Raw genomic sequence first — 57,671 nt, 5'->3', positions numbered from 1 at the left:
TACACCAGTTGATGCGTGCTGGTCAGCAGCACACCGTCGCGCGACCACAGGTGCGCGCTCTGGTCGAAGTAGCCCCGCGAAAACCGGTTGGCGTGCGCGCTGGCCAGCACGAAATCATCACCCAGAGCATCGATTTCACTCTGATCGGCGTGAAAATAGGTGGTCAACGAGATGGTGCCCGCCGGAATGAAGCTGCCGCGGCGCAAAAACACCCGCGGGAAGAACACATCCGAGAGCGACGCCAGCGCGGCGAAGTCCAGGGGCCGGCCGTCGGCGTCGCGCACCCACAGCGTGGTGGTCGATGACGCGCTGGGCTCACCGGCCCTCAGCGGCACCGGGCCTTCGGTGAAACGCATGTCGTAGCGTTTGGCCCAGACGATGGCGTCGACGAACTTCCCGGAGTCGACATCCTCGGGGGCGGCGGCACGGGGCGGGTGGGTTTCGTCATCAGCCCAGGTGTCGCGGTGCAGGCCGAACAGCGCGGTCGCGGTGGTCTTGACCTCGTCGCCCTGGCGAAGTTCGAGCACCCAGTGCTGGTTGCTGCGATTGGTGCGGGCGGCCCGCAGTGCGATGTCGAACTCGCCATCGGCGATCGGCGCGGCGAAGTTGACCGTCAACGCCAGCGGGTCGCCGATGCGGTCGGGGTGGGATTCGATGGCGCGCAGCAGCACCGCCGCGGTGATCCCGCCGAACGGCCCGACCATGTTGGCCCACTCCGGCTCGGTGGCGCCCCGGACCAGGTCAGTGCCGACGGATTCAAGGCGCATGGCGCGGTCGAACGAGTGTGGGGTCAACAGGTGTCCTTACGGGTGATCGGAACGATATCCGTCACGCTATCGCGGGCGCCCTGCCGATCCTGCTCAGCCCGGATTGACCGCGCTGACCACCCAGGTATGCCCGGGAAACTTCACCGCCCCGTCGACCCGGTGCCGGCGCAGCTCGTCGCGTAGCTCTTCGACGAGCGCGGCCCAGCCGTCTTCGCCGAGCCGGCCCGCCAACTCGGTGCGGGCCTGCTGGCCGGTGCGGTTGGACAAGATCATCGTCAGGCGTTCCTCGACGCCGTCGCTGCCGTCGATGCTGAAGTCGCAGACCCCGTCGAACGCCTCCAGGTCGACGTCGCTCCAGCCGGCGTCGGTCAGGATGGCCCGCACCCGCTCGGCGTTGCCGAAAGCCAGCGGGCCCGCCGCGGTGGGATCGGCTGGTGCAGGCGGTGATTCCAGCCGCGCAGCCAGCAGGTCGACGCCCACGGAGAACATCGGGTTGTCGCCTTCGCGCCAGCACACGAACGCGAGCCGGGCTCGGGGCGCTGCCGCGCGACGGATGTTGGTGAACGCGGCCGTCGGGTCGTCGAAGAACATCACCCCGAACCGGGAGACGATCCGGTCGAACGCAGGCCGGCCCTCCCGCAGATCCATGGTCTGGGCATCCCCGAGTGACACGGTGGCCTCGGGCACCCGCCGACGGGCTGCGGCCACCATCGGCTCGGAGATGTCGACGCCGGCCGGGAGCGCCCCGAGCGCCACCGCCCGCTGCAGCAGAGTCCCTGAGCCGCAACCGATGTCGAGCACCCCGGCGCCGGAACCGATGTCGGCGGCCCGGATCACCGCGTCGGCGAACGGCGCCAGCGCCGCCTCGAAGATCGCCGCGTGATCGACCCAGTCCACACCTTGGGTCGCCCAGGACTGCTGCTGTTCCTCGTTCGCCATGGCCCTCAGCGTAGGGGGCGGGGGCGGCTAGCCTGAGATCCGTGGATGGCCAGGCGTTCTACACCCAGACCGGGCCCGGACGGTTCGACAGCTCACCGTCGACCGCCGGGCCGTGGAGTGCGTCGAGCCAGCACGGCGGGCCGCCGTCGGCGCTGCTGGCCCGCGAAATGGAGCGCTATCAGCCGCGCGACGGGCACCGGCTGGCGCGGGTGAGCATCGACATTCTGACCCCGGTGCCGGTGGGGCCGCTGAGCATCGCGGTGGAGGAGGTCCGCACCGGCAAACGGGTGCAGCTGCTGCAGGCCACCGCGCAGGCCGGCGGGCGCACGGTGCTGATCGGGCGGGCCTGGCGGATCGCCGCGGCCTCGGCCGACTTCCCCGTCGACGCCCCCGAGCCGGCACCGGGCGGGGACGAGCCGACCGCGCAGGCGTTCACGTTTCCCGACGGCTGGCATGCCGGCGGGTATCTGTCGGCGATCGACTGGTGCTTCGAGGGCGGCGGTTTCGCCGCGGACGGTCCGGCACGGGCCTGGGCGCGCCCGAATGTGGCGCTGGTCGACGGTGAGGTGATGACGCCGTGGCAGCGGGTGCTGACGGTGGGGGACTCCGGCAGCGGGATCAGCGCGTGCGCCCCGCCGGCGGAGCATCCGGCGATCAACTGCGATTTCGCGGTGGTGCTGCACCGCGATCCGGTGGGCCAGTGGATCGGGATGGACTCGCGCACGTGCGTGACGCCCGGGGCGGGGGCGATGACGCAGACGACGGTGTTCGATGCCGCCGGGACGGCAGGGCTGGCGACCCAGACGCTGGTGGTGTAGGAACCCCTTCATGCCCGACAGCCCGCTGCGCGACGACCATCTCGAGTTACTGCGCCGCCGTGCGCTGACCGAAGACGCCGCACGCCCGCAGGCGGTGCAACGCCGCCACGACGCCGGAGGCCGCACGGCGCGCGAGAACATCGCCGACCTGGTCGATCCCGGCACGTTCGTGGAGTACGGGCGCTTCGCGATCGCCGCCCAACGTGCCCGCCGTGACGTCGACGACCTGATCGCCAACACCCCCGCCGATGGAATGCTGGCCGGTACCGCCTCGATCAACGGCGCGTTGTTCGGGCGCGAACGCAGCGCTTGCGCGGTGCTGGCCTACGACTACACCGTGCTGGCCGGCACCCAGGGCGCGCTGGGCCACCTCAAGAAGGACCGGCTGTTCGCGTTGATCGAGAAGATGCTCCTGCCGACGGTGTTCTTCGCCGAAGGCGGCGGCGGACGCCCCGGCGACACCGACTATCCGACCGTGTCGTCACTGAATGTTCCGGCATTCGCGTTGTGGGCCAAGCTTTCCGGACTGGTCCCGCGTATCGCGGTGGTCAAGGGCCGCTGTTTCGCCGGCAACGCCGTCATCGCGGGCACCTCGGATCTGATCATCGCCACCGCCGACACGTCCATCGGCATGGCGGGCCCGGCGATGATCGCCGGCGGCGGCCTGGGCCACATCGCCCCCGATGACGTGGGACCGCTGTCCGTGCAGGCCCCCAACGGCGTCGTCGACGTCGTGGTGGCCGACGAAGCCGAAGCCGTAACGGTGACCAAGCAAGTCCTCGGCTACTTTCAGGGCGCAACCCCACCGGGCCCGGCCAGCGACCAGAACGCCTTGCGGACAATGATTCCCGATCGTGCCCGGCGCGCCTACCCGCTCAAACCGATCATCGAGACGATCACCGACACCGACTCGGTGACCTTCCTAAGGGAGAAGTTCGCACCCGAGATGGTCACCGCGCTGGCCCGTATCGAGGGCCGCCCGGTCGGCATCATCGGCAACAACACCATGGTGATGGCCGGCGCCATCACCGCCGGCGCATCGGACAAGGCCGCGCGTTTCCTGCAACTCTGCGACGCCTTCGGCCTGCCCGTGGTGTCGCTGGTCGACTGCCCCGGCTACATGGTCGGCCCCGGCGCCGAAGCAGAAGCCCTGGTACGAAAGGCATCTCGGCTCCTGGTGGCCGGCGCAGCGCTGCGGGTGCCGCTGATCGCGGTGATCCTGCGGCGCGGCTACGGGCTGGGTGCCCAGGCCATGATGGGCGGCAGCCTGCACGAACCCGTGCTCACGGTGGCCTGGCCCGGCGCGCACCTGGGGCCGATGGGACTCGAAGGTGCGGTCCGGTTGGGGCTGCGCAAGGAACTCGAGGCCATCGCCGACGACGACGAGCGGGAGGAACGAGTCCGGCAGGCCACCGCCGCCGCCGAGGAGCACGCCAAAGCCCTCAATGCCGCAGCGATTTTCGAGATCGACGACGTCATCGATCCCGCCGAGACCCGCTCGCTGATCGCCGCCACACTCGCGGTGTCGGTTGCGGTCGGGCAGGACGCGCCGCGGCCGCGCTTCGTCGACACGTTCTGAGTTCAGAGCAGAGATCCGGCCACCACGAAGGCGGCCACACCGAACAGCACGGCGTTCAGCGCGACGCTCCACGGCTCCTGTAGCCGGGAATGCGCCCAGGCGGCGCCGACCATCACCACGCACAATCCCGCGGCGGCCAGCGGCGTCAGCACCTGCCCGACCCCGGTGAGCCGTGGCGCCACGAGCCCGACGGCCGCCAGCAGTTCCATCGCCGCGGTGAAACGCACCACCGGCATGGGAAACATCGCCACCCCGGTCTGGCCGGTGGCAAGCAATCGCTCGCGGGGCATCGTGATTTTGGCGGTTCCCGATGCGGCGAATACCGCGGCCAGGACGAGTTGGGCGGCCCACAGTGCACTGTTCATCGTTTCAATCCTTTCTATTTTGGGTGTCCCTCGGTAAGACGGTCGGGGACCGCGGATTGTGACACCGCGCTGGTGTCACGTTCGGCGGTGCTGGATCGTCTAGTGAAGTGACGGGCTCATCACCGTGGGGAGGTGCAATCCGGCATGAGCGATTATCAGGCCATCCGTTATGACCGGCGCGGGCACGTCGGCACGCTCACGTTGGCACGCCCGCACAAGCGCAACGCGCTGAATCCTGCGATGCGCGCCGAGCTGGTTCAGCTCGGTGGGCAGCTGAGGGCCGACGAGACACTGCGATGTCTAGTCATCACCGGCGACGGACCGTCGTTTTCGGCCGGCATCGACCTGGTCGAAGACATGGCCGGCACGCTGGCCGCGCTCGCCCAGCGACCCCTCGACGACAAGACCGTGGATCTGGGACTTGAGGTGGCCGGGGTCTTCGAGTGGATTCCCCAGCTGGGCTGTCCCAGCATCGCCGCGGTGCGCGGCCACGCCTACGGGGCGGGCCTGCAGCTCGCGTTGGCCTGCGATTTCCGCATCTTCAGCCAGAGTGCCCGGGTCGGGTTGACCGAGACCCGCTACGGTCTGCTGCCCGACATGGGTGCGACGTTTCGGCTGCCGCGCATTGTCGGGGAAGGCCGGGCCAGGGAATTGATCCTGCTCGGTGAGGTGATCGGTGCCGATGAGGCGCTGCGGATCGGGTTGGCCAACCGGATGGTTGGCGATAACGAACTCGATTCGGCGGCTTTCGAATTCGCCGAACGCCTGGCAGGTCAGCCGCCGCTGGCGGTCCGTGGGGCGCGGCGCGCTATGGAGGCCGGTCGTGGTTGGGATGACGTGGCTAGCTTGCGCGCGGCGGTCGCCGAGCAGGCACGCTGTCTGGCATCCGAAAGGTTCAAGCAGGCCAATTCGACCGAGAGAGGGTGATCGCTATGACCATCGACCTGCCCTACATCGACGAGCACACGGTACGCATCGACGCACCGCGCAATGTCGTGTGGACCGGCCTGCACCGGTACATCGAGTCCATGCTGCGCGGAACCGAGCGCAATCCCCTTGTCGCGCTGCTCGGCCCGCAACCCCGGGCCGGTTTCGACGTGGTGGAAAGTGTCGAGCAGCAGCGGCTCAGTCTGGCCGGGCGGCACCGCTTCTCGCGTTATCGGCTGGTCTTGGAGCTGAGCGATGCGTCTGCCGGCGGCACGTGCGTGCATGCCCGGTCCTATGCGGCCTTCCCGGGGCTGCACGGGCGCGCCTATCGTGCGCTGGTGATTGGGACGCGGCTACACGTCGTGGCGACGAATCAAATGTTGCGTTGGATTCGTGCTGCGGCGTTGAAGACGGCGCGAGGTGAGTCTGCTGGACCGGCTTATTCGGTCAGGTAGCCGCATCAGCGCCCGGCCGTGGTGTCCAGTGTCAGCTCCCACGCCGACAGCCACGGCGTGATGGTCTGGGCGATCGAGAACGGGTGTGGGTCTTCGCACTTCGGCTCGGAGTAGGTGCCGTCGGAGACCGCGATGTAGATGCCGACCGCCTCGGCGGTGCCGTCATCACCGAGCCGATACACCGGCCCGCCCGAGTCGCCGCAGGTACCGCCGGCTTCAAACCGGACCTTGTTCACCTCGGCGGCCACCACCGGCCCGCACACCGGCCCGCCGCTGCGGATCCCGAAGTGACACAGCACATCACCGACATCGACCCGCGCTGCCACACCTGTCACCGGATGCCCGTCGACGACCGAAGTCAGAGGGATCTTGCCCGGATCATCCAGGGTGATCAGCCCGATGTCGTAGTCGTCCCAGTTGCTGCCGTCGTACACGGTTTCGGTGAACGTGCCGATATTGTGGTAGGCGAAAGCACCACCATGGCGGATCACCACCTGCCCGGCTCCGCCGTCGGGGTTGCAGTGTCCGGCCGCCAGCAGCCCGGACCGACCGTCGCGGGTGCGCACCAGAAACCCCGCGGTGCAACTGACCGAGTTGCCGTCGCCGGCGGGAGAGACGTCGATGCCGATGCCCGGCCCGATCGCGTGCGCCTGCGGGATCGGGATCTGCGGGCGCATCGGATGGAGGCGGTTGGCCTGGATCAGGCCGATGAAGATCGCGGCCACGACGAGCGCGATCCCGATCCGCCACGCCGCGGTCTTGGCCGTATCCCAGCGGCGCCGATCCGTCACCGTCGCAAGGGTAGCGGCACACATAGCGCCGTCGTCGTCGGTGTGCCCGGCTATTGCGAGAGTTGGCCGGCGAGTTCGGGTTCTGGCCTGCCACTACCGACGCCCACGACATCGAACGTCACCGCAGACAGTGCGCGGAGACCGACGTGCAGCATCGGGGATGGCTGCGTGAATACGGGCCAGCGGGTTCCAAACGCAATAGGTGGGCGCACCTCAAAACCGGCCGACGTCCGGTCATATAACCGATCCCAGAACGTATCTGTGTCGTCATGACGAGCGGCATCCGTGCTATCCGATCCGAACCTCACACACCCCGACTCCGGCGGTACGGATGTGGTGGATGTGACGCCAGCCTGAATGGCGGCCGATCTGCCCGTAGGCTGGCGGAGTGCCACCCCCGCTGCTGACCGCCGACTTCGCCCGCGAGTTCCCCGAGCTGGCCACCCCGTGGCAGGCCGCCGCCCCGCCCGACCCGAAGCTACTGGTGTTCAACGAACCCCTAGCCGACGAACTGGGCCTCGACCCGGATTGGCTGCGTAGCTCTGCCGGTCTAAAGCTGTTGACCGGCACCGATATTCCCGAAGGCGCCGTCCCGGTGTCGCAGGCCTACGCCGGTCACCAGTTCGGCAATTACGTCCCATTGCTCGGCGACGGGCGCGCCCTGCTACTCGGCGAACTGGCCGGTGACCACCGCCGCGACATCCACCTCAAGGGCTCCGGACCCACACCGTTCGCCCGCGGCGGCGACGGCTTGGCCGTGGTCGGCCCGATGCTGCGCGAATACGTGATCAGCGAAGCCATGCACGCCCTCGGTGTACCCACCACGCGGTCCCTGGCCGTCGTCGCCACCGGAACCCAGGTGCGGCGAGAGGGCCTGCTACCCGGGGCGGTGCTGACCCGTATCGCCGCCAGCCACCTGCGGGTGGGCAGCTTCCAGCTCGTCGCCCAGCAGGCCCGCTCTACCGGTGATCTGAGGTTGCTGCGCCGGCTGGCCGACTACGCGATCACCCGCCACCACCCCGAGGCTGCGCAGGCCGAAAACCCTTATCTCGCACTGTTTCAAGCGGTACTCGAGGCCCAGGCGTCGCTGATCGCGAAATGGATGCTGGTCGGGTTCGTGCACGGGGTGATGAACACCGACAACATGACGATCTCCGGTGAGACCATCGACTACGGGCCATGCGCGTTCATGGAGGCCTACGACCCGGCGACGGTCTTCAGCTCCATCGACCACGCCGGCCGTTACGCCTACGGCAATCAGCCGCTGGTCGCGCAGTGGAACCTGGCTCGCTTCGCCGAGACCATCCTGCCGCTGTTCGCCGACACCGAGGAGCTGGCGCTGTCGGTGGCGGTGGAAACCCTGGAGGGGTTCATGCCGCGCTATCACGGCTACTGGTCGGCCGGAATGCTGGCCAAGTTCGGGCTGGCCGGCAGCGTGGAGGCCGCCGCCCTGATCGATCAGGCGCTGGCGCTGCTCAAGGACAACGTCGTCGACTACACCTCGTTCTTCCGGGCTTTGAGCGCGTCGGGCCGCGGGAATGTCGGCGGGGTGTTGGCGGACAACATCTTTGGCGACGGTGCCTTTGACGACTGGCTGACGCACTGGCGTTCGCTCGGCCCGGACGTCGACGCGATGGACCGGGTCAATCCGGTCTACATCCCGCGCAACCATCTGGTGGAGCAGGCCCTGACGGCGGCGATGCGCGGCGACCTCGACCCGGTCCGAAAGCTGCTGGAGGTGCTCGCCGAGCCGTACCGGGAGCGCGACGGCCTGCAGGACTACGCCGCGCCGGCGCCGCCGGAATTCGGTGGGTATCGGACGTTCTGCGGGACGTGAGCTCCATCTGACGGCGCCCACCGGCACGCTCAGCCCGGATTGACCGCGGTGACCACCCAGGTGCGGCCCGGGAACTTCACCACACCGTCGACCCGGTGGCGGCGCAAGGCGTGGCGGGCCTGCCGCCCGGTGGAGTGGACAGGATGGCCCGCACCCGCTCGCTGATCGCTGCCACCCTGGCGGCGTCGGTAGCGGTGGGGCAGGATGCGGCGCGGCCCCGCTTCGTCGACACGTTCTGAGGGCTTCAGCGCAGCGCTTCGAGTGCAACCGCCCGATGACCGCACCGTTGTCGGTGCATTCGGCTATCCTCGAAACAGCTCAAGAGTGGACGACAGTTCGGGTACCTGACCCGTCGTCCCGTCGTCCCGTCGTCCCGGCAGCCGCGCCACTACCGCACGGTGCCCCAGGGGAAGAGCCGGCACGCGGAGAGCGTGCAAGGGGTGGATGCCCGGGAGCGGCACCGCCGGAAAGGTGACATGTCCGAACTGGATTTGGCCCTCCTGCAAGAGTTGGCCGGCGAGTTCGGGTTCTGGCCGGCCACCACCGATCTGCGCGACATCGAACGTCACCGCCGACAGTGCGACGAGACCGACGCGCACCACCGGCACTGGCTGCGCGAGTACGGACCGGACGGCGCCAAACGCAACAGGTGGCGGAACCTGTCGAGGGAAACCGGTGATCGCGATGCTCGTTGGCCTAGGTAGGCCGACGTGAATTACGTCAGGCCCGCCTATCGCGAGCGCCTCGGGTCGTTCACTGATGCCGAGTTGCTGGACTACGCCAGGCGCAAGCACGCAAACCCGTATCTGACTTTGGGCATGGCAAAAGAGCTGCGCAAGTTGGAATTCCAATACCATCATCTCGCCGCGGCTGCTGCCAAACGTGCGGACGAAGGCCGAGAGGAGCGGCGCCGGCGGCTGCGGGCGTTGCTGTTCTCGGCAAGTCCGATTGAGCTGACGAGCGGGGGCGACTCGTGAGATCCGTTGAGGGCGAGGAAGGTCGACGGGAAGCCCGAGTCCCCTTGTCGGTGCCTGCTGAAAGAATTCAGATGCAACGGAGAGGAAGGTCCACAAATGGCTGATTCCACGGTGCAGGCCTACGACATCATCGGCGACGTCCACGGCTGCGCAACCGAGCTCGAGGCGCTGCTGGGCGAGCTGGGCTACGAGATTGCCGAGGGCACAAGCGAATACCGACACCCCGATCGGCAGGCGATCTTCGTCGGTGACCTGATTGACCGTGGCGACGAACAGTCGCGGGTGCTGGAGGTGGTCAGGGCTATGGTTGATGCTGGCAGCGCGCAGATCGTGATGGGCAACCACGAGTTCAATGCGCTGGGTTATCACACCGAATGGCCGGTGGGCAGCGGTGAGTACCTGCGCTCGCACTCACCGAAGCACATCGACCAGCACCAGGCATTCCTCGACCAGCTCGACGATGACGAGCAGCGCTACTACCTGGACTGGTTCGCCACCTTCCCGCTGTGGCTGGATCTGAAGGGACTGCGGGTAATCCACGCCTGCTGGCATAAGGAGTCGATCGCGGAGGTGCTGGCGCGTTGCAAATCGGTGGCGCCGTTCACCAACAGGGATCACCTGGTGGCAGCCAGCACCAAGGGAGACCCGCTCTACGACGCGATCGAGAACCTGCTCAAGGGCCCGGAGATCAGCCTGGTCAAGCAGGGCTACCCGGCTTACAAGGACAAGGGTGGCCATACTCGGCCCGACGCCCGCACCCGGTGGTGGGACAGCGAGGCACGCACGCTGCGCGACGTCGCGGTAATGGATGGCGTCCGTGTGACCGTCGACGGCGACCCCTATCCGGAGTTGCCGGAACGGAAAATCGACGTCCAGTCCTGTGTCTACACCGGGGAGGTCCCGGTGTTTTACGGCCACTACTGGCGGCAGGGCGACCCCGAGTTGCGGCGGGACTGGACCGAGCGCACCGCCTGCGTCGACTTCAGCGTGGTCAAAGGCGGCGCGCTGACCGCCTACCGGTGGTCCGGGGAGTCCGCGATCGACCCGGAGAACTACCACCAGCTCCGAGCGCATTGGAATATCCCCACCCTCGCCCTGGTGTGGGATGCCGAGAGCCGGGCGATCATCGCGGGCGCCGACCGGATCGATGCGCTCGCCGATGCCGACCGCTCCCGCGCTCTGGCTGTGCTCAGCCACCGGGTGGGTGCGCTGGCCCGTGGGATTGATGACGACTGGCTGGTGGCCACCGCCTTCTTCATGGTCGAGGATCTGTACAAGTCGTGTTTTCGACAGTTCCGCTGGTCGGCGGGTGTGGCCGATTACATCGCCGCCACGGCAGGCGTGGTCATGCAGGAATTGACCCGGCGTGGATTCGTCCTTCACTACGTCATCGGCAATACCCAGACGGCGGCCGATCTCGCGGGCTGGCTCGAGGTGCTGCCGTGGGTCTTTCAGTCCGCGGGTTTGGCAGTCACCGGGCCGCAGCTGATGGCGCAGCGACTCATGGAAGATGACGGCCACTCCCGCGCAGACATCGGCGCGCTTGCGCGCTACCGCGACGAAGGCCACCTGTTGGCCGATCAGCTGATCGCGCGGTGCCACCAAGAGCGTCGGTCGTCGGTGTATCTGAATCTCGACCTCGACGACGACACTCCGGGGCTGGCTCTGGATGTGGCGTTATCACCAACGAAGCAGCCCGGGACCATCATGGTTTTTCGGACCGAGGCGCCGACCATCGGGTCGGTCGCGCGGATCGCCCCGCCACCCGGGGTGACCCTGCCGGTGGGTGCGTGTCGGGAGACGGCAAGCGAAACCCCGTGAGGCTCGGTAAAAGTTCGGAGGACCTCACCGCCCTAGCCGGATTGGCCGCCTTGCGTAGCTAAGACGCATCCGCGGTGGCCAGCGTCAGCTCCCAGGCTGCGAGCCACGGCTTGATCAGCTGCGCGACGGAGTAGGTATGGTCCCCGTCGCAGGTCGGCTCGGAATAGTCACCGTTGGACACCGCGGTGAAGATCCCGACCGCTTCGGCGGTGCCCTCGGGCCGTAGCCGGTAGGCCGGGCCGCCGGAGTCGCCGCAGGTTCCGGTCGCGGTGAACCGGACCTTGTTCTCCTCGCTGGCCACCACCGGCCCGCACCGCGGTTCGCCGCTGCGGATTCCGAAATGGCACAGCGTGTCGCCGATGTCGACCTGGTCGGCCAGGCCGGTCACCGGGTGCCCGTCGACCTCGGCGGTCAGCGGGATCTTGTCGGGGTGATCCAGCGCGATCAGCCCGATGTCGTAGTCGTTCCAGTTGTTGCCGTCGTAGATGGTTTCGGTGAAGGTGCCGATGGCCGGATATTTGTAGAGGCCGCCGTGATGGATGGCCACCGTGCCGGCCCCGCCGGGCTTGTTGCAGTGCCCGGCGGACAGCAGCCCGGGCCGGCCGTCCTTGGTGCGCACCAGAAAGCCTGCGGTGCAGCTGATGGCCTCGGAGCCGTCGGTGGGGGTGATGTTGATGCCGATTCCGGGACCGATCGCCTCGGCCGTCGGCAGCGGGATCAGCTGCCGCACCGGGTGGGCGCGACTGGCCCACACCGTTCCGACGAAGATCGCGACGACGACGACCGCGATCGCCAGCCGGGTGAGCAGGGTTTTGAGGGGGAGCCGTCGGGAGGCAGCCATTCAGGTGTGCTCCCGGGATGCTTGTTGCGGGGGGATGGTTCGACTGTACGAGGTGTCGATTGGTCCAGCCGGTATACGACGCGACTGTGATTCAGTGCTACACTGAATCACATGTCAACGAAGAACATCACGCTCTCGATGCCTGAAGAGCTGGTGCGTCGTGCGAAGGTGCTGGCAGCACAGCGCGATACTTCGGTGTCGAGTCTGGTTGCGCGGCTGCTCGAACAACTGGTCGGAGACGTGCCCGACTATGACGAGGTGTGGCAACGCGAGCGCGAGCTGATGAGTTCGGGGCTGGGCTTGCAGCTCGGACCAACCACGTGGTCCCGCGACGATCTTCATGAACGGTGACCATGGAGTTCGTCGACACGAACATCCTGCTCTACGCATACGACCCTGATGCCGGCGAACGGCATGCAGTGGCCAGCGCACTGGTCGACCGCCTGTGGAGCGAACGCCGCGGTGCGCTCAGTGTGCAGGTTCTGCAGGAGTTTTACGTCAACGCGACGCGCAAGGCCGCGAAGACGATAGATCCCGAGCAAGCGGCGGATCGGCTCAGGAGCTTGTCCCGGTGGCGTGTGCACTCTCCGCTGGCCGACGACGTCATCGCCGCAGTGACGTTGTCGACCCGCTACCAGTTGTCCTTCTGGGACGCCATGATCGTCCGCAGCGCTGCCGAATTACGGTGCGACACATTGTGGACAGCGGATCTCAACGACGGCCAGGTCATCGAGGGAGTGCGGCTGACCAATCCGTTCAGCTCCACGTGACTTCCCGCTGTCCACGGGTCACCGATGACTTGAGTGGCACGACCGCACTCCGCGCTTCCCCGACTCCGCGCAGGTCTGTCGGCACCGACCTCTAGGCTGCAGCCAACGCGACACCGGTGTCGTCGGTGCTGCCTTGCCGCAAGGAGCTCAACGGTGTCTGATGCCGTCCCCAACGCGCAGGCGAATCCGGTGTCCCATGGCCGGCACGCCAAGCTGGAACTGCTGGACGCCGCCGACCAACCGGCCCAGCAGGCGCCCCGCATCGAGATCCACGCGGTCACCGACCTGAGCTACCCGATGGCGCACTGCCGCATCCCGGTGATCGACCACATCTCGATCGACAACGCCGGCGACGAACTGCGCGGTGCAGTACTGCAACTTGAGGTCATCAGCGCGGACGGCTCACACGGCGGGCCGAAAGAGATGCACGTCGATCTGGCAGCCCACGCCCCGACCATCCTGCGCGACGTCGCCCTGTTGCTGGATCCGGCCTCGATGCTCGCCGTCGATGAGCCGCGGCCGGGCACGATTCGGGCCGTGCTGCGTGACACCGAAGGCGCCGTGCGCGCCGAGGTGGAAAAGGACGTCACCATCTTGGCCGGCAACCAGTGGAAGGCCCGCCCGCTGCAGCTGGCCCTGGAGATGCTGGCCGCCCACGTTCAACCCAACTCCGCTGCCATCGCCCCGCTGATGCTCGCGGTCTCCGACCGGCTGCAGGCGCTCACCGGCAGCTCGGCGATCGACGGCTATCAGAGCGACGATCCGGCCCGCGCCGATGCCATCGCCCAGGCTGTCTATGAGGCGATGGTCGCCAAGGACATTCGCTATGCCGAACCGCCGGCCAGCTGGGGCCTGGACGGGCAGAAGGTTCGCACCCCCGCCGAGGTGCTCGAGGGCCGGCTCGGGACCTGCCTGGACACCACCTTGACGATGGCCGCGGTGTTGGAGCAGGCCGGGATCAACTCGACGATCTGGGTGCTGGGCGGGCACGCATTCCTCGGCTACTGGCGCGTCGACTCCGCGTTGCCCACCGTGTCGACCACCGAGGCCATCGATGTGGTCAACCTGGTCGACCTCGACCAGATCCGGCTGGTGGAGACCACGGCGCTCACCGGCGGCGCGCAGGCCGGCGATTTCAGCGCCGCGACCGACGCCGCGCGGGCCAAGTGCCAGGCGGATCTGTCGAACATCCTGGGCATCACCGACATCCGCCAGGCCCGCGCCGCGCGGATCTACCCGCTGCCCAGCCGCGCCGTCGACGCCGTCGGCAACATCACCGTCACCGAATACAAACCCGCCGACGGCCGGGTGATCGAACAGTACGTGCGCCCCGAGACGGTCCAGCCGGCAGCGAAAGACCCAGTGCCGGAACGGGTGCGGCAGTGGAAGAACGCGCTGTTGGACTTGAGCCTGCGCAACCGGCTGATCAACTACACCGAACGGGCCGGGTTCGCCCTGGCGGTGCCCGGCCCGGCGCTGGCCCGCTTCGAAGACAGCGTCAACGCCGGCGCCCGCATCCACCTGCTGGCCTCCGATGAAGTCAGCAGTGTGGACGCGGCGCGGGGCCTGAGATACGGCCGGGACCTGCCCGCCGATGAGCGCACCGTGCTGCTGGCCGACAAACACAGCGCCTACCTCGACGTCACCGGCGCGGCGTACAAATCCCGGCTGCGCAGCCTGGCGTACAAGGCCAAAACCATCACCCAGGAGACCGGCGCCAACAACCTCTACCTGGCGTTCGGGATGCTCAACTGGCGCTTCGGTGATCGTGAGCTGCACTCCCCGGTGGTGCTGGTGCCGGTGAACCTGTCCACCACCAACCGCGGTGCCCGCTATGTGCTGTCCATCGACGAGGCCGGCGCGTCCACCCCGAACTACTGCCTGATCGAAAAGCTGCGGCTCAGTTTCGGTTTGGAGATCCCCGAGCTGGCCAACCCCGCCGAGGACGCCTCCGGCATCGACCTGGCCGGCACGTTCGACGCGGTGCGCCGCGCGATCGCCACCGCGGGCCTGCCGTTCCGGGTTGAGGAGAGCGTGGCGCTGGCGATCTTGCAGTTCGCGAAGTTCCCGCTCTGGAAAGACCTCGACGAGTCCTGGGCGGCGCTGGCCGACAACTCCCTGGTGCGCCACCTGATCGACACCCCGCTGGCCGCCTACACCGACCCGATACCGGCGCCCGACGGCGTCGATCTCAACGAGCTGCGGCCCAACATGCCAGTGCCCGCGGACTCCTCGCAGCTGCAAGCGGTCGCTGAAGCGGTCGCCGGGCGCACCTTCGTGTTGGAGGGCCCACCGGGAACCGGCAAATCGCAGACCATCACCAACCTGCTGGCCCACGCCATGGCATCCGGGCGCCGGGTGCTGTTCGTCGCCGAGAAGAAGGCCGCCCTGGACGTGGTGAAAAAACGGCTCGACGCCGTCGGTCTCGGGGAGCTGTCGCTGAACCTGCACGACAAGTCGGCACGCCCGGCTGCGGTGCGCGAGCAGCTCAAGGCGGCGTTGGAGCTGCGGGTCAATCCCGACACCGAACGGCTGCGCACCAACCAGCAGATCGCCGCCGCGGCCCGCACCACCTTGAACCGCTACGCCGAGCGGCTGCACGCGTGCAACGCCGCCGGACTGTCGGCCTACACCGCCCGCTCCAAAGAGCTCGCCGCCGACCAGGATGTTGCCGCCCTGGACGTGCCGCGCGAACTGGTGGCCGCTGCCAGCCCGGAGACATTGCAGCAGCTCGGGGAGTTGCTGCGGGCCCTGCCGGTGGTGGCCGATCTGGCCCGGCCCAGCGCCGATCATCCGTGGGGTTTCCTGGATGCTGTCCCGGCCGATGTCGCCGGAACATACCGTGCCGCAGTGGAATTCGATGCCGCGTTGGCCGGGTTGCTTGATGACGGGCAGCGTCACGGTATCGGGTTGGCCCAGCTCGATCGGGTCGGTGCGCCGGCCGCGCTGGCCGGCTGGGCGCGGTTGGCTGGAGCGCCCCGGTATCCGCTGGCCGCCATCGACGCGCTGAACACCGCAGCCTGGGCGGCGGAGCTGGAAGCGCTGCGGCAGCTGCTGGCCGGGTTGTCGGCGCAGCGCCCGGACTGGCTGGACACCGCCGGCCCGCAGGCGATGGACCTGGACATTCCGGCAATCCACGCTGCCGCGGTGGCCGCCGATGAGTCCGGGTTTTTCGGGCGTAAGAAACGCCGCCGCGCCGTGCTGGCTCAGCTGGCCGACGTTCTGGTGGTCGATGAGGCGACCATCGACCTCAAGGGCCTGTCGAACGGCACCGCCGCGATGGCCCACACCCACGAACTGGTCAGCGATCTACGTCAGCGGGTATCCCGCCTGCCGGTCACCCTGCTCGACGGCGACTGGAATCCGCTGATCCCCGAGACCGCCGCACAGTTGCGGGCCGGGCTGGATTGGCTGGCCCGGCTGGTCGCTACCTTGACGCCCGGCGGCGCGCACGTCGCCGACCTGCGCGACTTCTACGCCCGCACACCCGTTGGGGCGCTGGCCGGGCCGCTGGACCGGCTGGGTGCCGCCTGGAGCGTGCTGGGTCAGGTCGCTCGGGTGACGCTGGATGCTCAGCGCGTCTGGGCCGACGGGGCGTTCTTCGACCGTTGGTGGGCCGGCCGCAGCGCGCGACGGCTGGACACCCCTGCCGCACTGGAGAATTGGGTGGGCCTGGTCGGCCACGTCGAACCGCTGCGGGCAGCTGGCATGACCGCCGCACGAGCGGCGATCCTGACCGGGCGGGTGCTGCCCGAGGACGCCGCGCTGGGATTCGAGCGCGGGGTAGCCGCGGTGTCGGTCACCGAACGCCTCGATGCCAACGCACTGGCCGGCTTCGATGTGGCCGCGCACGGCAAGACCATCCAACGCTTCACCGACGCCACCCGGGCCATCCGCGAAGAGCTGCCCCGGGCGATCCCGGCCGCACTGCTGGGCGGGCGCCGGTTCGACTCGTGGGCCGAAAGCGGGCAGGTCGGCGGGCTGCGCCGGCAGCTGGAGAAAAAACGTGGCGGCATGAGTATCCGCGCCCTGCTGGACAACTACGGTGAGCTGATCACCGCGATCATGCCGTGCACGCTGATGAGCCCCGATTCGGTGGCCCGGTTCTTCCCGGCCAAGCACGGACTGTTCGACATTGTGGTGTTCGACGAGGCCTCCCAGGTGCGGGTGGCCGACGCCGTCGGGGCGATGGGCCGGTCCGGCTCGGTGGTGGTGGTCGGTGACAGCAAACAGATGCCACCCACCAGTTTCGCCGACGTCGGTGCGGGCGACGATGACGAGGACTACAGCCCCGACACAGTGGTCGACGAAGAGTCGATTCTCACCGAATGCGTGCAGTCTCAAGTGCCGCGGCAATGGTTGTCCTGGCACTACCGCAGCCAGGATGAGGCGCTGATCGCGTTCTCCAACCAGAACTACTACGAGGGCCGGTTGGCCTCGTTCCCGGCGCCGCATGCTGCCGCCGGTATCGGGCACGGGGTGTCGCTGGTGCGGGTCGACGGCACCTTTGAGCGTTCCGGCAAGGGAAAGACGCTGCGCACCAACCGGGTCGAGGCCGAGCGGATCGTCGCCGACATCCAGCAGCGCTTCGCGGTGTCTCCTTCGGTGGCGCCGTCGCTGGGGGTGGTCACCTTCAACGCCCAGCAGCGTGACTACATCGAGAACCTGCTGCGCGACGCCGGAGAAGACCGGCTGGTCGCCGCGCTCGATGAGCCCGACGGGCTGTTCGTGAAGAACCTGGAGAACGTCCAGGGCGATGAACGCGACACCATCTTGTTCTCGGTGGCCTTTAGCGCCAACGACAAAGGTGTGGTGCCGCTGAACTTCGGGCCGCTGTCCCGGCCCGGCGGGGAGCGCCGGCTCAACGTGGCGATCACCCGGGCGCGGCGGGAAGTGGTGCTCTACGCCAGCTTCGATCCGGCGGCGCTGCGCGCCGAGGAGACCAGCCAGATCGGCACCAAACACTTGAAGGCCTACCTGGAGATGGCCGCCCGCGGCGTCGAGGCACTGGGTGGGGGAGGCCGGCGCCAACCGGTCTTCGACTACCACCGCGACGACATCGCCGCATCGTTGCGTTCGGCCGGGTTGCCGGTTTCCGCCGACGTCGGGCTATCGGAGTTCCGGGTGGACCTGGTGCTCTCCGATCCTGCTGCACCCGACGAGCCGCTGGTGGCGGTGCTGCTGGATGGGCCGGGCTGGTATTCCCGGCGTACCGTCGCCGACCGGGACGGCCTGCCGGTCGATGTGTTGAGCGGGCTGCTGAAATGGCCCGCGGTGGAACGGGTCTGGCTGCCGGAATGGTTGCAGAATCGGGAGGCGACGGTGGCGCGGCTGCGGCGGGCGGTGTCCGAGGCGCGTGAGCGTAAGGCCGCGCCTGTTGAGGTCGTTGCCCCGGAGCCGGTCGCGCCGGTGGTGGCTGCCCCGGAACCGGTGGTGGACGAACCGCGGGAGCTCGCGCCGCTGCGCTCGGCGCCGACCGTGCCGGTGGTGGCGCCCGCACCGAAGCTGCATCCGATGCGGCAGACCTACCGGGAGTGGACGCCGGTGGTCGCCGGCGATATCAGTGTGCTGGACGAAATAGCGCTGCAGTATGCAAAGCAGAAAGTGCGCAGCGTTATCGAGGCTGTGATCGCCGCCGAGGGGCCGGTCCACCCGGACCGGCTGGCCAAGTTGGTGGCTGGGGCGTTCGGGTTGAATCGGGTTGCGGAGAGCCGCCGCAAGGCGATCCGGCAGTTGGTGCCCGCGGAGTATCGCCGCTCATCAGATCCGGAAGGCTTCTACTGGCCGATCGACATCGACCCGGCTGCTTGGCGGGCGGTGCGCTGCCCGGTCGACGGGGCCGGCCGGGTGCTCGACGAGGTGAGCCTGATCGAGATCGGCAACGCGATGCTGGTGATCGCCGAACAGACCGGCGGCATCGAGGCCGAGGAGCTGAAGCGCGAGGCGCTGGGGCTGTTCGGGGGTAAGCGGATGACCGCGGGAATTGATGCGAGGTTGGGGGAGGCGTTGGAGAGGGCGGTGGGGGAGGGGCTGTTGGTGGGGTCGGGTGCCGGACTGATCAGAAGGGCGGAGCCGGTGGCGTGATCGATGGCCAACGTCGTGATGATGGTCCGGTGGCTGCTCTCGCCGGCGCCGTGCTGCCGCTGATCAGGACCCGATCCGATGTTTGGCGGTGGAGCGTTGCCGGCGCGCACGGAGCCCGGATGCAGCAGGCGGTGGCGCAACCGCATCCAGCCGTTTGCGGCGCAGGTCCGGGTTTCTGACCCCCCACACAGCGCGAAGCCCTGCTCACCGACCGTCCGGACGGCTACCGGGCTCACTTCCCGAAGCTCAACGCAACAGACTTCACCAGTCTAACGCGACACCCGGCTGGACGTCGGCTTCCCGGGTGGCGAGGTAGCACCGGAAACGAACCGGTGGGAGCTCTTTATTACTCAGTGGCGTTTGGGGCCGGCGGTGGATCGTCATTGAGCACCGCTTCCTTATGACCGAATTGTCTGGTCACCAAGCCCCGGAGGTTGAAGAACCCGCGACCGGCCGCTTCGAGGGCCTTCTCGGCGACAGGCCGCGCCAGTTCAACGGCAGCGTCTACTGCTTCTCGGACGCCGGGGGTGTCCATGTCTTTCCAGTCGCCGACCTGGTGGTGTCGCGCACGGGCGAAATTGTCCAACTCAACCTGCAGGGCATCGCGGTCGGCGGCGAGCTGACCGACGGCCCAGAACCGAAAGCCGTCGAGCGCTTCGGTTTGCGCGATTGCGTCGATCACCTTGTGAGCCTGCTGGTAGAGCTTGCCGTCCTCGGCCAACTGGTAGGACAGCAGTTCACGGGTGTGCTCAAGCACCTGCGGCAGATGGTTTGGTTCGGTGGCCTGGATCCGGGCCAGTCGCAATCGCTGCCACTTGTACAGCGACTCCTCAGCCACCACAAGCAGACTCAGCGTCTCTCCGATGAGACCGTCGGCGATCGCCGCCCGTAGTTTCTCGGCCCGATCCTGCACCGAGTGGTCAGGATCCAAGGTGGCCAGGACGCGCCGGGCGTGGTTTCGCAAGCCCTCGACCGCGGCATTCAACGCCGGCCCCAGGCTCGCGATGGACTCCCAATAGGTATCGGGCAGCGAATTGTTTTTCTCCAGGTACGCCAACTGCCGGCTGATGGTCAGATTGTCACCGAGCACATCCCCGGCACGCTCCGCCTGGGCGAGATGAAGGACCGCTCCGACCTTGCTCTCTACCCGCTGTATCGATTCGCTGACGTCGGCGATCGCGGCTTTCAGCGCGACCTGCACCCCGATCATCTGCAGCGACACCAGTTGCTGTGGGTCCAACATCGCCGGCCGCCACTGCAGCTGCTCGGTGAACTTGCTGTCGGCGCCCCGGGTCATCATTCGGAAGAATCCGTCGGTGCCCGGAATCAGGTTCCCGCGCCTGACCGCCGCCACGCTGTCCGGGTGCAGCTGGACGAATTTTCCGGCATTCTCCAGTATCGCCACGACCCCGACGCCCAGTCCGGCGGCATTGCTCAGTGCGGTCGTGTCGACGCCAGCGACCTGGACTGCGTTTTTGGACACCGCACGCAGTCGTTCCAGGTAGGACTCCACAGCTTCGGGGTCGCCACCGACGAGCAGGCCCTCGAATTGTTCGAGGATGACGACCTCACCAGGGGTGACGGCGGTGGGAACGGGAAGTTTGTCTACGTCATCGCTCAGGGGCCTCCACGTGTGGACTTTCGCTGAGTGTAAGCAGGGGTGCCGACATGGTTACTAACCGGGTTACCGGCCAAGTTAGCGTTGGCTCGGTGACGTGGCCCGCGGCGAGGCGGTGATTTTGGGGAGCGTTGTCGACATCCTCCGCCGGCTGTCGGTGTCCCCGTCTAGGGTTCTCCGCACTGCCTGGATCGGCGGATCGTCGGGCACCTGGATGGCCTAGGGCGTTGTGAGCGCTGCTCGTTGGCGAGTCCCCGAAAGCCCTGTCGTATAGCGCGGTACATCAGTAAGCTCACGCGCTAACCGCAGCGCGAACGAATGTCCGCCTTGGTTGCAATGTCTCCGCAAGGCGAGAAGGAGCGTTCGACGATGCCGTCGATGGACTCATCGGCAATGAAAGCTGCGCAATCCTTCGGCTACCACCCCGATCCGGAGCAACTCACCGTGGCCCTCGACCGCGGCGAGTTCGCGCGGGCGCTGGTACTCGACGGCCCGGTTCGCGCGCTGGCATCTCATGTGCGGGAGTGCCGGGTTCTCGGAAAGCCCGACGTTGAACTGCCCGAAGGGCTGTATTGGTTCCAGGGCGTCGACGGTGGCGCACTCGTGGGCCGCCGAGCGCGATTGTTCTGAGCTCGTCGAGCTTGGCGCACAGCTCAACTCAGCGACGATCATCTGCTGATGGCGGCTTTCGCCTGGGCGGAGAAGTTCTGGCTTGACGCCTACACGGTCCCGACTCCGCGCACCAGTTTCCCCTGCTGTTTTTATCCGCAGTGCGGGCTCAGCGGCATGGTGTGTCAACGGCAACCTGCGAGTGTCCATAGGCGAACGTCAGGTTGGGTCTCACGCTTCCGGCGTACTTGTACCGCTGCGAGTCGGCATGTCCTTGTCGGATGCGGCTGCTTAACTTAGAACCGACAGTAGCGCTACCAGGGAGCTTTAGTGCAATGAAACTTTCCAATGCGGCACCGTCCGCAGCGCGGCTCACATCCTCGCTACGGGACATCGGTTACGACTTCGTCAGCGCTATAGCCGACCTCATCGACAACAGTGTTTCCGCCGGTGCCACAGACATTGCTGTGGAGATCGAGTTCGCCGGCGCAGACTCCGCCGTCTACATCGCCGACAACGGTTGCGGCCTGAACGCGCGCGGCATGAGCGAGGCGCTGCGGTTCGGCAGCCGGCGCACCTACGGATCCGGCGATCTGGGTCGCTACGGGCTCGGACTGAAGACGGCGTCGCTGTCCCAGGCGCGCTGCTTGACGGTCGTCTCTCGGTCGTCTGAGGACAGGGGTTCACTGCGGCGTTCTCTGGACCTAGATCTGATTGCGGAACTCGACGAGTGGGTTCTCGCGGAGAAACCCCGCGACCATGCGGTGAGTCGCAGCGAGGAGATGCTGGGGACTGGCACCGGCACCGTTGTGGTGTGGCAGAAACTCGACCGCGTGCTTCCGGCCTCCGGCGCCGAGGGCGGATGGGCGAAACGACGCTTCGAGGTGCTGGTCACCAAGACCAAACGACACCTGGCCATGGTATTCCACCGGTTCCTGACCGGAGAGAACAAAGCTCCCCGGATGACCATCCGCGTCAATGGTGACAAGGTGCAGGCATGGGATCCGTTCGTCCGGCAGGAGCCGGGTACTCAAGATCTACCAGTCCAGCAATTCGAGCTCGAGAGCGCCGCCGGCGTGGGAGCAGTCGAACTGCGCCGCTATATCCTGCCGGGCAAGAAAATATTCAGCTCCCTCGACGCCTTCGATAATGCGGCCGGGCCACTTAACTGGAACCGTCAGCAGGGTCTCTATATATACCGGGAGAACCGACTTGTCCAATGGGGTAGCTGGGGGGGGACGCGCGGCATAGACGAGCACACCAAGTTAGCCCGTGCGAGCCTCGATTTCACGTGCAACCTAGACGAGGTCTTCAACATCAACGTGGCGAAGATGCGGGTGTCCATTCCCGCCCAGCTCAAACAGATGCTCGACCGGCCGGTCAGTGAACTGTGTATTCTCGCCGACCGCGTATACCGGCGCCACAACACCGATGTTGCTGATGATGACGATGAAGTGACAGTGGACAGGGGCAACACTCCCACTAGTAGCGCATTGCCGGAGGTCGGGCTAGCTCTGAAATCGTCGGCGATCCAGGCCGGCCAGTACGACGGATTCAAACAGGTCATGAAACTCATGCGCAAACAACATCCGGATCTGGCGCGAGGACTGGGTTTCTAGGTCTTGGCCACCGTGCACCATCGGCTCAGCGGGCATTCACTGCAGAGCGGCTTGTCCGCGAGGCAGATTTCGGCCGCCAGGGCAACAAGTCCAAGATGCGCCGGCCGCGAGTCTTCTCCGAGCCCGATCATGGTGGCTACTGCGATGCGGCCGTCGGTCTGCACGTTCCGCTTGTCGGCATCGTTGCCTTGGAACCGGCTCGCCACGCGCAGTACCCCCTTGGTGATCAGCACCGGTTCCTCGCTCTCCTTACCGCCCGCACTGATGGGAAGTGCTAGCTCCACCAGATCACACAGCGCTGCAGGTATCGCTGGGAGCGCGGTGCGATCAATGGTTGGCTGCCACAGGGCGGTCGGTGCCGCAGTGATTTGTTGAACCAGTTGGCGCACCACCGAGATCCGCTGACCCCGACCGACTCCCGACATCAATTCATCGAGGAGATCCACCGCCCCGGCATCCGGGATAGCACCGGCGTCGAGATCGGCTTGGGATTCGATTACCGGCCACACCGCACTGATAACCGTTGGAGTGGCACGGTCCAGCAATAGTTCTCCGAGGACGAACTTCCAGCGATTGTCGGTTTTCAGCCACGGCATCGCATTGACGGAGTGCAGTCCGCGGAACCATTTTGCCAATTTCGAGCCGGTCTCCCGCGTCGAGATAGCTGTCTGCGCCTCAGACGCCAGTGAGGCTCGCACCGCTTCACCGATCACCTGACTGATCAATGGCGGAACCGCATTGCCGATCTGCTTGAACGCTGCCGATGGAGGGCCGGCGAAACGGAAGTCATCGGGAAACGTCTGAATCCGAGCCGCCTCCCGCACCGTTAGGGTTCGCGGCTGACGTGGGTGAATGTACCAATAACCGTCCTTGGCGATGTGCGCAGTAATCGTGCGCGATAGATCATTTTCATCGAGCTTCTTGTACTTGTCGTCGAAGATGTCCTTGCGGTAGCGCTGGAGCTCGGGTGCCAGGTCGGTGTACTTCGTTTTATGGGTCATCGACTCGAAGGCGGCGCGGTCGTCTTCCCGTACCGGCCGGGTGATGTGGTCGAACAACTTGCTTGCATCATCCGCCGATACGTTGCGCCGCACCCACCTCTGGTATTCAGTCCGTGGCCCACGGTACTCAGTCCATCCGGAGGCTCCGCCTTCTGGACGCCAGCCGCCCTCGACCTCAGGCATATCCCCGATGGCATTCCACAGGGTTACCCGCTTCGCCGACTCGGCTGGCCAAGAGAAGCGGACCCGGTTCTTCAGGGCGACCAATAGGAGACGCTGGCGCATCTGGGGTGCCCCGAAGCGCCAGCTGTCGACCACGCGAGCCGATACCGAGTAGCCGATCTGCTCGAGTTCCTCAGTAATACTGCGCAGGATGAACATCTCCCGATCCAGCGCCATGTCAGGAACGTTTTCCATGATTACAGCCCGGGGGCGGGCCAGTTGTACTACTTCCAGGAACGACCGCCATAAGTCACGACGTTCGTCGTATGGGTCCGCGGCACCGGTTAGGACGCGGTGCCGCATCATTGATCGCCCCGCCCGAGAAAAGGGCTGACACGGCGGTCCGCCGGCCAAGACCTCGATCTTGTTGCGCTTCAATAATTGTGCGACGCTTCTGATCGTTGCGGGGTCGGCTAGGTCCGCCTCTACTGACATCCCGGCGAAGTGGTGGCGGTGCGTCTCGACGGCGAAGCCGTAGTGGTCGACGCCGAGTACTACTCGGAAGCCGGCCCCATCTAGGCCCAGACTCATACCGCCGGCACCACTGAATAGATCAGCGGCCAACGGCACCCCGTGGGCGCGCAGCCCGGTGCACAGCGCGGCGAGTTCCGTCTCGCCGCCGGCGTGGCCGGGGTGGTCGGGGAGTTTGAGGAAGGGGCCGCGGACCTGCTTGACGGCATACAACGACCCAGAGCCTGTCTTCGGACGCACGGTCATGGTGCAACATTAATTCAGGGGTGTGACATGCGGCTGATGTGTGTGGCAGTCCCAAGTACTGCCCAAACCGTATCCGGTTCGCGCTGCTAGGAGGGTGTCGTTGACCAACGATCTAACGCCGCCCAACGACCATGTCCGCAGGCAGATGCAAGCGCAGAAGACGAGCGGTACGCGGATCGAGTTGCAAGTCCGCCATGGTCTACACGCGCTGGGATATCGCTACCGGGTCAACCGAAGGCTGCTGCCCGACCACAGATTCCGCGGCGATATCGTCTGGAGCGGCAGACGGCTCGTGATCTTCCTCGACGGATGCTTCTGGCACGGCTGTCCGATTCATGGCACCACGCCGAAGTCGAACGCCGAATGGTGGCGCGTCAAGATCCAGACCAATCGGGACAGGGACTGTCGTGTGGATGACATCCTGCGGCGACGCGGTTGGACGGTGTTGCGGTTTTGGGAGCATGACGACACCGACGCCATCATCAAGTTAGTGGTGAACCACCTTGAATCGGCTGGCGGGCCTTGACCCTTTGTGTTTGACACGCTTGATCGCGGGACGTTTCAGGGGGAAGGGAGACGATCCAACCCGGGTGGGGTGTCTACCCTTAGTCCGCCGATACCCGTTCAAGTGTCCTGCTGCGCTACCGAGGCTTGGCTGAGCACACCAATCGTCACGGACCGGCAGCGGCGGACCGGTAATGTCGCGCTGCCCGATGGGAACCGCCCGCACAAGCTGGGGATGAGGAGGGTTCCTTTGCGAACTCTCGCACGTAGCGACGCGACCACGAACTGATTGACCCAAACACTGAACTTGCGAACATAATTCAGTGTTGGATGTTGTCGTGACAGACCTGAATTCCCTAGCCGCCGAAGACCCCATCATCCGCAACCTGGCCCGGATCATGCGCGACGGTAAGGGTGCCAGCCTCGACGATGCAGTAGCCGAGCTATGTCAGATGGGTATCGACCAGGACCGTGCCGCGGCGGCGGCGGACAGAATCCGGGAACTTAATGAACAGATCCAAGCCGCCCAAACGCCGATCGCCGTCGTTGCCGGCAACATCGAATCGTGGTACTCCGGCCCGCGTGATGAAGACCGCAACTGGTCGGCCCTGGTGGAGATTCTCAGCGCCGAAGACTGGGGCCCAGAAGCACTCCGCGACCTCGACGATTCGTCGACCAAGGTCGTGGCCAATCTGCCAAACCCCACCGGCAGCGGCAGCTACCAGTGCCGAGGCTTGGTCCTGGGCTACGTTCAAAGCGGCAAGACGACCAACTTCACGGCTGTCATCGCCAAGGCCGCGGACGCCGGATACCGGCTGTTCATCGTGCTCTCGGGCATCCACAACGCGCTGCGCCAGCAGACTCAGGACCGCCTCAATGAACAGGTCTGGGAACCCCAAAGCGGAATGTGGCATCGCCTCACGAATGAAGACGATTTCAAGCCGACCGACAACGTCGATGCGCTCTTGGCCACCCAGAATCAGCGGGTTCTCGCGATCGTGAAGAAGAACGGCCCGCGCCTGCGGGCACTGAAGAAATGGTTGTTCGAGGCGCGGCCGGAACTGCTGGCCGCCTGCCCCATCCTGATCATCGATGACGAGGCCGACCAAGCGACCGTCAACACCGCAAAACCCGACCGGCAACCGACGACGATCAACAAACTGATCCGCGAGATCGTCAACGGGGTGCCCAAGTCGGCCTACGTCGGCTACACCGCGACTCCGTTCGCGAATGTGCTGATTGACCCTCAGGACTACGCGGATCTCTACCCGCGCGACTTCATCGTCGACCTTCCCCGGCCTGGGGTCTATATCGGTCCCGAGGCCATCTTCGGTCGAGAGCCGTTGGACTTCGATGAGGACGAGGACGAGGACGATGGGTATGACTTCGTCCGCAGCGTGGACGGCAGCGAGATCGACGATCTAAGACCGAAGGGCGCCGCGAAGCGGCACGAGTTCGAGCCGAGGATCACCGACAGCCTCGACTGCGCCATCCGGTATTTTTTGATGAGTACTGCTGCCAGGCGTATCCGCGGCAAGGGAAATCCCCACGCGACCGCGCTCGTGCACACCTCGCAGCACATCGACGTCCACCAGCGAACAGCTGAGGCCATCCAGGATCATCTGGTCCAGCTGGCCGCCAAAATAGAACAAGACGACGCAGCGGTGCTGGGGGCCCTCGAACGCCAGTGGACAGACGAGTGCGAAAGAGTAAGTGCTGCCGAATTTGACTTGAAAACTGTGTCTTGGGCTGATGTTCGGGCGGCGCTACCCGCGGTGTCGAAGGCGGCTGAGGTAATCATGGACAACTCCCGCAGCACCGAACGCCTTACCTTCGACGAGGACAACCCACGTGTCATCGTCGCGGTAGGCGGAAACACCCTCTCGCGGGGCCTCACGCTCGAGGGCCTCGCCGTCTCGTTCTTCGTCCGCACCGCTTCGGCCTACGACACACTTCTGCAGATGGGCAGGTGGTTCGGATACCGGAACGGTTACGCCGACCTGACTCGGATCTGGATGACCGATGAAATGCGCGCCTGGTTCCACCACCTTGCCACCGTCGAACAGGAGATCCGTTACGACATTGAGCGCCTCGAGACAGAGCATCTAACGCCCGAACAATTCGGAGTACGCATCCGGACGCACCCCAAGCTGGCTATCACCGCGGCAGCCAAGATGCAAAGCGCCCGTCGCGCCCAAGCCTCCTACTCTGGGCGCAGGGTCCAGACGATCCTGTTCGACCACACGGAACGTGAGTGGCTGACCGACAACATCGAGGCTGCGCGGGCCCTCGTCGCGGCGACCGCCGACTGCGTGCGGCGGGTCGAGACGCCCGGACTCACCGTGATCCGGGGTGTCGACATTCGCCACATCACCGGATTCCTCGCGGCGTACCACTTCCACGAGAACAGCCGGGACCTCGATGGCGAACTCATGAGCCGCTACATTCTGGCCCGACGAGATGAGGGTGAACTCCCGTTCTTCAATGTCGCGGTGATGGGCCGTACGTCGGATTCGGACTATCTCGGCGAGCTTGACCTCGGACTCGGGCTCGGCCGAGCCACCCGGTGCATCAACCGGTCTCGGCTCAACGTCGTTGGTGGCTCCACTTACGCCGACATCAAAGCGCTCATGAGCCGCAACGACCGCGTCATTGACCTCGAGGGGCTGCCTCCTGAAGAGACCGCAGCTACGGTCACTCCGGCCCGACTGGCCGAGCTGAGAAACCTCACGGAATATGGGGGCAATGGATCGGGACTGCTGCTGCTGTACCCGATCTCGCGGGACAGCAGGCCCGTCCGCGATTCCGTCAAGAAGACCAGGGTTCCGCTCGGGGCGGTCGAACACGTGCTGGGGGTCGCGCTGGCGTTCCCGGTCAGCCGTTCGCGCACAGCCAGTGTGGACTACGTAACAGCAGACGTAGCTGCAATGCCGGGCGTAGAGGTCGAGGCCCCCGACGACGACGATCAACTCGACGAGCAGGACGTTGAGGCTTCGTGATTGACGACGTGAGGTCCGCTTACACCGCATTGCTCACACAGCCATTACCCGCGGGACCTGATTTGGCGGTCCTGGCCTTGGAGTCCGTGCCTGGCGCGTTCGCCGGCATCGACGAGCTCGCACGCCAGCACCTGCTCTTGGCGGTGCACGCAGGTTCGTCCCTGCCGGTCGAGATTGCGACCCTCGAGATCGGAACGCGTGTCCTCGCCATCGGTGGGGTCGAGATGCCATTCCTGGACGTCACTTGCCTGTTCGAGGCGTTGGCGGAGGTCTTCGATCATTTCGTCGCCGCCGTTCTGGAACGCCAGGCGACGTCCGGAGAGGACGCGGTGGCGGCAGTATCGACTGTTCTTGAGAGGTGGCGTGAATTTCTAGTCGCTGGAACGGGCCCACCGGGACGCGAGAAACTCGCCGCCGTGTTCGGCGAGCTCCTCGTAGTCCTCGATGTAGTCCGCAGCAGCGGGCTGACCGGCGTCGACGTCTGGGTCGGACCGTTTGGAGGCCGACACGATGTGCGTGGTGGCGCGACAGCAGTAGAGGTGAAGACCACGCGCGCCCACACGTCCCGTCAGGTGACGATCCATGGCGAGGACCAACTGCTGGCACCCGATGGCGGGCAGCTGTATCTGCACTTCGTGCGGCTCGAGCAGGTACCGGGCGGCGGCCGCTCCGTTTCGTCCTTGGTGGACGAGTTGCTCACGGCCGGCGTCCCGACCGAGCCGCTGTTCGATGCGATTACGGCCGCGGGAGTCCCGGTTGCGCAGCTGGCCGCCACCGCCGGGATCGCTTTCGAAGTCCGTGAGCGTCTGACGCTGCCGGTTGACGATCGGGTGCCCAGAATCATTCCGTCCTCGTTCTCCGAGGGCCGCCGACCCGGCGGCGTGGGCGATATCAGTTACGTGATCGACTTGGACCAGTGTCTCGGATTCGCCCTGCCGGAGTCCGCATACAAACACCTGATGAAGACGATCGCAGAACAGGGGGCCGTGTGATTAGACTCGAGCGATTCTCCGAGCCGTACAACGCGACCGGCGGCCTAGCCGCGGTGGGAATCCTGAACCAGTTGGGTCGTCCGGACGTTGAGCCGCTGGAAGTGCTGGTGCGTGAGGCCGTCCAGAACTGCTGGGACGCGAAACGCAACGACGTCGGCCGCATCCGTGTCGAGATCGGGCGGTCTGTGCTCAGCGCAGAACAGCTACGGACACTGCGGGACAGCATCCTCGTCGACCCCCCGCCCGGACTCGGCCTGGATGCGGCCCTCTGCGAGGGGATGCAGACGCTCTACGTCGCCGACTTCGGCACGCAGGGTCTCGGCGGCCCGACCCGCGCCGACCGCGCGGGGGAAACAAGGGACTTCGTCGACTTCGTCCGCAACATCGGCCAACCGCCTGACAAGGACCTCGGCGGTGGCTCGTTCGGATACGGCAAGGCCGCGTTCTACATCGCGAGCAGAGCGCACACCATCGTCGTGGACACCTTGTGTGCACTGGCGGACGGCCGCCTCGAACGGCGCCTTCTCGGCTGCGCGCTCGGTGACAATTTCGAGGTCGACGGCGCCCCCTACACCGGACGGCACTGGTGGGGACGTGTCATCGACGGTATCCCCGAGCCCCTGACCGGGGCCGACGCCGATGCGGTCGCGGCCGAGCTGGGTCTCCCGGAGCGCGCGGGCAGCGGCGGCCGGGGGACCTCCGTGCTCGTCATCGCCCCCGGTATCGGCCAGCAGGCGACAGACGGCTCGGACTGCTCGATGGAGTTCATCGCTGACGCGGTGGCCTGGAATTTCTGGCCGCGGATGATCGACACTCCCGGTGGCGCAAAACGCTCCATGGACTTCCGACTGTTCGACAACGGCGCCGTCGTGCGCGTGCCGGATCCGCGGATCCATCCGAGGCTGCGGGGCTTCGTCGAGGCCATGGACCGGATGCACCAGGCGCCCGGCGAGGACGACGACTTCATGCTGGACCGTGCGATCAAGTGTCTCAGTCCTGTCCGCACGCTGGGTCGCCTCACAATTCAGAAGGGCGCCGTCGCACCCGCCGATCTGCCCGATCGTCCCGTGCCGAGGGGTGCCTGGGAAACCCGTGAATCCGTGCACCATGTCGCGCTCATGCGAACACCGGAGATTGTGGTCAAGTACCTGCAGGGAGCAGCTCCCCTCGCTGGAAAGCTGGGTTATTCGGGCGTGTTCAAATGCGCCCTCGACGTCGATGACGCCTTCAAGGCCGCCGAGCCGCCGACACACGATGACTGGGTGCACCGGTTCGTCCACGACCCGCAGCAACGGTCGTTCGTCAACATCGCGTTCAAACGCATTCATGGTATCTGTCGCACGGCAGCCGGGTTCGAGTCGCCGGTACACGCCCTAGGTCAGTCGGACGGGATCCCACTCGGGGAGTTCGCTGATGCACTCGCCGTCCTGATGCCGGGGTCGGACGGACCCGGTGCGAGACGTCAGGCCAAGACGCCGAACGGTGGAAAACGCAAGCGAAGGCGCCGCGCGCCCGGGCGCAGTGATATCGACGCGGTCAATGCCGATGTGTGGGTGGACGGCGCTGCCGGAGTTGGGGGGCAGGCTGCAGTTGGCGCGACGGTCGAATGCTCCACAGGGAGTGCGACGGGCACCAAGGCGCGGACGTCCGGACGGCCGCAGGCCAAGCCCGGCGGTGAACCGGGTCCTGCGATCGGCTCGGGAGGAGAGCCGGTCATGCGCTACCCGTTCGACCTGCGGGCGCGGGAAAACCGCGTCCGACTACACGCTGCGGTCGAGATCATGATCAACGACGGTCAGAAGCCGGAGAAGGATCCACCGGCCGGATATGTCCCGCCGCAGATTCTCCGCTGGATCGACCCGGCGGGTGTGGAACACGAGGCTGCCGAGGTGCTTGTCGGTCCCGACGGCGCCGACGGCCGATGGGCTGTGGAGGTCGAACTAAGGGACGAGATGATGCGCGTCGATGTGACACCGGAGATCGCATGAAGACACCGGCCGCAGCGCCCTATCTTCTCCCCCCTGAGTCTGCGGTCGCCGCGGGGACGTGGACCACCCAGGAAGGCAGCGAGATCGCGGATCGCTTGGACCACTGGGATCCGTTTACTGACCTACAGCTGGTGCGAGTGATGGAGATCGATATCGGTGCCGTCCGAAGCGCTTGTCTTCTAGGGGACGACGCAGCGTTCGCACTCGTCGCGACGTGGACCTCCAGCACGACGCGCCTCGCGGGCGACGGACCAGTCGTTGAACTTGGTTCAGGTGGGGGCCATTTGCGCGCCGCGCTGACGCTTCCGGTTCCCGGAGCTAGCGTGGGCGGTCGGCTCGACGTGCACACCCGTCTGGTACTGCGGTACCCGGGTCGAGAGCCGTCGCCAATCTCCCCCCGGCGACGGGGCGCAATACTATGGACAGACGAGGACAGGCTGGCCTTGGAGGGTGGATCATCCCGATTCCCGATCACGGCGGCAGATTTCAGCGCCAGCCCTCGGTACCCCGACGCTGCGGCGTGGGTGCTTGAGTGGGACCCCGATGAGCTGGAAACACCTGTTCTTGGCGGAATGCGCCTGTTGGTCAACAGCAGCCACGAAACGTTGCTACAAACCCTACGATCCGGGAGTTCCGACGCAAGGGCGACGGTAGTGCGCTCGTTCGTAACGCTTGATGCCGCCCGGTCGCTGGTCAGCGGGGCACTGAGGAACGAGCGGTTTGTGGAAGATCCCGAGGCGTTCGAGGAGGGCTCCCTTGGGCGGATGCTCTTTGAGTTCCTTGCGCTGTGTTGGCCGGGCGTCCCCGTGACCGCCCTGCGCGCCCGAAGCGTCGACGATCCTGCGCGCCTCGACGCCGAGCTCCAAGCGCATCTAGGAATCCTCGCTTGATGATCGTCACGCCCCGACTGGATCGCGAGTCAGCTTCGGCCATGCTCGAGCGCCTGCTCGACCAGGACCTGGCACTGGTGACGTCCGCGATGCCGGACACCTCCCCGTCCGTCACCTATTCCCCGGCCGGCGGCGCCCGGATCAGCGAACAGGAACTCCGTGACCTGCGCACCGCCATGTTGGACTTGGCCGGCGAGTACGGGATGCCCGGCCTACTCGTCAGGTCTCAGGAGTTCGAAGGTCGCGCGGCGCGGCTGCTGCACGAGCTTTTGCCGATGACTCCTCACGAATCCGGGCGTGAGGAGGTCTGGAGCTATCTCACCTGCTGTTGGTTGTTGGACATTGCCGTGTGGCGGTTCGGGGCCGACGCCGATAGGCGGCGGTTCATCGGCGACGTCAACCGAAATACATTCCGTCGGATGTGGTGGCGCGCGGAGATCCTCGGTGAACAGGTCGACCTTACCCAACTGGGTGAGGACGAACTGGTGAATATCATGGAGCGCCCCACCATCGCCTCTGACCGTAGGCTCGCGCGCGCGGTCGCACAGGAGTTTCTGGCGCGTGTCGAGCGTGGTGCAGCGGAGTCGCGCATGCTGCTGATGCGCGAGGCCATGAAGCGTCTGCTACGCCTGACCCCTTTCGTCGCCTTCCCGGCTCTGGACGACGACACGTTGCAGCAGGTTGTCGAAGACAGCTTCAACGCCGCAGCGGCCGGCCTCGCTGGCGAAACCGTGCTGGAGGGTGGCCGTCACCGGTTGGATTCTCACTCGGCGGCGTGGGAGACAGTCCGCCCGCCGGACGCCAGCCCGAACGTCGTCGCGATTCCACAAATGACGATCTCGGAGACGCCGGACGAACCCTCGGCCACCGTGAACTCTGACGCTGCCGAGGATTTCGACACGGTCGCCGAAGCGGCCCTGGATATCGCCCGGCGAGCCGGAAGGGTCACCAACGAGGGCCTGAGGTCCGTTGTCCCGATCACGTCGGATGAAGCGCGCTCGGTGTTCCGTGCGCTGATGAGGGACGGTCGGCTGGTGAGGCGCGGAGTGAAGCTGGGAACCCACTACGTGGTTCCCGACTCAGAGGTCCTCAGGGACGGATCCGCGGCCGTCGGGTCGGATCCGAGCCTGTCCGATTCCCTTGCGTCCGAGTCAGAGCGGGCTCCCGCTCCGACTATGTCTGACCGCTCGACCGACACAGCGCTGCGCCGTTTGCTCCGAAGGGACCGGTGAGCATGCCGTCCAGTGGTCCCCTGCATCCGCTGGCCGATGACGGCGAAGTGCTCGACGCGACCTTTGAGTTGAGCACGGTACCGGTCTTCGACATCGTCTATCACCACAAGGCCGGCAAGCGCGGGAGTGAGAGATCGGTCAATGCCGATTATCACCAGGGACTCGAGCTGCTGCTCGGGCGGCTCGCCCAACTGCGACTGACCATCCTCGGGATCGCAGTGGACTCCGGCGTCGCCCGCGAACTCGACCCAGCCGACCGTGAACTGGTCCTCGATTTCCCGATCCGACTACACCCTGAGATGAGCGTCCACGAACTGCGTCTGACGATCACACGGGCTCAGAAACCGGTCGCCAGGCGCGCTAATGTGAAACCCGGTGCTGGCGGCAACGGGCAGAAGCGAATCAGGATCACGCTTACAGGCGACGATCCTGCTCTTACCTACAATCACCTGCTCGATTTCTTGGTCGGTGCGAAAGCCTTAGACGCGGGTTCGGACGAGTTGCGCTGACCGCCACTGGCCGATGGTCGTCGGTCTCACGCCCCAAAGCTCACCAGGTTGACATGCGTGTTTGCTGAGGCAGGTGCGGCTGCGAGGGGCCTGGGCCGGGGAATTGAGGCGACATCCTCGACCTAGTCGCTGCCGGGGAACCAGGGGCGCGCTTCCGTGACTAGGGGGCATCGACTCAATCCAGTCCAGATCGACTAACTCACCACCGGCTACGCCGCAAGCACTTGATCGAAAGTTCTTTGCCAGCACGCCAAATTCGCACTTCGAACTTCCGGTTCGCGACAACCCTGCGCAGCGCCCGCAGGATGTCATGTTGCTTGCGCAGCGGGCAGTCACCGAGTCGCAGCAGAACGTCTCCACGTTCGAGTGGCCCGGCTGCGTTGCTGCGAACCGCTGTGACCAGCAAACCCTCGCCGCCGGGCAGGGCGGAGACCTGCCGTAGCGCCACACCAATACTATGGCGACCACCTCCGGCATCGGTCGTAGATCGAATTATCCGCCGCCCGACCTGATTTTGCGACGATCCACGATCTGTGCCTCACCGGCCCGGCCGCAAAAGCTGTGCCCTACGCCGCCTCAACCCGATACGCCGGCAGCACCACGACCGAGCCGTCGTCCTCGCGGACCATCTCGATCGCGACATCGGCGGGACGCTCGGCGGCGTCGAGGCCGTCGCCCAACTCGCGAAGCCGGTAGGCGGCGCGCAGCAGGTCGTCAACCGCACCGCGGGAGAACACGACATCTCGGACACCGTGTGAACGGTCGAGTTGCAGTGTCGATAGCTGCCGCAGCACACCAGCGATGCCTGCTTCCAGCTCCAGGACGGTCTTCTGGTCGCGCTTGAGGGCACCGATGAAGTTCTCGAAGGGGTTCGCCGGGTTCAGTTGGGCCTGCTCGACGGCCTGGAGAACAATGACGCGCTTCTTCAATGCGATTGCCAGCTCGGCGAGTTCGAGGTGGGCGCGGAAGTCACCGCCTTGGTGCCGGTCGATTCCGTCAAAGTGCTTCGCCAACGGTGCAAGTTCAACGGGACGGTTCTCCAGCGCGCCGAGCGCGCGCTGCCACTTCTTGAGACGCAGGGTTGCTTGGGCTACCGCGGTCTCGATGGCGAAGACGGCACTGTCCAACCCCAACGCAACGCCGATCTGTCCCTCGTCCAGCAGGATCGCGGTGGCCTTATCGATCGCCGCGCGGCACCCACTGAGCGCAACTCGCTCACGGTCGAGGGCGTCGTCATGCATCTGCGCCAGCATCGCGGTGATGTTCTCGATGGCTTGCTGACGCTTATGCTCGGCGTGCGCGCTGACCCCGACAGCAACAGCCATCAGCACCAGGGGTGCGGCGATCGTCAAAGCCCCGGCACTCGCGGCGGCGATCCCGGCCGTGGCGGCAGACCCGCCGGCGGCGCCCGCAGCTGCCGCGCCTCCGGCGACAGGTACGAAGCTAGCGTGGGCGGCGATGCCCGACGATCCCACCAATGCGCTGCGGATACCGCCCGGAACCGCCTTGGAAGCCATCGACTTGACCATGCCGCCGCCGACCTGTGCGGCGACCTTCGCCGGCACGACCATCCGGTAGACCGTTTCGCCGGTGGCGCCGACGGCTGCGCTGGTCGCGGCTTTCGACGTCTGGCTGATCAGCTGCGACAGGTGCGTGGCCAGCGGACTCGCCGCATCGAGGTGCAGGCCTTGATTGCGGTCGAGCTTCTTCGGGAGCGGGTGTGCTTCCAGGGTGGCGACCGGGGAATCGGCGAGGGCCGCGAGCACCGTCCGCAGTTCATCGAGCCGCTGAGGCGTCATCGCCGCGTCCCCGCTAATCGGTGGCACTGCGACGTCTTGCGTCGCCAGCATCCACACCGGTCGGGCCGTGTCGTCCTGATCGGTCATTGAGATATCCCCTCCTGGTTGCCGAATGACACCATATTCCGGGCGGCCGACACATTGGAACGATCTGGGCGTAACTGGTCGCGTCTGGTGGAGCGTTGCACCCAGTTGTCGGCCGCAGCCTGGCCGCGACGATGCAGCCCATCCGATCAGGACCGGGGAGCGGCACCGGTAGCGGCGACGGCGAACCGGGCCGCTGAGGCTCGTCGACGATGCAGGATTTGAGACAGCAGCTTGATGATGATGTGCGGGTCTGGCGTGGAATCCGTTCTGTCCGGGAAACATTCGGGGCCGAGATCGGTGTCCTGATGGATCGTCCTGATCAGATCGTTCGGCGGTTCATGTCGACGTCGGTCCACCACGGTGTTGTCCGCGGAGGTGAGTCGATCATGAGTCGGTTCTGGGATGACCCCGGCCTCGTCGCGCCTGACGACTACGTGCCGACGACGGTGCAGGCATTGTTGGCCTACCTGCATCTTGACGATGCGTCCCGCCCGGAGCAAGAGAGCGCGATTCGCGAATGGCTGAAGACCCATCCGCCGGGGAGCGCGATAGCGTTCACGTTGCGGCGCGGCGGATTCGGCCATCTGATTCAACGGCGCTCATCCGCGTAGTGCTGCGTCGTGACTAGGCTCGGCGCGGTGCAACCACCCGCCCTGGCTCAGGTGCTCGATCGCTCCACCAACGGCACTTTCGAGCCGACAGCACCCCGGTAGCGTCGCACCCGATGTATGTCACCGACCTGAACCACTTCCTCGACATATCCGACGACGCGCCCGGGCCGGCCCGTCGCCTGGCGGTGCACCTGTTCGACATTGTCCGGGCAGCCACCGCCGGTGCCGCCGGTCAGCCCTGGACCAGTGCGTTGTCGTGCCGGCGCCGCCCCGGCCGCAAACCGTGCCCGGGAGCGATGGTCCTGATTCGGACCGAACCCGATGCCCCGATCCGCTGGCGCTGCGACGCCTGCGGTGACGACGGCGTCATCAGCAATTGGGCCGACTCGAACTATGACCTGCGCCGCCGCCGGCTCAGCGCCGTCGGCGACGTGCACACCATCACCGTCGACACCGACACCGCTGCCGCGCTGCGCGACCTGCAGCTGCTCGACTCCGACTGCGAACGCCTGGTATTCGCCATGCACGCCTACCGCGACGGTGCCGCGCTGACCGTCACCGGCGATGAGTTGGATGCGCTGATAGACGCGCTCTGCGCCGAGGCCAACCACGAACCGAACCGGCGCCGACGGCACCGCCTCGACGCCGCGTTCGATGTGCTGAACCGCGTCGCCGGCCTCGGCTGACCCGATGACGCCGTACGCTGCCCCACCCGGGCCGCGGTATCACGCCCACAGCGAGCAGATCGGTGCGGCGACGATGCGGTCGGTGAGCGGGTACCGGCGAGGCCCGGTGTGCAGGACCGCGCCGCCGATGAAACGGTCGCCGAGTTCGTCGCGCAACCACTGCAGGTGCTTGGCGTCACTCGGGCCCGGTCCGCCGCTGGCTTTGACCTCGAAGGCGAAGACGGTCCCGTCGGCGTACTCGACGACGATGTCGACCTCGTGGCGGCCTTGCTCGGATCGCAGGTGATACAGCCCGGGTTCGGCGGCGCTGACGGTGGCCTCAGCACGCAGTTGCGCCATCACGAACGTATCGAGCAGCCGGCCCAGCAGGTCACCATCGCGGCGAACACCGGCGACATCCAGACGAAGTTGCGCCGCAACGACACCCGGATCGATGACGTACCTTTTGGGAGTGCGCACCAGGCGTTTGAGCCGGTTTGTCCAGAACGCCGGCGCCTCGTCGACCATCAACAGGTTGCCGAGCAGCCGGTCATAGGCGAGCGCGGTCTCACGGTTTATCCCCGCGCTGGCATACAGGGTTTTGGCATCGACGACACCGGCGGTGTTCACGCACAGCACGTGCAGGTAGCGGCGCAGCCGCACCGGGTCACGGCCGGATTCGAGTATCTCGACGTCGCGGGTCATCAACTGGTCGACATACGCCCGCAGCCACTGTCGGCCAACCCGTTCCGAGGAAGCCAGCACGCAGTCGGGGAAGCCGCCACGCAACGCATAACCGATGTAGTCGTTGAGCGAGGGCGGATCGTCGGGCGCGGACAGGCCGGTGACTCCGTCTCCGGCGAGTCGATCGAGCAGCGATCGAGTTGCCGTGTTGCGGTTGATTTCGCGCTCAGTCAGCCCGTACATCGGCACCCGCAGCACCCGTCCGGTCATGGGCCAGCCTTCCGACTCCAGGTCCGAACGCACCGAACCGGTGATCAGGAAGTTGTTCGGCCCCGGGCGCGAATCGACCGCCCGCTTGACCGCGGCGAGTATCTCCGGTGCCAGCTGCCACTCATCGAGTAGCACGGGCCGCTCCACCTGGAGCGCACCGTCGGGATCGGCGCGAACCGCTGCCGCCTCGGCCGCACGGTCCAGGCGCACCACCGAGTGCGCGTGCCGAGCGGCCGTTGTGGTCTTACCGCAGGCACGAGGTCCCACGACCAGCACCGCAGGAAAGCCCGCCAACAACTCTTCGATGAGCGGGTCGACGAGCCGGGGCAGGTAGGGCGTGGCCATGAGTCATAGTAGCGTTATTACGCAGTTCTCAGTAGTGATATTCCGCAGCCGACAGTAGCGGTTTGCCGCATCCAGCGTGGCGGCGGGCGACGGGTGCGATTTGGCTGATGCCGCAGGTGTGCCGCAGTCCGCCATTGCGCGGATCGAGTCAGGGGCGCGGCAACGGTCGCTGCCGTTGCGGGACCGGGCGCCCGCCGGCATCTGAACGCCCCCGATAATCGGCGCCGTGGCCACCGATCGCATGAACCGCGAGCAGTTCTTCCGAGCCATGTCCGGGCATGACGATGAGCAACTGCGCAAGACGCTGTGGAACCTGTACTGGCGGGGCACCGCCGACGTCCGGCGGCGCATCGAAACCGAACTGGCCGGCGACATCCGGCCGGCCCGACACTCCGAGCCGCCCGATCCGGCGGCGGTAGGCGAAGACGTCCCCGAGTTCGTCGCTCTGGCCCGCGCCGGCGCCTACTTCGCCGGCGACCGGCGGGTGTCACTGAAGGAGCGGACTCGCTGGCGGTTCACCTTCAAACGGCTCGCCATCGCCGCCCAGGACGGCCTGCGCACCGACGACCCCACCCCGGCGGCCGAGGCGTCGGCCCAGCTGATCGACCTGGCCTGCGCCACCAGCGGCACCGACTACTTTCGCTCCGAGGATCCGGTGGCCGCGGCCGGGTTCGTCGTCTCCGATGCCGCGGCGGAACTGTGGAGTGCGACGTGGCGGCGGCACGGATTCCAGCGGTTCGCCGAAACCGCTGCGCCGCAGCTGATCCGCTGGGAATCCGCGCACGGCTGGACCCGCTACGGCGACGGACCGGTCGCGGCGTCGGGTAAGAGGTATTTCAGGCGAGCTACGCAACTTCGCGGACGTGCAGGATCTCGCGTCGCCGTCGCGGCCGTATCGCGTCGTCTCCGACGGTGACTACGGCAACCGTGCTGCCGTCCGCGGCGGTGAACTCGACTTCGTAGCCGCCCGCCGCGTAGTGGCCGACGACGGCGCCGACATCCCCCGCGAGGAGGCCTTCGTCGGGAAGGTCGCGAGTCAGTACGACGACATCGTGTTCTACATACATCGATCCCCTCCTCAGCTTGGGTATGCCGTAACCAGTCGGGGGACGGCGTCGGGTCCATCGCTGATCCATATCGTACGCAACGCCACCATTCGGCCGCACGGTGACTTCACACGACCGTCGACGATTATTTTGACACCATAGGCAGTAGCGCTGACGTCAATGACCTCGCCATTCTCAGCGATGTGTATCAGATCGTCGCGAAGGCGAGTCCACTCCCCGATGCGGTATCCCAGGGACATAAAAAATGTGGCCTTCGCACCGCCGACAGGATGAGCCCTTGCGAGCAGGTATTCGACGATCTTGCGTTCGTCGATGTGGGCGTCGTCCCATCGGATCACCAGGTACCTACGGCGCCGGGACGCGAGTCGCTTCCGCGCCGCCGCTGAGCTGCGCCACCAGCGCCACCGGGTCGGCATCGGTATTGAGTAGCGCCAGCAGCGGTCCACGCTGCTGCGCCGAAATCTGCTCCAGCGCAAAGAGTCGCATGCCGACGCCGTCGGGCGCGACCCGGGCACAGACCAGCTGCCCGGGCTGCAGCGGGTAGTTGGGCGCGTACTCGACGCGCTCGTGTCGTTCGCCGGTGCGCACGTCCCGCACGGCGACTCCTCCGTCGGACTGCACACGCTCGATCTCGAACACCGAGCGCGACGCCCGCAGCCACTGCTCGGCCAGCTCCTGTTCGTCCTCGGGCAGCAGCGTGCCGCGCACCATCAGGAACTCTTCGAATCCGCCGCCCTCGAACAGCACGGTGTCGATCGCCACCGGATCGGCCAGTGCCGCATTGAACGCGTCTGCGTCGTCGACGAGCACCGAGCGGCACCGTTCAAGGGCGACCGCATAGCGCAGATCGGTCCAGTCGCCGAACAACACGTGCCGAATCGCCTTGTGGTACAGCCAACCCACCCGGTCGCACAACGGCAGTCCGCGGAGATGGCACTTCTTGTGCTTGCGGCCCGATCCGCACCAGCACGGGGCGTTGCGCCCCAGGTTGTTTCGCTGCTGGGGGCGATGCAGCCGCAGCAGGGACACCAGCGGATGATCTGCCTTCGCTCGCGCGCGCCGCAGCAGCGCTAGACCGGTCTGGGCGTCGCCGCGGTCGGAGGCGATGGCGGCCAAGTCGAGCAGCGGCAGTGGCCAGTCGCCGTCCATCGCCTCCGCCTCCTGCAAGGCCCGCACGAATCCGGCGATATCTCCTTCGCGTTCGCACGCCACCGCACGAAGCCACTGGCAGGCCACCTGCGCCGCCGGCGGCACCCGTGGCGCCAACGCGTCAGCCAGGTCCCGCAACCCGGCCGCGCTGAACCGTCCGTCCTGCACGGTCTCGGCCGCCAGCAGCTCGGTGATCACCGGATCGGCCAGCGCAGCGCCGGCGTCGTCCATGATGTCGCCGAAGTCGGCCGCAGACTTGACAGCATCGCCGGCAGGACGTGACTCGAGCAGGTGGTGGACCGCCAGCAGGCTGTACAGTCGCAGCAGCGTGTTCAGCGTTACCGCGTCATCGTCGGAGAGACGGTGACGCCGGGCGAGCCGCTCACATTCCCGTGCGAAAGCCCAACGGGAGAAGTCGAAATCCGTTGGGGCCAGCCATTCTCCACGGCGGGACAGGCCACGCTGTGCGGTCAGTTCCGACAACGGCGCTACCGGCTCGGTGAACAGTGCCGGATCGGCCAGGCACACCGTCCATACCAATGCGTCGATGCACTCCGGCTGCGCACCGAGCCGTGCGGCCAGCTGTGCGCCCGCCGTGGTTTCGCTTGCCACGGTGACCCGTTCGACCACCAGGTCCGCGTCGCTCAGGCGCAGGCCGACCAAATCGCCGTCGTCGACGCCGAGTGCCGCGAACGTGCCCACGGGCAGGGCGAGCACATCTCCTTCGTTGAGCACGTCGTCGGGAATGTCCAATTCATGCAGCAGCTGATCATCGCCGGGCCTGACGAGGTGGACTGCGGACCCGTCGGCCAGCCGCTGGTAGGGCGCGCAGTCGCAGAGCGCGGCGATCGGGGCGAGATCCGGGGCGACGGTGAGCACATCGAAGCTCACCTCCGGCTCGGTAACCCGCCGGGTGAACACCCGACCGGCCAGCACGGCGGGCAGCCACACCCAGCGTCCGTCGGTCAATTGCCCGGCCGGGATGTCGATTTCGAGGCGCAGGCGCCGCAGGACGCGGGCGGTGTCGGCCACGCCGGCTTCCCCCAGATACTTGGTGATGTCGTCGTCACACAGCGGTCCGTGCTCGGTGAGGGCCGCGGACAGCAACCCGATGGGATCGAGCGGCTTGGTCATGGCGGCCACGCTAGGACCGTGGTCGATTGCCCGCACTTCACCGGATCGGGTGGTGTGTACAAGCGTGGCGTCGGCCGAATGCGGTTACCGACGGCGTCCGCGAAGCCACCCGCGGCTCCAAGCCCTCCTCGGGGCGTGCGCAGGTGTGTCCCAGACCGCCAGGTCACCCGCGAGGAACGTCCTCAGGCGTTATAGCAAGCCGGTGCCGGCGGCTCCAACATTGTGCTGCTGACCCGGCTCTGCGGTGGAGCGTTCGGTAACGCCCCGGATTGGATCGACGACGCCATCGAGCGGGCATTTCGAACTGGCCCGCCGCAGCATCTCCCCTAGCGAGCCGCCTCCTCAACCCGACATAACGTTCGTTGTCGCTCGAAGGCGGGCAACAACCACATATATGTCCGACGCCTGGTTCCGCAGGCTGGGGTGCCCTGCGGCGCATTGATGCTCATGCGCACCGCCCGGCGCAGTCGTCACTGAACCTCCGGCATGCGGGTGATGCCCGCCTTCGAGCGACAACGCCCAAGACCGCGATGCCGCGGCCCGGACGGGCTGCCGCTCAGGCGTTGACCACCAGCGACAGGCCGTGGCGGTCGCGTCCGCGCCGGCGCCGGCTGCGCTCCAGCAGCCGGGCCACCGCGGCTTCCACCCCGCGGGCCAGGTCATCGACGTCTGCGACGGCGTCGAAATCGGTGAGGATTCCGAAGAACAGTTGGTCGGCGTAGTTCAACACGGCCGCGGCGGTCCGCAGCTGGATCGCGATCGGCGGAATGGGTAACACCTCAATCACGTTGCGGCCCAGCACCTGTAGTCGTTGGTGCGGACCCGGGACGCTCACCGCCATGGTGGCGATGTTGCGCTGCGGCAACCGGGACAGCAGGTCCAGGGCCCACGCGGTCACCGGGAACGGCAGCATCCGGGCGGCCGCGGCGGCGAATCCGTCCGCCCGGTGGCCGGTTTGCAACGTCGCCAACCGGTCATGCACCAGCCGCAATCGCAGCACCGGATTGTCTTCGTGCACTGGTAGATACGGCAGCAGCACCTCGTCGCGGCGGGGCATCAGGATCCGCAGCGACTCGGCGTTGGGCTGCTCACCCCGGCGCAACAGCATGTCGCGGTAGCTCTCGGTGAGCGCGGCCAGCGCGACGTCGTCGGCGGTGACGTTGAACGTCCGGCAGATCTGGTTGACATCAGCGAGTGCCACCCGTGCCGCGGTGTAGCGTCGCCGCGAGCTGGCCGGGCCGTTCAGCGACGACGGCGGACCCTGCAGACCGGCCACGAACTCGTTCGTACGTTGCACCACCCCGCGGGCAGTGGCCAGTGCGTCGCCGGCGATCTGCGCCGGTGCCCGCAGTGCCGCCAGCCACGGGCTGGGTCGCGGGGCGGGCTGCAGCTCCAGCGGCGCCGACGCGGTCAGGGCGCTGCCCGCGGGGTGCTCGCTCATGCAGCGTTCCAAGGAGGCATTGCCGGGCATGGCGCCACCGGACATACCGCCATCGGACAGCCCGGTCAGGATATGCACGGTCGCCACGGCATCGGCCAGGCACGGGTGGACCTTCATCAACATGGCCCACCGGTTATCAGACAGCTCGCTGATCAGCCAGATCTCCCACAGGGGGCGGCTGCGATCCAGCCGCCAGGACATCACATCGGCCACGACCCGGAACAGGTCCTCGTGGCTACCCGAGCCCGGGACCGCGACGCTCCGGACGTGGTAGGACAGGTCGAATTTGTCGTCGTCGACCCACTCGGGTGCGGACAGGTCGAAGATCTGGCGGCGCAACCGCTGCGAGAACCGGGGGCAGACCGCGATCCGCTCAGCCAGTGTCGACATCAGCGCTGCGTGGTCGGGCATCGGACCCTCCAGGATCGCCAGCCCGCCAATGCCCAGCTGGGTGTGCGGGTCGGTGTCCTCGGCGTGCAGGAAGGCGGTGTCCAGGGTGGTCAGTCGCTTCGACATGGCGGCCTCCGGTTATCTGTAACGCGTAGTACCACTATCTCCCGTCCGGCTGTGCCGCAAACAGGGCCGGAAGTCCCTAGAGAAGCGATCAGCCCAGCAGTGGCATCCGGGTGAGGCGGCGCTACCGGCCGCCACGGTGTCCTCGTCGCCGCCGACGCCCACCGCGACGCGCAGTACCGGACACGCCAGCCATGACGGCCGCGGCGCCAGGCGTGAGCATGGCGGTGGCGTCGATCAACCGCTGATCACGCGCCCGGGAAAATGTGTCGGTGCTGCTGGGTAGGTATGTGTCATGCTGTCGTTCATGCTGGCCGCCTCGATGCTCGACCGCGAGGTCTACCTCTATGCGGAGGTCGACCGTCTCGTCGGGCTCAATGCGGGGACGGCTCGGCGATGGATTAACGGCTACCGTCGGGCCGGCCGCAACTACCCCCCATATTGCGGGCCGTCGCGGCGGATTCCGAGTGGGCGACCTGGGGCGAGTTCGTCGAGACACGCATCCTCGCCGAGTATCGCGAACAAGACGTGCCGACACCCCGGCTGAGGGCCGCGGTCGAAAGCTTGCGGCAGATGTACGGGGCGCGGTACCCGCTTGCCTACGTGCGCCCGTATCTCACTGTTGAGGACCGCGATCTGACAATGCCAGCCGACGCTGCTGACATCGATGTACAGGCGCTGCGTCGGCCCTACGACGAAGCCGCTGCCGATGAGCCGCGGATGGTGGTGCGGACTCAGCAGATGCTGCTTGGTCCTCCGAGTAGGTCGGTCATTGAGAATGCGACCCTCGCAGAGGACGAACGCGGCGAGAAATTCGTCAGCGAGCTACCGCTCGACGTCGAGTTTCCCGGCATCGTCACTAGTCCGGCCCGATTCAGCGGGCAACCAACGTTCATTGGTCGCCGCGTATCTGTCGCGACAATCGCCGGCATGGCTGTCGGTGGTGACCGGCCGGAGGATCTGGCTGCCGACTATGGCCTGAGTTTGGCACAGGTAAAAGCCGCTATCGCCTATGCCGAGAAGCACAAGCTGGCGGCGTAGGCCAGTTCCCGTGGTGACGCGCCTCGACGATGTTCGGTTCGTCATCGATGAGAATCTGCTCCGCATGGCCAAAGGCGTTGTCCCGGTGCGTCGCGACACCGCAGTGTATAGCTCGCCGCCGGTGGAGGAATTGCTGCCTTCGGGAATTCTCGATACCGAGTGGATTCCTGTCGTGGGGGAACGAGGATGGGTGGTGATCACCAGTGACCGCCGCCTGCGGACCCGGCCCGCGGAGGCATCTCTGGCGCGCTTCTACGGGGCCGACGGAGCCGAGTTGATGCGCCGCATCTCCGTCGAACCGGACCTGGACGACATCGCCGCGGACACCGACGAACCGCCCGAGGTGGCCGCGGTGGCCTACAGCGCCGACGGACTGGCCGCGCTGCTTGCCGAACGGCCGGCCTGCTGGCGTTACGCAGTCTTTGTATCCGTTCTGGTGCAGCGGCGCGCGACGCTGCAACCACGGCTGCGGGATCAGCAGCTCGGCTACGCCCCACCGGGCGGCGTGCGCATTCACACCGGAGTTGAGCTGGGGCGGTTCATGATTGACCTCTTGGAACAGATGGTCGCGCTGGTAGGCCAGATCGAGCAGCTCATGCTCAGCTCGGCGTTCACCCGGATGTTCGGTGATCCCCGCGCCGAGGGCAGCGCCGATGCCGACGCCATCGTGCACGCGGCGAACCGGCTGATGGATCTGCACGAGCGGCTGCTGAGCCTGGCGGAACGCTGTCGCGCAGTGGTCGCGCCCAGCCAACACGCCGACGTCGTCCGCGATTGTGCCCGGGTGTTGGACGTTCCGCTGGAGGGCTACCGACGGTTCATCGACGAATTCGTGGCGCGGGTCGGCGAGTTGCCCGAGGTGCTGCGCTACGCGCGCGGCACCGTCGAGGTGGACCCGGTCATGTTGGAGATGGATGACAGCGACGAGCTTCGCCGCAAGGCCTTCGCCGGAATCGAGAAGTTGGCGCCCGGTGCTCGCTGACAACGAGCCCTCAGTACGCCGACGCGACATTCTCGGTGGCCCAGCGCCTTTCCTCCTCCGAACCACCCGGTGGGGGAGTCAGCCCGTTGATCATCCACAGATCTTCGCTGGTTTCGTCGACGTGGAACTCCCAATACAGGCCCGGGTGGCGCTCCAGAGACGGGGCAAGGACCCGGTTGATCCAGCCGGCGATCCGCTGGCGGCTTTCCTTGTCGGCGGCGTGGCGGGCGATGTGGTCGATGACGACGCGCACACCGGCGGGCGCCGGCTCCCCGCCGACGTAGAAGTCCTCGGGCGCGGTCTCGTGGAAGATGGTGACCACATAGAAGCGCGGCAGCCCGGCCCGCTGGTAGCGATCGGCGATGCGCGATGCCAGCTCGCGCTTCTCCGCGGCGGTGAAGATCCCGGGGGTGTGGTGAATCGTCCACAGTGGCATGGCAGCTCGCTGCTCCTCGGTTGGTCGGCGGCGGGGGTCAGTTCGGCAGGGCGAAGGACAGATTCTCGACCGGGCCCGACAGCGCGGCCTTGACGCCGACGGTGATGTCGTCGGCCAGGACCTCCACTGCGCCCGCCTCCAGGCCGTCGACGATCCGCCGAGCCACCTCGGCCGGGGAAGTCTTGGCCGCTGTCATCGCCGAAACCATGTCGGTGTCGATGAACCCGGCATGCACGCCGATGACCTGCGTGTGCTGCTCCGCCAGGTCGGCGCGCAGGGAGTTGGTCACCGACCAGATGGCAGCCTTGGAGGCGCCGTAGGCTCCGCTGCCGGCCAGCCAGGACAGCACCGAATGCATATTGACCAATGCTCCGCCGCCGTTGGCCGCCAGGATCGGGGCGAAGGCGCGTGCGACGCGCAGTGGCCCGAACACGTTGATGTCGAACGTCTCGGTCACTTCGTCGAAGCCGCCGGTCAGCAGCGAGCCCGGCAGCAGGATGCCGGCGTTGTTGAACACGATCTCGGCGTCTGAGGCGGCGTGCGCCAGCGCGTCGACCGACTCGGCCGAGCGCACATCGAGGGCATGGGGCACCACCTCGGGCCGGTCATCACTGAACACCGACCGGCCGGTCGAATACACCTTGGCCGCCCCGCGGGCCAGCACCTCATCGACCAGTGCCGCACCCAGCCCCCGGCGTCCACCGGTGACGACAACCACCTTGCCTTGTACTGCAACCATCTCAACACCCTCTCGCTCTAACTAACGACTACGTTAGTCAGAGCTAAGCACGAAATTCTGGATAACGCAAGCGTTAGTCACGTAGGATGTCGGCATGGAGTTCGAACCCCGATTTCGCGACCGCACCCGATGGTCGATCGGCGAAGGCTGCTCGATGACCAAGCTGCTCAACGTGCTGAGCACCAAGACGGCGTTCCTGGCGGTGCGCGAATGCTTCTACGGCACCACCCGCTTCGAGGACTTCACCGAGCGGATCGGCGCCTCCGCGCCGGCGGTGTCCCGTGCGCTCAAGCAGCTCGAAGCCGCCCGGATCATCACCCGGGTGCCGTATCAGGAGGAGGGCAAGCGGGCCCGCGACGAATATCGGCTGACCCCGGCCGGTAAGGATCTGCTGCCGGTCATTCTCGCGCTGGTGCAGTGGGGCGACAAGTACCTGCAAGACGATGGCCCGCCGCTGGAACTCGTTGCCGCCGACACCCAGCGCCGCGTTGCGGTGTGCGTCACCGACGACCCTGACGTGTCGTCGGTGGACCCCGAAGACATCGAGATCCGGCTGCCCGCGGGACGCCGATCGCGCTGAGCGGTCGAACCCCGCTCGTAGTTGGCGCCCGTGGTTCGATGACCCGTAGGCCGGTGCGTCGGTTACTCCTCGCCCTCTTGATCACCGAGGGGGCGACTTAAGAAGGCCACCAGCGCCCCCGGGTCCGGACCGTCGTCAAGCAGTTCGATCAGCGCGTCCCGGTCATCCGGCTCGACCGGGTCGATCCCGCCGAAGAATGCGAAGCCGTCACCGGTCGGCAGCACCCGCGCGCAGATCAGCTGCCCGGGCTGCAAGGCCTGGCCCCGCTCGGTGACCTCCTGAACCTCACCGGTGCGCACGTCGCGCACGGTGACGCCACGACCGGGCTGCACCTGCTCGACGTCGTACACCGACCGTGGCACCGGCAGCCACTGCTGGGCCAACAGTCGCTCGTCGTCGGGCAGCAGATCGCCACGCGCCTCCAGGAACTCCCCGAACGCCCCGCCCTCGAACAGCACCGTGTCGATCGCCAGCGGATCCGCCTGCGCGGCGGCGATCAGATCGTCGAGCTCATCCTCGAGGTAGCAGACGCGTTCGTAGCCCACCAGCGCCAGCAATTCGGGCCACTCGCCGCCCAGCAACTGCTGGTGGGCCTTGGCGTACAGCCAGCCCGCCCGGTCGGCCAGCGAGAGCTGCTCGCCCCCGATGTGGCACTTCTTGTACTTGCGGCCCGACCCGCACCAGCACGGCTCATTACGGCCCACATCGCTGCGCGGCTGCGACCGGTGCTGTTCGAGCAGATGCACCAGCGGGTGATCCGGGCCCACCTCGGCACGACGCAACAGCCCCAGAGCCGCCTCGGCGTCACCGCGGTCCGAGGCGATCCGGGCCAGCCCCACCAGCGGCAGCGGCCAGCTCGGGTCCAGCGCTTCGGCGGCCAGCAGCTCTTCTTCGGCCCCGGCGATGTCGCCGAGCAGCTCACACGACACCGCCTGCAACCAGCGGATCGCCACCCGCGCCGAGCGCGGCACCTTCGGCTCCAGCGCCTCGGCGAGCATGCTCAGTGCCGCGACCCCGAGCCCACCGTCGCGGGTCGTCTCCGCCATCAGGGCTTCGGCCAGTAGTGGATCCTCCAGCGCCGCACCCACTTCGCCGAGAATCTCGGCATAGTGTCCGTCGGTGGGATCGGTGTCGCTCGGACCGTCAACGGCGACGTCATCCTCCACGACGTCATCCTCCACGTCGTCGTCCTCAACGCCATCCTCCGCTGCGGCGAGACCGAGCAGCTGCGCCATTTGACCATGCACCTCGATCAGCGTGGTCAGCAGGAACGCATCGTCGGAGTCCAGGCCATAGCGTTCGGCCAGCCGCGCGCACTTGCCCTCGAACTCCCACCGGTCGAAGTCGAACCCGGCGGGCGCCAGCCAGTCCCCGCGCATGGCCAGCCCGTGTTCGTCGGCGATCTCGGTGAGCGGGGCCAGCGGTGTGCCGAACAGGTCGGGGTCGTCTGCGCAGGCCGCCCAGACAACCGCGGCGAAAGGTGACGGCTCGTCGGCGTCGAGCAGCGCCGCCAACCGGGCGCCCACCGTCGTATCCGCCGTCGCGGCGACCGGCTCCAGGGCCAACCCGTCGTCGGTCCAGCGCAGCCCGACCAGATCGCCGGCGGCCACCGCCAAACCCGTCAGCGTGCCCGGATTCAGCAGCAGCGCACCGGATTCGTCAACCAACTCGACCGGAATCCCGCGTTGCTCCAACTGCGTCTCGTCGAACTCCGGCAGCACGATCGTTGCCGGTGACCCGTCGGCAAGACGCTGGTAGCCCTCGTGATGACACAGTTCACCGATCGCATCCAGGTCCGGAGTGAGGGCGAGCAGATCGTGGGTGGCCTCATGCGCGGTCAGCCGGTGGGTGAAGACCCGTCCGGCCAACAGCGTCGGCAACCACACCCAGCGGCCATCGGGCAATTCCGCAGCCGGGCAACTGTATTCGTCGAGCAAGTCGTGGATGACCGTCTCCGGATCAGGGACCCCGGCTTCCTGCAACCGCTCGGCGATGTCCCCGGCGGCCAGCGGGCCCTGCTCGGTCAGGATCGCCGCGAGGGTTTCTGCGGCGGCGGAGGAATCGGTCACGGTTGACACCTTAGATTCGGCGGGCGCCGGATGGGGCGAACGGGCGGCTGCAGGCCGCGACTAGCACTACCCTCGATCAGCAAATGACCCCTCCGGTGCGCTACCGACCCGGCGACGCGCTGCTGGCGTTGCATCGCCGCCGCGGCCCGATGGTCGACGCCGGGATCGGCCGCCACGGTTACGTCTACCTGTTCGGTGCCGAGGCCAACAAGTTCGTGTTCGCCAACTCCGATGCCTTCAATTGGTGGGAAGCCTTCCAGGTGCTGGTGCCCGTCGACGGGCCCACCGCGCTGATCGTCAGCGACGGGGCCGATCACCGTCGCCGCCGCAGCCTGGTCCAGCCGGCGTTCCACCACCGCCACGTCGGCAACTACCTGCAGGTCATGGCGGCCAACGCCGACGCCGTCATCGACAGCTGGCGTCCCGGCCAGCGCGTCGACATCTTCGCCCAGCTGCGCTCGGCGATCCGGCGCAGCGCCATCGAATCGCTGTTCGGGCAGGCGATGGCCGGCCACACCGACTTCCTCGGTGAGCACCTGCAACCCCTGATGGACCTGACCCACCGGCTACCCCAGGTGCTGCGCGCCGAGCAGTGGCTGCGCTCCCCGGCGTGGCGGCGCGCAATGGCCGCCAAGGCCCGCGTCGACGAGCTCATCTACGCCGAGATCGACCGCGCCCGAGCCCATCCCAGCGCTGACGACAACATGCTGGCCACCCTGATCGACGCGCGAACCGACGACGGCGAAACATTGCGCGACAACGAGATCCGCGACCAGATCGTCTCGCTGATCGCCGCCGGCTACGAAACGACCAGCGCGGCGATGGGATGGGCGGTCTACAACCTGCTCGCCAACCCCGGGATATGGGAGACCGCCGCCGCAGAGGTCCGCGACGTCCTGGGCGATCGGGCTCCCGCCAGCGCCGACCTGAACGCACTGACCTATCTGAACGGCGTCGTGCACGAGACGCTGCGGCTCTATCCGCCCGCGGTGATCTCCGCGCGCAAGGTCACCCGCGACCTGTCCTTCGCCGGACGACGCATCCGCGCCGGGCGCACCCTGGTGTTCAGTCCGTATGTCACCCACCGGCTTCCTGAGCTGTGGGAGGACCCGCTGCGCTTCGAGCCGCGCCGCTGGGACCCGGCCTCACCGCGATACCGCCGGGCCGCCCCGTATGAGTTCCTGCCGTTCGGCGGCGGAACGCATCGCTGTATCGGGTCCAGTTTCGCCATCGCCGAGCTGACGGTGATGCTGGCTCGGTTCCTGGCCAGAACCGAACTCACCCTGCCTGACCAGCGCATTCGTGCTGGCGGGTATGCGGCGTTGCAGCCTCGGCGTGGTCTTGACGTGCAGGTCGCAGCACTCCGCTGAATTCTGGAGACTTTCCGGTGAATGGGACGGGGCTGGCATTTTCCTTAGAGGTATGATGTGGTGTAGACCACCTTGAAAAACCGATGTGATGTAGACCACAGGAGATGATTGTGATGACGACTTTCCTGAGCGGCCTGGGCGTCACCGCTGCCACCGCGACCGTCGGCGCCGGCATGATGGGGCAGACGACCATAGCGTTGTGCGTCGGTCTGGTATCGGCGGCGTTCTTCGCCGGCCGACTCTGCTGATTCCGACACGAAACGCAAGCTGCCGCCGGTAGGCATGGCAGTCTCGTCGGCGTGCCCGTCTCACTACCCGCGCGTCCCCGATTCGCCAGCTCCTCCGAACGCCACGTCTACGCGGCGCTGATCGACCAGCTACAAGACGGCGACGTAGTCGTCGCCGGTCAGCGCGTCACCGATCACCTCAAGGATCACGAGATCGACTTCGTCGTCGCGATCGAGGGCGCCGGCATGATCTGCATCGAGGTCAAGGGCGGCGAAGTCTGGCACGACGGGTCCGGGTGGCGTCAGGCGAGCGGCGGCAGGGAGCGCCGTATCCACCCCGTGCGCCAGGCACGCGAGGCCTGTTATGCCCTGCGGGACTACATCGAGCACGACCCACGCTGGACGCAGGGCCGGCTGCGCTGGGATCACGTCGTGGCGTTGCCCTACACCGAGTTGTCGGACGACTTCGAACTGCCGGACTGCCCACGTTGGAAGGTGATCGACCGTAACGACCTGCCGCAGTTGGTGTCTCGGCTGCGGCATGTGCTGATCCGCCAGGAGCTCGAGCGGCCGCTGTTGACGGCCGAAGGTATCGAGGAGTTCCGCACCGCGCTCGGTGGGCGTGGTCTGCCGCAGCGCGACGTGGTCGCCCGCGCGTTGGCCAACGACAGCGCCGCCGACGCGCTCACCGAACAGCAGGCGGTGATCCTGGAGGCAATCCGGTTACTCAACCGCGTGCAGGTGCGCGGCAGTGCCGGCAGCGGCAAAACCTACCTGGCGGTGGAGCAGGCGCGCCGGCTGGCATCCGAGGGGAAACGTGTTGCGCTGCTGTGCTACTCGCACGGGCTGGCCTCCTACCTCAAGCGGCTCACCGCCACCTGGCAGCGCCGCCAGCAGCCCGCCTACGTCGGCGAGTTCCACTCGTTGGGCATGGACTGGGGCGCACCCAACGGCCCCGCCAACCTCGAGGAATCGGTGCAGTTCTGGGAGGAGCAGCTTCCCCAGCAGATGCTGGAGTTGGCGGAGAACCTCGACGACGGGCAACGGTTCGACGCGGTGGTGGTCGACGAGGCGCAGGACTTCGCCGACGCCTGGTGGGATCCGGTGCTGGCGTCGCTGCGTGACGACGAGGAGGGCGGGCTGTTCGTGTTCAGCGACGAAGGCCAGCGGGTCTTCGACCGGCAGGGCACACCCCCGGTGCCGCTGGTCTCGCTGGTGCTCGACCGCAACCTGCGCAACACCCGCCAGATCGCCACGACGTTTCAGCCGTTGGTGGATCACCCGATCCGGTTCCTGGGCGCCGACGGACCGGAGGTGCGGTTCGTGGCGTGCAGTCGCGAAGACGCGGCGAACACCGGCGATGATCAGGTCGAGAAGCTGCTCGAGGAGGGTTGGCGCCCCGAAGACGTGGCGCTGCTGACCACCGGTAGCCGCCACCCCGAACAAATCGCCCGCCAGCAGCAGGGCGATCAGGCCTACTGGGACAGCTTCTGGGATGTCGATCAGGTCTTCTACGGACATGTGCGCGGGTTCAAGGGATTAGAGCGCCGCGCCGTCGTGCTCGTCGTCGACGCCAGCGGGCCGGTCGAACTGGCCCGCGAACGCCTCTACGTCGGGTTGTCGCGGGCCCGCGATGAACTCGTAGTGTGCGGTGACCGGGATTTCATCGCCGAGGTGGGTGGGCCGGTTCTGGCGCGCAAGTTGGGGATCGGGTAGGGCTTCGATCTGAGTTGGATCATCAGAGCTGGATGACGGTGACTCCGGGCATTGCCGAGTAGTCCGTGTCCTGGGTCACGACCGGGATATCGTGAGTCAAAGCCGTTGCCGCAATCCAACTGTCGTTGATCGGCACCTTCCGGCCGGCGACGCGTAGCTGCGACACCAACAGGGCCCACGCTTCGGAGACCCTTTCATCGACACTCAGCGGTTCGAAGCTCTGCGCGATTTGGTAGGTGGATAGCCGGCGCGCTGCGGCCTCGGGAGCGGAGGCTTGCAACACTCCCAGTCGGAGCTCTCCGAGCGTGATGACTGATACGCCCCACTCGAACGCTGCGAACTTGTCCGTGTCGATACGTTGCGCTTCAAGGCCGATGAAGACTGACGTGTCGGCCAGCGCTCGCTGCAGACTCATGACCGCTCAGTCGGGCAGGTCGTCGGTGGTCTGCGCGAGAATCTCGCGCAATTCTTGACGCATGCCGGTGCTGTCTGGGCCCAATCGCACCAGTTCGCCGAGCACTTCCGCGGCGGGCCGCCACTGTCGTCGTCGCGGAACCGGACTGATCCGCGCCACCGGGCGGTTGTCTTTGAGCACCTCGATCTCTTCACCAGCGGCGACCCGGCGCAGAATCTCCGCGGTGTGGTTCCGGAGATCGCGAGCTGGAACTGTAGCAGCCACGCTACAAGTGTAGCGTTCCATCGTTACCGCAGCTCCGGAACATAGGTCTGGCAGGAATACGTCCCGGATCGCACATCACCGGCAGGGTGGTCCGGCCGCCGTCGGCGGGGCGCCGACAACTATCGTCGAGGCGATGACCGTCGAACAGCGACTGGAAGCCCTCGAACAGATCGAGGCGATCAAGGCCCTCAAGCACCGCTACTTTCGCGCCTGCGACGCCAAGGACCCCACCACCTTCCGGGCCTGCTTCATCAAAGACGGCGCCGACGTGCACTACGGCCCGCTGGGCGGATTCGACAACGCCGACCAGATCGCGGAGGTGTTCACCCGCATCGCGCTGCACACCGTGGACGGCAAGCCGGTGATCCTGGACATGCATCACGGGATGCACCCCGACATCAGCGTCACCGGACCTGGCACCGCGACCGGGCGGTGGACACTGAAGTTCCGTCAGCTCAACATGATCGAGCGCACCGAACGCCTGCTCACCGGAGAGTACGACGACGACTACGTGATCGAGGACGGAGCATGGAAGATGGCCCGCAGCCACTTTCGGCAGCTGTGGTCGATCACCCGGCCGCTCGGCGACGCTGTGGTGGAGGTCTGAGATGAGCGACAAGCGGGTCGCCCTGGTCACCGGCGCCAGCCGCAGCGTCGGCAAGGGCATCGCGTTGGCGCTGGGCTCAGCCGGCTGGACCGTCTACGTCACCGCCCGCGGCGAGGTCGGCGCCGGCGGACCGCTGGATGAGACCGCGGCTGCGGCCACCGAACGCGGCGGGAGCGGCGTCGCCGTGCAGTGCGACCACCGCGACGACGCCCAGATCGCCGCGCTGTTCGCCCGCATCGCCGACGAGCAGGACGGCCGGCTGGACCTGCTGGTCAACAACGTCTGGGCGGCGCCCAAGGGGTTCGCCGGGTTCACCGAGAAGTTCTGGCAGCGTCCGCTGTCGGACTGGGACACCCTGATCGGGGTAGGGCTGCGCGCCCACTACGTCGCCGCCGTGTACGCCGCGCAACTGATGGTGGAGCGTGGGTCGGGCCTGATCGTCAACATCTCCTCGTTCGGCACCCGCGGGCACCTGCACTCGGTGCTCTACGGCATGTCCAAGGCCGGGCTGGACAAGATGGCCGCCGACATGGCCGTGGAGTTGGCCGGCACCGGAGTCAGTGCGGTATCGGTGTGGCCCGGCCTGGTGCGCAACGAGGTCATGCAGGGCTTCATGGATAGAGGACTGGACAATTTCCAGGGGTTTCCGCTGGCCAACGCCGAAACGCCGGAGTTCATCGGCCGCGTCATCGCCGCGCTGGCCAACGACCCGGACATCGCTGCTCGCAGCGGCCACAGCCTGATCACCGCCGAGACCGCGCTGGATTACAGCGTCACCGACCTCGAAGGAAACCAGCCCGATTCGCACCGCGCCCTGTTCGGTGGCGGGCCGCTGTATTGACGGTGCCCGCCGCGCTCGATTATTGATCTGCCCAAGACGGCCAATACACTCGCTGGCGCCATGACTGACAACGCCCTGGAGTCCGAAGCGGGTCGCCGCAGGACCTTCGCCGTCATCAGCCACCCCGACGCCGGCAAATCCACCTTGACCGAAGCGCTGGTGCTGCATGCCAAGGCCATCACCGAAGCCGGCGCGGTGCATGGCAAAGCCGGTCGTCGTGCCACCGTGTCGGACTGGATGGAGATGGAGAAAGCCCGGGGCATCTCCATCACGTCGACGGCCTTGCAGTTCCCGTACCGCACCGCGCGCGGACAGGACTGCGTCATCAACCTGCTCGACACTCCCGGCCACGCCGACTTCTCCGAAGACACCTATCGGGTGCTGACCGCGGTGGACTCCGCGGTCATGCTCATCGATGCCGCGAAAGGTCTTGAGCCGCAGACCCTCAAACTGTTCCAGGTGTGTCGTCACCGCCGGATCCCGATCATCACCGTGATCAACAAGTGGGACCGACCCGGCCGGCATGCCCTGGAATTGATGGACGAGATCCACACGCGGATCGGGCTGCGCCCCACCCCGTTGACCTGGCCGGTCGGCATCGCCGGAGACTTCAAAGGCGTACTCGATCGTCGGTCCGGGAATTTCATCCGGTTCACCCGGACCGCCGGTGGCGCCACCGCGGCACCCGAGGAGCACATCTCGGCGGTCGATGCGCACGACGCGGCCGGCATCGATTGGGATACCGCGGTCGAAGAGTGCGAGCTGCTCAGCGCTGACGGATCCGACTTCGACCGCGAGGCGTTCCTCGACTGCACGGCATCACCGGTGCTGTTCACCTCGGCGGCGTTGAACTTCGGGGTCAATCAGCTTCTTGACGTGCTCGCCGAGTTGGCGCCGCCGCCCAGCGGGGCACTCGACGTCGACGGCGTCCGGCGCGCCACCGACGCCCCGTTCAGCGCCTTCGTTTTCAAGGTGCAGGCGGGCATGGACTCCGCGCATCGCGATCGCGTCGCCTTTGCCCGGGTGTACTCGGGGACCTTCGAACGCGGCGATGTGCTCACCCACGCCGCGAGCGGCAAGCCCTTTGTGACCAAATACGCCCAGTCGGTGTTCGGTCAGCAGCGTTCCACCTTGGATACCGCCTGGCCCGGTGATGTGATCGGGCTGGCCAACGCCGCCGCCCTGCGCCCGGGCGACACGCTGTATTCCGATGTGCCCGTGCAGTACCCGCCGATACCGAGCTTCTCGCCCGAACATTTCGCGGTGGCACGCAACGCCGATCCCAGCAAGCACAAGCAGTTCCGCCGGGGCATCGAGCAGTTGGACCAGGAAGGCGTCGTTCAGGTGCTGCGCTCCGATCGCCGGGGCGACCAGGCGCCGGTGCTCGCCGCGGTCGGCCCGATGCAGTTCGAGGTGGCGGCACACCGGATGGCCACCGAGATCGGTGCGCCGATCTCACTGGAGTCGCTGCCGTATCAGGTCGCGCGGATCGTGGACCCCGGCGACGCCGACTTCGTCGGCAAGCAGTCCTTGGCGGAAGTCATGACCCGCACCGACGGTGTGCACCTGGCCTTGTTCTCCAACAGCTGGCGGCTGCAGGGGTTCCAACGCGACAACCCCGATGTGCAGCTGCGGTCATTGGTGGCCGCGGAGGGGTAGCCGGCTGCACTAATTGCGCAGCCGCACCATCCGCGTCGTCGAACTCTCGTCGAGCTCCACCAGATCCGCGTAGGACCGCAGGAAATCACTGAATGACTTGTAGCCCAACGCCTTTTCGCTGAACGACGGATCCATCCGCTTCATCTGCGCCTTGACCGCCGAGTTGTGCAACCACTCGACGTCGTCCTTTTCCAGACCGATCTGCAGGGCGCGGGTAAGCAGCGCGGTGGCGGTGTCCACCGGATCCGGTGCCGGCGGCTCTTCGGGTTCCTGCTTGGACTGACGGGTGCGCCGTTTCGGTTCGGCGTCGGCGTCGGGGTCTGCCGGTGCGGGCTCGAACACCGGCACCCCGGGCAACGCGTCGTAGCTGACGAAGTCGTCGCACGCCGCGGCCAGCGCCCGGCTGGTGGACCCGGCCACCCCGATGCCGACCACGTAGCGGCCCAGCCGTTTACAACGCTGCGCCAAGGGAATGTAGTCGGAGTCGCCGGCCACGATCACCACGTGTGTCAGATCCGGCAGCCGGAACATGTCCTCGACCGCGTCGACGGCCAGCCGGATGTCCGCACCGTTCTTGCCGTAGGCCGCTGCCGGGAACAACTGCACCAGATCGACCGCGCGGGCCACCAACTGTTGGCGGTAGCCGGTGTTGACTTCGGCCGACCAGTCGGCGTAGGCGCGGGTGAGCACCAGCGTGCCGAACGACGACGCGAAGTCGATGATCGCGCCGACGTCAACGGTGGCCCGTGCCAGCCGATCCGGCTGCTTGGCCAGGCCCTTGGACTTGTCCTTCTGAAACGAGCTGCGCCCGTTCACCTGGTCGTAGCGGGAGATCACGATGTTGTCGAAGTCGAGGTAGACCGCGACGCGGGGGTCGCCGGATTCCGTCATGGATGCCAGTGTGGCACGCACCAGCGGGCTCAGCCGTGGCGGCTTGGCGGGTATAGCGGAGTTGCCCGGCTCTCAGCGACAACTTTCAGCGGCGATGGGGCGCGGTTGCGATTTGTCGCTGAGAGCGTTCGTGGGGCCTGCGGCCCCGTTGTGGGGGATGAAAATCGCGTTCCGGTGCGGTTGGATGCGGGGTTGCGT

The 57,671-nt window shown here is 66.7% G+C and carries 48 protein-coding genes, 4 pseudogenes and 1 riboswitch (1 of these 53 running past the window's edge); of the genes and pseudogenes, 33 read left to right on the top strand and 19 right to left on the bottom strand.

Features of this window, described 5'->3' with window-relative positions; genetic code table 11:
- Both ACZYY4_RS21780 and ACZYY4_RS21775 read right to left on the bottom strand, forming a co-directional pair.
- A protein-coding gene (locus ACZYY4_RS21780) for an acyl-CoA thioesterase (RefSeq protein WP_463812145.1) crosses the window boundary here: on the bottom strand, positions 1-797 show its 5' portion. Its footprint begins 13 nt before the window's first position; only the first 797 of its 810 coding nucleotides appear in the window; its start codon is at positions 795-797; its stop codon lies beyond the left edge, outside the window.
- 63 nt (positions 798-860) lie between these two features.
- On the bottom strand, positions 861-1,706 hold the full coding sequence (locus ACZYY4_RS21775) for a class I SAM-dependent methyltransferase (RefSeq protein ID WP_463812137.1): 846 nt from the start codon (positions 1,704-1,706) through the stop codon (positions 861-863).
- 41 nt (positions 1,707-1,747) lie between these two features.
- Here ACZYY4_RS21775 and ACZYY4_RS21770 point away from each other — a divergent pair, with 41 nt between their 5' ends.
- Positions 1,748-2,524 carry a thioesterase family protein gene (locus tag ACZYY4_RS21770; protein ID WP_463812136.1) on the top strand — a complete coding sequence of 259 codons (777 nt, stop codon included), beginning with the start codon at positions 1,748-1,750 and terminating at the stop codon, positions 2,522-2,524.
- Positions 2,525-2,534: 10 nt separating this feature from the next.
- On the top strand, positions 2,535-4,103 hold the full coding sequence (locus ACZYY4_RS21765) for an acyl-CoA carboxylase subunit beta (protein ID WP_463812135.1): 1,569 nt from the start codon (positions 2,535-2,537) through the stop codon (positions 4,101-4,103).
- Between the two features lie 2 nt (positions 4,104-4,105).
- Here the strand turns inward: ACZYY4_RS21765 and ACZYY4_RS21760 are convergent, their stop codons facing one another.
- Positions 4,106-4,468, bottom strand: a complete 363-nt coding sequence (locus tag ACZYY4_RS21760; protein ID WP_463812134.1) for a DoxX family protein — start codon at positions 4,466-4,468, stop codon at positions 4,106-4,108.
- Between the two features lie 144 nt (positions 4,469-4,612).
- On the opposite strand from ACZYY4_RS21760, the gene ACZYY4_RS21755 reads away from it, so the two are divergent.
- The gene (locus ACZYY4_RS21755; protein WP_463812133.1) at positions 4,613-5,395 is read left to right on the top strand and encodes an enoyl-CoA hydratase/isomerase family protein; all 783 of its coding nucleotides are present in this window, start codon (positions 4,613-4,615) and stop codon (positions 5,393-5,395) included.
- Positions 5,396-5,400: 5 nt separating this feature from the next.
- Positions 5,401-5,850: a hypothetical protein gene (locus ACZYY4_RS21750; RefSeq protein ID WP_463812132.1), complete on the top strand. Its 450-nt coding sequence runs from the start codon at positions 5,401-5,403 to the stop codon at positions 5,848-5,850.
- Between the two features lie 5 nt (positions 5,851-5,855).
- Here the strand turns inward: ACZYY4_RS21750 and ACZYY4_RS21745 are convergent, their stop codons facing one another.
- The gene (locus tag ACZYY4_RS21745) at positions 5,856-6,641 is read right to left on the bottom strand and encodes a chymotrypsin family serine protease (protein WP_463812131.1); all 786 of its coding nucleotides are present in this window, start codon (positions 6,639-6,641) and stop codon (positions 5,856-5,858) included.
- Between the two features lie 388 nt (positions 6,642-7,029).
- Between ACZYY4_RS21745 and ACZYY4_RS21740 the strand changes: the two genes are divergently transcribed.
- The 5 genes and pseudogenes from ACZYY4_RS21740 to ACZYY4_RS21720 all read left to right on the top strand — a co-directional run.
- Positions 7,030-8,478 (top strand): protein adenylyltransferase SelO, encoded by a 1,449-nt coding sequence (locus ACZYY4_RS21740; protein WP_463812130.1) that lies wholly within the window; start codon positions 7,030-7,032, stop codon positions 8,476-8,478.
- 95 nt (positions 8,479-8,573) lie between these two features.
- Positions 8,574-8,717: a hypothetical protein gene (locus ACZYY4_RS21735; protein ID WP_463812129.1), complete on the top strand. Its 144-nt coding sequence runs from the start codon at positions 8,574-8,576 to the stop codon at positions 8,715-8,717.
- A gap of 77 nt (positions 8,718-8,794) precedes the next feature.
- Positions 8,795-8,924, top strand: a riboswitch (SAM riboswitch).
- Between the two features lie 30 nt (positions 8,925-8,954).
- Entirely contained in the window at positions 8,955-9,182 is a 228-nt protein-coding gene (locus ACZYY4_RS21730) for a hypothetical protein (RefSeq protein WP_463812128.1), read from the top strand.
- 6 nt (positions 9,183-9,188) lie between these two features.
- On the top strand, positions 9,189-9,455 hold the full coding sequence (locus tag ACZYY4_RS21725) for a hypothetical protein (protein WP_463812127.1): 267 nt from the start codon (positions 9,189-9,191) through the stop codon (positions 9,453-9,455).
- 96 nt (positions 9,456-9,551) lie between these two features.
- A pseudogene (locus ACZYY4_RS21720) lies at positions 9,552-10,511 on the top strand (metallophosphoesterase); the annotation flags it as partial.
- A gap of 823 nt (positions 10,512-11,334) precedes the next feature.
- On the opposite strand, the gene ACZYY4_RS21715 reads toward ACZYY4_RS21720, so the two are convergent.
- Positions 11,335-12,117, bottom strand: coding sequence for a S1 family peptidase (locus ACZYY4_RS21715; RefSeq protein WP_463812126.1), 783 nt, complete (start codon positions 12,115-12,117; stop codon positions 11,335-11,337).
- A 111-nt stretch (positions 12,118-12,228) separates the two neighbouring features.
- Between ACZYY4_RS21715 and ACZYY4_RS21710 the strand changes: the two genes are divergently transcribed.
- The 3 genes from ACZYY4_RS21710 to ACZYY4_RS21700 all read left to right on the top strand — a co-directional run bounded on the left by ACZYY4_RS21710 (position 12,229) and on the right by ACZYY4_RS21700 (position 18,971).
- Complete coding sequence (locus tag ACZYY4_RS21710) at positions 12,229-12,468, top strand: DUF6364 family protein (protein WP_463812125.1); 240 nt, start codon at positions 12,229-12,231, stop codon at positions 12,466-12,468.
- A gap of 2 nt (positions 12,469-12,470) precedes the next feature.
- Positions 12,471-12,887, top strand: a complete 417-nt coding sequence (locus ACZYY4_RS21705) for a PIN domain-containing protein (protein ID WP_463812124.1) — start codon at positions 12,471-12,473, stop codon at positions 12,885-12,887.
- Between the two features lie 153 nt (positions 12,888-13,040).
- A complete protein-coding gene (locus ACZYY4_RS21700) occupies positions 13,041-18,971 on the top strand; it encodes a DUF3320 domain-containing protein (protein WP_463812123.1) in 5,931 nt (1,976 codons plus the stop codon).
- A 346-nt stretch (positions 18,972-19,317) separates the two neighbouring features.
- On the opposite strand, the gene ACZYY4_RS21695 is transcribed toward ACZYY4_RS21700, so the two are convergent.
- Positions 19,318-20,484 carry a hypothetical protein gene (locus ACZYY4_RS21695; protein ID WP_463812122.1) on the bottom strand — a complete coding sequence of 389 codons (1,167 nt, stop codon included), beginning with the start codon at positions 20,482-20,484 and terminating at the stop codon, positions 19,318-19,320.
- Between the two features lie 483 nt (positions 20,485-20,967).
- Here ACZYY4_RS21695 and ACZYY4_RS21690 point away from each other — a divergent pair, with 483 nt between their 5' ends.
- Together ACZYY4_RS21690 and ACZYY4_RS21685 are read left to right on the top strand one after the other, a co-directional pair.
- The gene (locus ACZYY4_RS21690; RefSeq protein ID WP_463812121.1) at positions 20,968-21,219 is read left to right on the top strand and encodes a hypothetical protein; all 252 of its coding nucleotides are present in this window, start codon (positions 20,968-20,970) and stop codon (positions 21,217-21,219) included.
- Positions 21,220-21,533: 314 nt separating this feature from the next.
- Positions 21,534-22,817, top strand: a complete 1,284-nt coding sequence (locus ACZYY4_RS21685; RefSeq protein WP_463812120.1) for an ATP-binding protein — start codon at positions 21,534-21,536, stop codon at positions 22,815-22,817.
- On the opposite strand, the gene ACZYY4_RS21680 is transcribed toward ACZYY4_RS21685, so the two are convergent.
- Complete coding sequence (locus ACZYY4_RS21680) at positions 22,814-24,757, bottom strand: DNA cytosine methyltransferase (RefSeq protein ID WP_463812119.1); 1,944 nt, start codon at positions 24,755-24,757, stop codon at positions 22,814-22,816. The genes ACZYY4_RS21685 and ACZYY4_RS21680 overlap by 4 nt on opposite strands.
- Before the next feature lie 100 nt (positions 24,758-24,857).
- Here ACZYY4_RS21680 and ACZYY4_RS21675 point away from each other — a divergent pair, with 100 nt between their 5' ends.
- The 7 genes from ACZYY4_RS21675 to ACZYY4_RS21645 all read left to right on the top strand — a co-directional run bounded on the left by ACZYY4_RS21675 (position 24,858) and on the right by ACZYY4_RS21645 (position 33,871).
- The gene (locus tag ACZYY4_RS21675) at positions 24,858-25,283 is read left to right on the top strand and encodes a very short patch repair endonuclease (protein WP_463812118.1); all 426 of its coding nucleotides are present in this window, start codon (positions 24,858-24,860) and stop codon (positions 25,281-25,283) included.
- A gap of 304 nt (positions 25,284-25,587) precedes the next feature.
- Complete coding sequence (locus tag ACZYY4_RS21670; RefSeq protein ID WP_463812117.1) at positions 25,588-28,260, top strand: Z1 domain-containing protein; 2,673 nt, start codon at positions 25,588-25,590, stop codon at positions 28,258-28,260.
- Positions 28,257-29,252 (top strand): PD-(D/E)XK motif protein, encoded by a 996-nt coding sequence (locus ACZYY4_RS21665; protein ID WP_463812116.1) that lies wholly within the window; start codon positions 28,257-28,259, stop codon positions 29,250-29,252. The genes ACZYY4_RS21670 and ACZYY4_RS21665 overlap by 4 nt, the downstream gene beginning before the upstream one ends.
- A complete protein-coding gene (locus ACZYY4_RS21660; RefSeq protein WP_463812115.1) occupies positions 29,249-31,240 on the top strand; it encodes a hypothetical protein in 1,992 nt (663 codons plus the stop codon). The genes ACZYY4_RS21665 and ACZYY4_RS21660 overlap by 4 nt, the downstream gene beginning before the upstream one ends.
- Positions 31,237-32,130, top strand: coding sequence for a hypothetical protein (locus tag ACZYY4_RS21655; RefSeq protein ID WP_463812114.1), 894 nt, complete (start codon positions 31,237-31,239; stop codon positions 32,128-32,130). Before ACZYY4_RS21660 ends, ACZYY4_RS21655 begins: the two co-directional genes overlap by 4 nt.
- The gene (locus tag ACZYY4_RS21650) at positions 32,130-33,362 is read left to right on the top strand and encodes a DUF6339 family protein (RefSeq protein ID WP_463812113.1); all 1,233 of its coding nucleotides are present in this window, start codon (positions 32,130-32,132) and stop codon (positions 33,360-33,362) included. Before ACZYY4_RS21655 ends, ACZYY4_RS21650 begins: the two co-directional genes overlap by 1 nt.
- Positions 33,359-33,871 (top strand): hypothetical protein, encoded by a 513-nt coding sequence (locus tag ACZYY4_RS21645; RefSeq protein WP_463812112.1) that lies wholly within the window; start codon positions 33,359-33,361, stop codon positions 33,869-33,871. Before ACZYY4_RS21650 ends, ACZYY4_RS21645 begins: the two co-directional genes overlap by 4 nt.
- A 566-nt stretch (positions 33,872-34,437) precedes the next feature.
- On the opposite strand, the gene ACZYY4_RS21640 is transcribed toward ACZYY4_RS21645, so the two are convergent.
- Positions 34,438-35,757, bottom strand: a complete 1,320-nt coding sequence (locus ACZYY4_RS21640) for a hypothetical protein (RefSeq protein ID WP_463812111.1) — start codon at positions 35,755-35,757, stop codon at positions 34,438-34,440.
- Positions 35,758-35,966: 209 nt separating this feature from the next.
- Here ACZYY4_RS21640 and ACZYY4_RS21635 point away from each other — a divergent pair, with 209 nt between their 5' ends.
- Together ACZYY4_RS21635 and ACZYY4_RS21630 are read left to right on the top strand one after the other, a co-directional pair.
- Positions 35,967-36,368, top strand: a complete 402-nt coding sequence (locus ACZYY4_RS21635) for a hypothetical protein (RefSeq protein WP_463812110.1) — start codon at positions 35,967-35,969, stop codon at positions 36,366-36,368.
- Positions 36,369-36,481: 113 nt separating this feature from the next.
- Positions 36,482-37,054 (top strand): hypothetical protein, encoded by a 573-nt coding sequence (locus ACZYY4_RS21630; protein ID WP_463812109.1) that lies wholly within the window; start codon positions 36,482-36,484, stop codon positions 37,052-37,054.
- Between the two features lie 39 nt (positions 37,055-37,093).
- Here the strand turns inward: ACZYY4_RS21630 and ACZYY4_RS21625 are convergent, their stop codons facing one another.
- The gene (locus ACZYY4_RS21625; RefSeq protein ID WP_463812108.1) at positions 37,094-38,332 is read right to left on the bottom strand and encodes an ATP-binding protein; all 1,239 of its coding nucleotides are present in this window, start codon (positions 38,330-38,332) and stop codon (positions 37,094-37,096) included.
- Positions 38,333-38,573: 241 nt separating this feature from the next.
- Here ACZYY4_RS21625 and ACZYY4_RS21620 point away from each other — a divergent pair.
- Positions 38,574-39,026: pseudogene (locus ACZYY4_RS21620) on the top strand (hypothetical protein); the annotation flags it as partial.
- 151 nt (positions 39,027-39,177) lie between these two features.
- Here the strand turns inward: ACZYY4_RS21620 and ACZYY4_RS21615 are convergent.
- The 4 genes from ACZYY4_RS21615 to ACZYY4_RS21600 all read right to left on the bottom strand — a co-directional run bounded on the left by ACZYY4_RS21615 (position 39,178) and on the right by ACZYY4_RS21600 (position 43,639).
- Complete coding sequence (locus ACZYY4_RS21615; RefSeq protein ID WP_463812107.1) at positions 39,178-39,399, bottom strand: DUF4926 domain-containing protein; 222 nt, start codon at positions 39,397-39,399, stop codon at positions 39,178-39,180.
- Between the two features lie 11 nt (positions 39,400-39,410).
- Positions 39,411-39,815 carry a DUF6883 domain-containing protein gene (locus ACZYY4_RS21610; RefSeq protein ID WP_463812106.1) on the bottom strand — a complete coding sequence of 135 codons (405 nt, stop codon included), beginning with the start codon at positions 39,813-39,815 and terminating at the stop codon, positions 39,411-39,413.
- Positions 39,745-41,682, bottom strand: a complete 1,938-nt coding sequence (locus ACZYY4_RS21605) for an SEC-C domain-containing protein (protein WP_463812105.1) — start codon at positions 41,680-41,682, stop codon at positions 39,745-39,747. The genes ACZYY4_RS21610 and ACZYY4_RS21605 overlap by 71 nt, the downstream gene beginning before the upstream one ends.
- A gap of 556 nt (positions 41,683-42,238) precedes the next feature.
- A complete protein-coding gene (locus ACZYY4_RS21600) occupies positions 42,239-43,639 on the bottom strand; it encodes a wax ester/triacylglycerol synthase family O-acyltransferase (RefSeq protein WP_463812104.1) in 1,401 nt (466 codons plus the stop codon).
- A gap of 292 nt (positions 43,640-43,931) precedes the next feature.
- Here ACZYY4_RS21600 and ACZYY4_RS21595 point away from each other — a divergent pair.
- Together ACZYY4_RS21595 and ACZYY4_RS21590 are read left to right on the top strand one after the other, a co-directional pair.
- A pseudogene (locus ACZYY4_RS21595) lies at positions 43,932-44,677 on the top strand (DUF433 domain-containing protein).
- A gap of 10 nt (positions 44,678-44,687) precedes the next feature.
- Positions 44,688-45,659: a PIN-like domain-containing protein gene (locus ACZYY4_RS21590; protein ID WP_463812103.1), complete on the top strand. Its 972-nt coding sequence runs from the start codon at positions 44,688-44,690 to the stop codon at positions 45,657-45,659.
- Positions 45,660-45,669: 10 nt separating this feature from the next.
- On the opposite strand, the gene ACZYY4_RS21585 is transcribed toward ACZYY4_RS21590, so the two are convergent.
- Complete coding sequence (locus ACZYY4_RS21585) at positions 45,670-46,095, bottom strand: tautomerase family protein (protein ID WP_463812102.1); 426 nt, start codon at positions 46,093-46,095, stop codon at positions 45,670-45,672.
- 37 nt (positions 46,096-46,132) lie between these two features.
- The gene (locus ACZYY4_RS21580; protein WP_463812101.1) at positions 46,133-46,834 is read right to left on the bottom strand and encodes an SDR family oxidoreductase; all 702 of its coding nucleotides are present in this window, start codon (positions 46,832-46,834) and stop codon (positions 46,133-46,135) included.
- Positions 46,835-46,928: 94 nt separating this feature from the next.
- Between ACZYY4_RS21580 and ACZYY4_RS21575 the strand changes: the two genes are divergently transcribed.
- On the top strand, positions 46,929-47,414 hold the full coding sequence (locus ACZYY4_RS21575) for a winged helix-turn-helix transcriptional regulator (RefSeq protein WP_463812100.1): 486 nt from the start codon (positions 46,929-46,931) through the stop codon (positions 47,412-47,414).
- Positions 47,415-47,506: 92 nt separating this feature from the next.
- Here the strand turns inward: ACZYY4_RS21575 and ACZYY4_RS21570 are convergent.
- Positions 47,507-49,483, bottom strand: a pseudogene (locus ACZYY4_RS21570) (SEC-C domain-containing protein); the annotation flags it as partial.
- 83 nt (positions 49,484-49,566) lie between these two features.
- Between ACZYY4_RS21570 and ACZYY4_RS21565 the strand changes: the two are divergent.
- From ACZYY4_RS21565 to ACZYY4_RS21555, 3 genes are all read left to right on the top strand, one after another.
- Positions 49,567-50,853, top strand: a complete 1,287-nt coding sequence (locus ACZYY4_RS21565; protein ID WP_463812099.1) for a cytochrome P450 — start codon at positions 49,567-49,569, stop codon at positions 50,851-50,853.
- A gap of 113 nt (positions 50,854-50,966) precedes the next feature.
- On the top strand, positions 50,967-51,101 hold the full coding sequence (locus ACZYY4_RS21560) for a hypothetical protein (RefSeq protein ID WP_463812098.1): 135 nt from the start codon (positions 50,967-50,969) through the stop codon (positions 51,099-51,101).
- 51 nt (positions 51,102-51,152) lie between these two features.
- Positions 51,153-52,796: a nuclease-related domain-containing DEAD/DEAH box helicase gene (locus ACZYY4_RS21555; RefSeq protein WP_463812097.1), complete on the top strand. Its 1,644-nt coding sequence runs from the start codon at positions 51,153-51,155 to the stop codon at positions 52,794-52,796.
- Between the two features lie 22 nt (positions 52,797-52,818).
- On the opposite strand, the gene ACZYY4_RS21550 is transcribed toward ACZYY4_RS21555, so the two are convergent.
- Both ACZYY4_RS21550 and ACZYY4_RS21545 read right to left on the bottom strand, forming a co-directional pair.
- Complete coding sequence (locus ACZYY4_RS21550) at positions 52,819-53,211, bottom strand: PIN domain-containing protein (protein ID WP_463812096.1); 393 nt, start codon at positions 53,209-53,211, stop codon at positions 52,819-52,821.
- A 6-nt stretch (positions 53,212-53,217) separates the two neighbouring features.
- Positions 53,218-53,475 (bottom strand): type II toxin-antitoxin system Phd/YefM family antitoxin, encoded by a 258-nt coding sequence (locus ACZYY4_RS21545; RefSeq protein WP_463812095.1) that lies wholly within the window; start codon positions 53,473-53,475, stop codon positions 53,218-53,220.
- Between the two features lie 133 nt (positions 53,476-53,608).
- Here ACZYY4_RS21545 and ACZYY4_RS21540 point away from each other — a divergent pair, with 133 nt between their 5' ends.
- The 3 genes from ACZYY4_RS21540 to ACZYY4_RS21530 are packed head-to-tail and all read left to right on the top strand — an operon-like array spanning position 53,609 to position 56,582.
- Complete coding sequence (locus ACZYY4_RS21540) at positions 53,609-54,082, top strand: nuclear transport factor 2 family protein (RefSeq protein ID WP_463812094.1); 474 nt, start codon at positions 53,609-53,611, stop codon at positions 54,080-54,082.
- A 1-nt stretch (position 54,083) separates the two neighbouring features.
- On the top strand, positions 54,084-54,923 hold the full coding sequence (locus ACZYY4_RS21535) for an SDR family NAD(P)-dependent oxidoreductase (protein WP_463812093.1): 840 nt from the start codon (positions 54,084-54,086) through the stop codon (positions 54,921-54,923).
- A gap of 60 nt (positions 54,924-54,983) precedes the next feature.
- Positions 54,984-56,582, top strand: coding sequence for a peptide chain release factor 3 (locus ACZYY4_RS21530; RefSeq protein ID WP_463812092.1), 1,599 nt, complete (start codon positions 54,984-54,986; stop codon positions 56,580-56,582).
- Positions 56,583-56,591: 9 nt separating this feature from the next.
- Here the strand turns inward: ACZYY4_RS21530 and ACZYY4_RS21525 are convergent, their stop codons facing one another.
- Positions 56,592-57,473, bottom strand: a complete 882-nt coding sequence (locus ACZYY4_RS21525) for an NYN domain-containing protein (protein ID WP_463812091.1) — start codon at positions 57,471-57,473, stop codon at positions 56,592-56,594.
- Between the last annotated feature and the right edge of the window lie 198 nt (positions 57,474-57,671).

Source organism: Mycobacterium sp. IDUB_21 (genome assembly GCF_055419425.1).
This window is presented reverse-complemented; position numbering and strand designations above follow the sequence as displayed.

Excerpts from the sequence above, each read along its gene's own strand:
- ACZYY4_RS21650 (WP_463812113.1), top strand. The coding sequence starts at position 32,130 with ATGATCGTCACGCCCCGACTGGATCGCGAGTCAGCTTCGGCCATGCTC.
- ACZYY4_RS21525 (WP_463812091.1), bottom strand. The coding sequence starts at position 57,473 with ATGACGGAATCCGGCGACCCCCGCGTCGCGGTCTACCTCGACTTCGAC.
- ACZYY4_RS21535 (WP_463812093.1), top strand. The coding sequence starts at position 54,084 with ATGAGCGACAAGCGGGTCGCCCTGGTCACCGGCGCCAGCCGCAGCGTC.
- ACZYY4_RS21580 (WP_463812101.1), bottom strand. The coding sequence starts at position 46,834 with ATGGTTGCAGTACAAGGCAAGGTGGTTGTCGTCACCGGTGGACGCCGG.
- ACZYY4_RS21715 (WP_463812126.1), bottom strand. The coding sequence starts at position 12,117 with ATGGCTGCCTCCCGACGGCTCCCCCTCAAAACCCTGCTCACCCGGCTG.
- ACZYY4_RS21775 (WP_463812137.1), bottom strand. The coding sequence starts at position 1,706 with ATGGCGAACGAGGAACAGCAGCAGTCCTGGGCGACCCAAGGTGTGGAC.
- ACZYY4_RS21685 (WP_463812120.1), top strand. The coding sequence starts at position 21,534 with ATGAAACTTTCCAATGCGGCACCGTCCGCAGCGCGGCTCACATCCTCG.
- ACZYY4_RS21565 (WP_463812099.1), top strand. The coding sequence starts at position 49,567 with ATGACCCCTCCGGTGCGCTACCGACCCGGCGACGCGCTGCTGGCGTTG.
- ACZYY4_RS21640 (WP_463812111.1), bottom strand. The coding sequence starts at position 35,757 with ATGACCGATCAGGACGACACGGCCCGACCGGTGTGGATGCTGGCGACG.
- ACZYY4_RS21750 (WP_463812132.1), top strand. The coding sequence starts at position 5,401 with ATGACCATCGACCTGCCCTACATCGACGAGCACACGGTACGCATCGAC.
- ACZYY4_RS21610 (WP_463812106.1), bottom strand. The coding sequence starts at position 39,815 with ATGCCGACCCGGTGGCGCTGGTGGCGCAGCTCAGCGGCGGCGCGGAAG.
- ACZYY4_RS21575 (WP_463812100.1), top strand. The coding sequence starts at position 46,929 with ATGGAGTTCGAACCCCGATTTCGCGACCGCACCCGATGGTCGATCGGC.
- ACZYY4_RS21600 (WP_463812104.1), bottom strand. The coding sequence starts at position 43,639 with ATGTCGAAGCGACTGACCACCCTGGACACCGCCTTCCTGCACGCCGAG.
- ACZYY4_RS21655 (WP_463812114.1), top strand. The coding sequence starts at position 31,237 with ATGAAGACACCGGCCGCAGCGCCCTATCTTCTCCCCCCTGAGTCTGCG.
- ACZYY4_RS21560 (WP_463812098.1), top strand. The coding sequence starts at position 50,967 with ATGACGACTTTCCTGAGCGGCCTGGGCGTCACCGCTGCCACCGCGACC.
- ACZYY4_RS21585 (WP_463812102.1), bottom strand. The coding sequence starts at position 46,095 with ATGCCACTGTGGACGATTCACCACACCCCCGGGATCTTCACCGCCGCG.
- ACZYY4_RS21630 (WP_463812109.1), top strand. The coding sequence starts at position 36,482 with ATGTATGTCACCGACCTGAACCACTTCCTCGACATATCCGACGACGCG.
- ACZYY4_RS21690 (WP_463812121.1), top strand. The coding sequence starts at position 20,968 with ATGGACTCATCGGCAATGAAAGCTGCGCAATCCTTCGGCTACCACCCC.
- ACZYY4_RS21680 (WP_463812119.1), bottom strand. The coding sequence starts at position 24,757 with ATGACCGTGCGTCCGAAGACAGGCTCTGGGTCGTTGTATGCCGTCAAG.
- ACZYY4_RS21730 (WP_463812128.1), top strand. The coding sequence starts at position 8,955 with ATGTCCGAACTGGATTTGGCCCTCCTGCAAGAGTTGGCCGGCGAGTTC.
- ACZYY4_RS21760 (WP_463812134.1), bottom strand. The coding sequence starts at position 4,468 with ATGAACAGTGCACTGTGGGCCGCCCAACTCGTCCTGGCCGCGGTATTC.
- ACZYY4_RS21550 (WP_463812096.1), bottom strand. The coding sequence starts at position 53,211 with ATGAGTCTGCAGCGAGCGCTGGCCGACACGTCAGTCTTCATCGGCCTT.
- ACZYY4_RS21625 (WP_463812108.1), bottom strand. The coding sequence starts at position 38,332 with ATGGCCACGCCCTACCTGCCCCGGCTCGTCGACCCGCTCATCGAAGAG.
- ACZYY4_RS21615 (WP_463812107.1), bottom strand. The coding sequence starts at position 39,399 with ATGTATGTAGAACACGATGTCGTCGTACTGACTCGCGACCTTCCCGAC.
- ACZYY4_RS21635 (WP_463812110.1), top strand. The coding sequence starts at position 35,967 with ATGCAGGATTTGAGACAGCAGCTTGATGATGATGTGCGGGTCTGGCGT.
- ACZYY4_RS21755 (WP_463812133.1), top strand. The coding sequence starts at position 4,613 with ATGAGCGATTATCAGGCCATCCGTTATGACCGGCGCGGGCACGTCGGC.
- ACZYY4_RS21605 (WP_463812105.1), bottom strand. The coding sequence starts at position 41,682 with ATGACCAAGCCGCTCGATCCCATCGGGTTGCTGTCCGCGGCCCTCACC.
- ACZYY4_RS21705 (WP_463812124.1), top strand. The coding sequence starts at position 12,471 with ATGGAGTTCGTCGACACGAACATCCTGCTCTACGCATACGACCCTGAT.
- ACZYY4_RS21540 (WP_463812094.1), top strand. The coding sequence starts at position 53,609 with ATGACCGTCGAACAGCGACTGGAAGCCCTCGAACAGATCGAGGCGATC.
- ACZYY4_RS21530 (WP_463812092.1), top strand. The coding sequence starts at position 54,984 with ATGACTGACAACGCCCTGGAGTCCGAAGCGGGTCGCCGCAGGACCTTC.
- ACZYY4_RS21765 (WP_463812135.1), top strand. The coding sequence starts at position 2,535 with ATGCCCGACAGCCCGCTGCGCGACGACCATCTCGAGTTACTGCGCCGC.
- ACZYY4_RS21710 (WP_463812125.1), top strand. The coding sequence starts at position 12,229 with ATGTCAACGAAGAACATCACGCTCTCGATGCCTGAAGAGCTGGTGCGT.